General features: G+C 63.4%; 45 protein-coding genes (2 of these 45 cut by a window edge). 21 read left to right on the forward strand and 24 right to left on the reverse strand.

What is annotated here, in order from left to right:
• The 5 genes in view from ACH6CX_RS12300 to ACH6CX_RS12320 are tightly spaced (at most 23 nt apart) and all read right to left on the reverse strand, a layout consistent with a single transcriptional unit that may run on beyond the window.
• Positions 1-1,199, reverse strand: the 5' portion of a protein-coding gene (locus tag ACH6CX_RS12300) for a DUF4350 domain-containing protein (protein ID WP_334078418.1). It extends 49 nt beyond the left edge of the window; the window shows 1,199 of its 1,248 coding nt (coding positions 1-1,199); its start codon is at positions 1,197-1,199; the stop codon falls past the left edge of the window.
• The gene (locus tag ACH6CX_RS12305) at positions 1,189-2,736 is read right to left on the reverse strand and encodes a hypothetical protein (protein ID WP_396675484.1); all 1,548 of its coding nucleotides are present in this window, start codon (positions 2,734-2,736) and stop codon (positions 1,189-1,191) included. Before ACH6CX_RS12305 ends, ACH6CX_RS12300 begins: the two co-directional genes overlap by 11 nt.
• Entirely contained in the window at positions 2,726-3,685 is a 960-nt protein-coding gene (locus ACH6CX_RS12310; RefSeq protein ID WP_232940049.1) for a stage II sporulation protein M, read from the reverse strand. The genes ACH6CX_RS12305 and ACH6CX_RS12310 overlap by 11 nt, the downstream gene beginning before the upstream one ends.
• 1 nt (position 3,686) lies before the next feature.
• Positions 3,687-4,373 (reverse strand): RDD family protein, encoded by a 687-nt coding sequence (locus ACH6CX_RS12315; RefSeq protein ID WP_232940048.1) that lies wholly within the window; start codon positions 4,371-4,373, stop codon positions 3,687-3,689.
• A gap of 23 nt (positions 4,374-4,396) precedes the next feature.
• The gene (locus ACH6CX_RS12320; RefSeq protein WP_232940047.1) at positions 4,397-5,155 is read right to left on the reverse strand and encodes a DUF975 family protein; all 759 of its coding nucleotides are present in this window, start codon (positions 5,153-5,155) and stop codon (positions 4,397-4,399) included.
• Between the two features lie 275 nt (positions 5,156-5,430).
• Here ACH6CX_RS12320 and ACH6CX_RS12325 point away from each other — a divergent pair, with 275 nt between their 5' ends.
• The 3 genes from ACH6CX_RS12325 (at position 5,431) to ACH6CX_RS12335 (ending at position 7,396) form a co-directional block, all read left to right on the forward strand.
• The gene (locus ACH6CX_RS12325) at positions 5,431-6,030 is read left to right on the forward strand and encodes a DUF2939 domain-containing protein (RefSeq protein WP_232940046.1); all 600 of its coding nucleotides are present in this window, start codon (positions 5,431-5,433) and stop codon (positions 6,028-6,030) included.
• Complete coding sequence (locus ACH6CX_RS12330; RefSeq protein WP_232940045.1) at positions 6,017-6,394, forward strand: DUF2237 family protein; 378 nt, start codon at positions 6,017-6,019, stop codon at positions 6,392-6,394. The genes ACH6CX_RS12325 and ACH6CX_RS12330 overlap by 14 nt, the downstream gene beginning before the upstream one ends.
• 150 nt (positions 6,395-6,544) lie before the next feature.
• Entirely contained in the window at positions 6,545-7,396 is an 852-nt protein-coding gene (locus tag ACH6CX_RS12335; RefSeq protein WP_396675485.1) for a carbon-nitrogen hydrolase family protein, read from the forward strand.
• A gap of 27 nt (positions 7,397-7,423) precedes the next feature.
• Here ACH6CX_RS12335 and ACH6CX_RS12340 read toward each other — a convergent pair whose 3' ends face one another.
• From ACH6CX_RS12340 to ACH6CX_RS12400, 13 genes are all read right to left on the reverse strand, one after another.
• Positions 7,424-8,419, reverse strand: coding sequence for an AgmX/PglI C-terminal domain-containing protein (locus ACH6CX_RS12340; RefSeq protein ID WP_396675486.1), 996 nt, complete (start codon positions 8,417-8,419; stop codon positions 7,424-7,426).
• Positions 8,416-8,958 (reverse strand): biopolymer transporter ExbD, encoded by a 543-nt coding sequence (locus ACH6CX_RS12345; protein ID WP_232940042.1) that lies wholly within the window; start codon positions 8,956-8,958, stop codon positions 8,416-8,418. Before ACH6CX_RS12345 ends, ACH6CX_RS12340 begins: the two co-directional genes overlap by 4 nt.
• Before the next feature lies 1 nt (position 8,959).
• Positions 8,960-9,475, reverse strand: coding sequence for an ExbD/TolR family protein (locus tag ACH6CX_RS12350; RefSeq protein ID WP_396675535.1), 516 nt, complete (start codon positions 9,473-9,475; stop codon positions 8,960-8,962).
• Positions 9,476-9,488: 13 nt separating this feature from the next.
• Positions 9,489-10,154: a MotA/TolQ/ExbB proton channel family protein gene (locus ACH6CX_RS12355; protein ID WP_396675487.1), complete on the reverse strand. Its 666-nt coding sequence runs from the start codon at positions 10,152-10,154 to the stop codon at positions 9,489-9,491.
• Between the two features lie 100 nt (positions 10,155-10,254).
• On the reverse strand, positions 10,255-10,557 hold the full coding sequence (locus ACH6CX_RS12360) for a hypothetical protein (protein ID WP_396675488.1): 303 nt from the start codon (positions 10,555-10,557) through the stop codon (positions 10,255-10,257).
• Entirely contained in the window at positions 10,554-11,228 is a 675-nt protein-coding gene (locus ACH6CX_RS12365; protein ID WP_232940037.1) for a tetratricopeptide repeat protein, read from the reverse strand. The genes ACH6CX_RS12360 and ACH6CX_RS12365 overlap by 4 nt, the downstream gene beginning before the upstream one ends.
• Complete coding sequence (locus ACH6CX_RS12370; RefSeq protein WP_396675489.1) at positions 11,215-14,046, reverse strand: tetratricopeptide repeat protein; 2,832 nt, start codon at positions 14,044-14,046, stop codon at positions 11,215-11,217. Before ACH6CX_RS12370 ends, ACH6CX_RS12365 begins: the two co-directional genes overlap by 14 nt.
• Entirely contained in the window at positions 14,043-16,022 is a 1,980-nt protein-coding gene (locus ACH6CX_RS12375; RefSeq protein WP_396675490.1) for a hypothetical protein, read from the reverse strand. The genes ACH6CX_RS12370 and ACH6CX_RS12375 overlap by 4 nt, the downstream gene beginning before the upstream one ends.
• 18 nt (positions 16,023-16,040) lie before the next feature.
• Positions 16,041-16,583 (reverse strand): AraC family transcriptional regulator, encoded by a 543-nt coding sequence (locus ACH6CX_RS12380; RefSeq protein WP_232940031.1) that lies wholly within the window; start codon positions 16,581-16,583, stop codon positions 16,041-16,043.
• Between the two features lie 174 nt (positions 16,584-16,757).
• On the reverse strand, positions 16,758-17,762 hold the full coding sequence (locus ACH6CX_RS12385; RefSeq protein WP_232940030.1) for an FAD:protein FMN transferase: 1,005 nt from the start codon (positions 17,760-17,762) through the stop codon (positions 16,758-16,760).
• A gap of 44 nt (positions 17,763-17,806) precedes the next feature.
• Complete coding sequence (locus ACH6CX_RS12390) at positions 17,807-19,378, reverse strand: general secretion pathway protein GspF (protein ID WP_232940029.1); 1,572 nt, start codon at positions 19,376-19,378, stop codon at positions 17,807-17,809.
• Between the two features lie 101 nt (positions 19,379-19,479).
• Positions 19,480-21,987: a LamG domain-containing protein gene (locus ACH6CX_RS12395; protein ID WP_396675491.1), complete on the reverse strand. Its 2,508-nt coding sequence runs from the start codon at positions 21,985-21,987 to the stop codon at positions 19,480-19,482.
• A 9-nt stretch (positions 21,988-21,996) separates the two neighbouring features.
• The gene (locus ACH6CX_RS12400; protein WP_396675492.1) at positions 21,997-23,214 is read right to left on the reverse strand and encodes a hypothetical protein; all 1,218 of its coding nucleotides are present in this window, start codon (positions 23,212-23,214) and stop codon (positions 21,997-21,999) included.
• Positions 23,215-23,440: 226 nt separating this feature from the next.
• Between ACH6CX_RS12400 and ACH6CX_RS12405 the strand changes: the two genes are divergently transcribed.
• The 8 genes from ACH6CX_RS12405 (at position 23,441) to ACH6CX_RS12440 (ending at position 30,758) form a co-directional block, all read left to right on the forward strand.
• Positions 23,441-26,059 carry a hypothetical protein gene (locus tag ACH6CX_RS12405; protein ID WP_396675493.1) on the forward strand — a complete coding sequence of 873 codons (2,619 nt, stop codon included), beginning with the start codon at positions 23,441-23,443 and terminating at the stop codon, positions 26,057-26,059.
• Between the two features lie 3 nt (positions 26,060-26,062).
• Positions 26,063-26,851: an outer membrane beta-barrel protein gene (locus ACH6CX_RS12410; protein WP_396675494.1), complete on the forward strand. Its 789-nt coding sequence runs from the start codon at positions 26,063-26,065 to the stop codon at positions 26,849-26,851.
• The gene (locus tag ACH6CX_RS12415; RefSeq protein ID WP_396675495.1) at positions 26,821-27,477 is read left to right on the forward strand and encodes an outer membrane beta-barrel domain-containing protein; all 657 of its coding nucleotides are present in this window, start codon (positions 26,821-26,823) and stop codon (positions 27,475-27,477) included. Before ACH6CX_RS12410 ends, ACH6CX_RS12415 begins: the two co-directional genes overlap by 31 nt.
• Before the next feature lie 90 nt (positions 27,478-27,567).
• Entirely contained in the window at positions 27,568-28,044 is a 477-nt protein-coding gene (locus ACH6CX_RS12420) for a TlpA disulfide reductase family protein (protein ID WP_232940023.1), read from the forward strand.
• A 3-nt stretch (positions 28,045-28,047) separates the two neighbouring features.
• Positions 28,048-28,278 (forward strand): DUF4266 domain-containing protein, encoded by a 231-nt coding sequence (locus tag ACH6CX_RS12425; protein ID WP_232940021.1) that lies wholly within the window; start codon positions 28,048-28,050, stop codon positions 28,276-28,278.
• Positions 28,279-28,426: 148 nt separating this feature from the next.
• Positions 28,427-29,488, forward strand: coding sequence for a DUF3570 domain-containing protein (locus tag ACH6CX_RS12430; RefSeq protein WP_232940019.1), 1,062 nt, complete (start codon positions 28,427-28,429; stop codon positions 29,486-29,488).
• An 80-nt stretch (positions 29,489-29,568) separates the two neighbouring features.
• Positions 29,569-30,129 carry a hypothetical protein gene (locus ACH6CX_RS12435; protein WP_232940017.1) on the forward strand — a complete coding sequence of 187 codons (561 nt, stop codon included), beginning with the start codon at positions 29,569-29,571 and terminating at the stop codon, positions 30,127-30,129.
• Positions 30,130-30,188: 59 nt separating this feature from the next.
• Positions 30,189-30,758, forward strand: a complete 570-nt coding sequence (locus ACH6CX_RS12440) for a DJ-1 family glyoxalase III (RefSeq protein ID WP_237062029.1) — start codon at positions 30,189-30,191, stop codon at positions 30,756-30,758.
• Between the two features lie 152 nt (positions 30,759-30,910).
• Here the strand turns inward: ACH6CX_RS12440 and ACH6CX_RS12445 are convergent, their stop codons facing one another.
• On the reverse strand, positions 30,911-31,687 hold the full coding sequence (locus ACH6CX_RS12445; protein WP_232940013.1) for a LuxR C-terminal-related transcriptional regulator: 777 nt from the start codon (positions 31,685-31,687) through the stop codon (positions 30,911-30,913).
• Positions 31,688-31,991: 304 nt separating this feature from the next.
• The gene (locus ACH6CX_RS12450) at positions 31,992-32,417 is read right to left on the reverse strand and encodes a DUF1810 domain-containing protein (protein ID WP_232940011.1); all 426 of its coding nucleotides are present in this window, start codon (positions 32,415-32,417) and stop codon (positions 31,992-31,994) included.
• 394 nt (positions 32,418-32,811) lie between these two features.
• Here ACH6CX_RS12450 and ACH6CX_RS12455 point away from each other — a divergent pair, with 394 nt between their 5' ends.
• The 5 genes from ACH6CX_RS12455 to ACH6CX_RS12475 all read left to right on the forward strand — a co-directional run bounded on the left by ACH6CX_RS12455 (position 32,812) and on the right by ACH6CX_RS12475 (position 41,601).
• Positions 32,812-35,754 (forward strand): TonB-dependent receptor, encoded by a 2,943-nt coding sequence (locus ACH6CX_RS12455; RefSeq protein WP_396675496.1) that lies wholly within the window; start codon positions 32,812-32,814, stop codon positions 35,752-35,754.
• 140 nt (positions 35,755-35,894) lie between these two features.
• Positions 35,895-37,451 (forward strand): tryptophan halogenase family protein, encoded by a 1,557-nt coding sequence (locus ACH6CX_RS12460; protein WP_396675497.1) that lies wholly within the window; start codon positions 35,895-35,897, stop codon positions 37,449-37,451.
• Positions 37,448-38,458: a cupin-like domain-containing protein gene (locus ACH6CX_RS12465; RefSeq protein WP_396675498.1), complete on the forward strand. Its 1,011-nt coding sequence runs from the start codon at positions 37,448-37,450 to the stop codon at positions 38,456-38,458. Before ACH6CX_RS12460 ends, ACH6CX_RS12465 begins: the two co-directional genes overlap by 4 nt.
• A gap of 39 nt (positions 38,459-38,497) precedes the next feature.
• On the forward strand, positions 38,498-39,991 hold the full coding sequence (locus ACH6CX_RS12470; RefSeq protein ID WP_396675499.1) for a tryptophan halogenase family protein: 1,494 nt from the start codon (positions 38,498-38,500) through the stop codon (positions 39,989-39,991).
• Between the two features lie 338 nt (positions 39,992-40,329).
• Positions 40,330-41,601 (forward strand): sugar MFS transporter, encoded by a 1,272-nt coding sequence (locus tag ACH6CX_RS12475; protein ID WP_232940005.1) that lies wholly within the window; start codon positions 40,330-40,332, stop codon positions 41,599-41,601.
• A 367-nt stretch (positions 41,602-41,968) separates the two neighbouring features.
• Here ACH6CX_RS12475 and ACH6CX_RS12480 read toward each other — a convergent pair whose 3' ends face one another.
• Positions 41,969-42,820: a LytTR family DNA-binding domain-containing protein gene (locus ACH6CX_RS12480; RefSeq protein ID WP_232940004.1), complete on the reverse strand. Its 852-nt coding sequence runs from the start codon at positions 42,818-42,820 to the stop codon at positions 41,969-41,971.
• Positions 42,817-43,998 (reverse strand): sensor histidine kinase, encoded by a 1,182-nt coding sequence (locus tag ACH6CX_RS12485; RefSeq protein ID WP_232940003.1) that lies wholly within the window; start codon positions 43,996-43,998, stop codon positions 42,817-42,819. Before ACH6CX_RS12485 ends, ACH6CX_RS12480 begins: the two co-directional genes overlap by 4 nt.
• A gap of 510 nt (positions 43,999-44,508) precedes the next feature.
• Between ACH6CX_RS12485 and ACH6CX_RS12490 the strand changes: the two genes are divergently transcribed.
• The 5 genes from ACH6CX_RS12490 (at position 44,509) to ACH6CX_RS12510 (ending at position 52,847) form a co-directional block, all read left to right on the forward strand.
• Positions 44,509-45,837, forward strand: a complete 1,329-nt coding sequence (locus tag ACH6CX_RS12490) for a sugar MFS transporter (protein ID WP_232940002.1) — start codon at positions 44,509-44,511, stop codon at positions 45,835-45,837.
• 228 nt (positions 45,838-46,065) lie between these two features.
• On the forward strand, positions 46,066-47,055 hold the full coding sequence (glk, locus tag ACH6CX_RS12495; RefSeq protein ID WP_232940001.1) for a glucokinase: 990 nt from the start codon (positions 46,066-46,068) through the stop codon (positions 47,053-47,055).
• Positions 47,056-47,115: 60 nt separating this feature from the next.
• Positions 47,116-49,707: an exo 1,3/1,4-beta-D-glucan glucohydrolase gene (locus ACH6CX_RS12500; protein WP_232940000.1), complete on the forward strand. Its 2,592-nt coding sequence runs from the start codon at positions 47,116-47,118 to the stop codon at positions 49,705-49,707.
• Positions 49,708-49,857: 150 nt separating this feature from the next.
• On the forward strand, positions 49,858-51,801 hold the full coding sequence (locus ACH6CX_RS12505; RefSeq protein ID WP_396675500.1) for a glycoside hydrolase family 3 protein: 1,944 nt from the start codon (positions 49,858-49,860) through the stop codon (positions 51,799-51,801).
• Positions 51,798-52,847 carry a family 16 glycosylhydrolase gene (locus ACH6CX_RS12510; protein ID WP_396675501.1) on the forward strand — a complete coding sequence of 350 codons (1,050 nt, stop codon included), beginning with the start codon at positions 51,798-51,800 and terminating at the stop codon, positions 52,845-52,847. Before ACH6CX_RS12505 ends, ACH6CX_RS12510 begins: the two co-directional genes overlap by 4 nt.
• A gap of 743 nt (positions 52,848-53,590) precedes the next feature.
• Here ACH6CX_RS12510 and ACH6CX_RS12515 read toward each other — a convergent pair.
• Positions 53,591-55,750, reverse strand: a complete 2,160-nt coding sequence (locus ACH6CX_RS12515) for a PKD domain-containing protein (protein ID WP_396675502.1) — start codon at positions 55,748-55,750, stop codon at positions 53,591-53,593.
• A gap of 1,012 nt (positions 55,751-56,762) precedes the next feature.
• Positions 56,763-57,671: the final stretch of a PKD domain-containing protein gene (locus ACH6CX_RS12520; RefSeq protein WP_396675503.1), read on the reverse strand. The gene runs 1,251 nt beyond the window's last position; only the last 909 of its 2,160 coding nucleotides appear in the window; its start codon lies beyond the right edge, outside the window; its stop codon occupies positions 56,763-56,765.

The following is a 57,671-nucleotide window of genomic DNA, read 5'->3' on the forward strand; positions in this document are numbered from 1 at the left end:
GTTTCCTCGTCGCGGGGCGGCTCGCCCCACAGGCAGAGGGCGACAGCGGATGGTGCCAGCCCGGTGGCCTCGGCCAGTCGCGCGGACATGCTGCGCCGCAGCGCGGGGCTGTCCGGCGCTGCGCACAGCTGTCGTAAAATGCGCGCGCGATAGTCGCGCAGCAATTGGCCGCACTGGTCCTCGTACCAGTAGTAGTAACCACTGGCGGCGATGTGCTCGCGCAGCGAGCGACGAGCCGTATCGGGTATTGGTTGGCGCAGGCCGAAGCGGCTGGCACGGTGCAATAGCCAGAGTATCAGTGCCAGGGCTCCGGCGAGGAAAAACTCGGAAAGGTAGCGGGCGACCAGGGAGCCGGGGGAATCGAAGCGGGGGCGCGACATCAGCACGAACTCACTGTCGCCGGCGAGCTGGTATAGAAGCCAGGCGTGGTCAAACTGGCCGATACGCTGGGAGAGCCACAGCGTGTCGTCGGCGAGCAAAGTAATCCGGCCCTCACCACGGGAGAACTGTATCAACGGGACGCCCTCGGGCTGGCTCTCCAGGGTCGCCCGGAATAGCGGCCCGCCGGGTGCCAGCCCCTGGTCCTGGATATCCGCGTGTTGCAGCATCAGCGCCGGATTAAAAAACACACGGAAGTCGCCATCACCCATATCCAGGGTGCTTACATATTTGGGATCGATCTCGGGCTGGCAAGGGTCTCCCTCGATCTCCAGCAATTGCGCCAGCGCGCGATTCAGCTCGCACTTGTCCCCACCCCCGGGACGGGAGTAGAGCGGCAGCAGGTACTCCTGGATAGCATCCAGCTCTCCCTCCACAATGGTGACCCCCAGGGATTCCAGCAGCGGGTCGCCGGCATCGAGTTCGCTCTGCCGTGCCACCACAATCGCATGGCCGCCACGCCTGACCCACTGCATGAACATGCGCAGTTGGTTTTCGTTGTAGAGATAACTGGAGCTGCCCAGGAAAAGCGTGTCACCCGGTCGCAATCCGCCGATGGCATCAATGTTATCTTCCCTCCGGAACGTCAGCCCGGTGCTTTCCAGGAAACGCTGCGCGGCCAGGAATGGATGGCGATGGGCTTCCTGGCTCCAGCCTATATCGCGCTCCTCGGTGTAGCGCTCGAAAAAAATAACAAAGAGGGTGACCGCGGCAGCCAGTGCCAGTGCAAAACCGCCGTAGAGGAAGTGACTAGACTTCATTGTCGAATATCTCCCGCCAGCGCAAGCAGTGCTGCTGCACGCGCTGCTCATCAGGCAGGCGGTGTGCGTAGGCGAGCAATTGCCAGTCGTTTGTCAGCTGCCACATGAACTCCACCAGCGGGCTGCCGGCTTCGCCGCGGCCGACCGTCTGTTCCACCACGGTTGCGCATTCGTGCTCTGTGTACTGGTCGCCGAACGCCAATCCGTAGCGGTTGATGAGGTGCGAAAGTGTGGCTCGATACAGCAGTCCCAGGGCAGCCCGGGCATTGCCCTTCTGCCATTGCTCCATTACCACGCCGCAGATATCGTCCGGCAGGTTCTCGCGGGAGACATCCAGGCCGAACAGCACCTCCGGGGTATCTGCCGCCGGTTTTGGTGGCTGTTTGCGGAAGCTGAACTGCAGCCGGTGGCGATGGCGCCACAGCAGGTGAATGGAGAGTATGGCGAGCGCCAGCCACAACATCACCTCCATCAGGGTGGCAACAAGTGGGCCCCAGGAGTACTCCTTTTCTTCCTCCTCCATGCGCAGCAGGTCTGCCAGCCAGAAAATAAATTCCACCAGCCAGCCCGGCAATTGTTCATGCTGGGTTTCGCGGTCCTTCAGCCGCCAGCCACTCACTTCCTCCACCTGGTGAAAGTCACGCTGTTGCAGGACTTCTTCGATCCGTTCTGCGGCTTCCTCACGGGATTCAATGGATTCTGCCTGGGAAGGCTCCGGATACATTGTGGCCCCGGTCGCGAGGCACAGGGCGAGCAGGGCGGCACTGACACTCCGGGCCCGGGGTTGGCGCTGCTCGGCGCTTTGCCAACGCTCACGTAACTTGCGGAACTGGATTTCGATATCCCATCCCTCCAGCTCGATGCGCCGGCCAATATAGAGGCAGAAACCGGCGCTCACGTAAAAGGGGGCGATGGCGGCCATTGCCAGCAGGTACAGGCCGTTCCCCACCCACTGGGCAGCCAGCTCGTGCCCGTCAATGATTCCCGTCCAGTCCAGTTGCAGCTGTTGCGGCACCAAAAGGTAGAGGACAGCAATCGCGGCTAAAAACAGGATCATTTCCAGATGGACGGCGACCAGGGTGAGCCAGGTGGCCGTGCCGGCGTACTTGCGATGCAGCACGCGGATGCGCTTGCCGCGCCGGGCACCGGTGAGTCGTTCCAGCAGTGTTACCGGCAGGTCGAACGAGCGCGTGGGGCTCAGGCGGCGCCAGGCCAACCAGGGCAGCCAGTCGAGCCGGTTGAGGGACAGGACCTGGCCCAGCGCGTGGCGGGCAGTGACCGGCTCGGAGAACAGGGCCCTGCTGGCAATAAAGAGTGGCAACCGGTCGAAAGCCGGCTTCAGCCACCAGGCTATCAGCAGGCCCCAGCCCGGGGATTCGGGGATAAATACCAGGGTACAGGTAAATGCTGCAGCTGCGGGCAGCAGCCAGGCCAGGAACATCGCGAACCAGTGGCGTCGTGCCAGCAGAATACCGAGGTCGGTGGACTCCCAGGGGTTGCGCATGCGCGCCCGGATTGCCAGGCGATCAAGTTGCACGATGCTGCCCCCCGCGACCGGCAAAAGCCAGGTATGCCAGCACCAGGATCCAGAGTGCCGCACCAGTTGCCAGTTTCAGGCCCACCGGCAGCGACTGGCTGGATGACCAGAAGGCCTCCAGGAAAGCGGCAAGCACCAGCATCAGGAAGGTGCCGTACATGATTTGCATCGCCCTCGAAGCCGCCTTGCGCAGTGCCACCAGGCGTGGGTAGCCGCCCGGGTCGATCAGTGACTGTCCCAGGCACAGCCCGGCCGCACCTGCCAGGGCAATCGCGGTCAGCTCGAAAGCCCCGTGACCGATGACAAACGGATAGAAAGTGCCACCGAAGCCGAGGCGAGTGAGGTGGCCGGCAGTTGCGCCGATATAGACACCATTGAAGACCAGGATAAACACAGCGCCCACGCCGAAGATGATGCCAGCTGCAAAGGTGCGGAACGCAATGCCGATATTATTTTTGATATAGAAACCGAACATATACAGGTCGGAATCTGATCCACGCTCCCTGCCTGTAACCCGGTTGGCGGGATCGTACATGGACTCGAACAGGCTCACCTGTTCGGGTTCCATCAGGGTATAAACCAGTGAATCGTTGAGGTAACAGCCGATGCCCAGTACAAGTGCGGGCAACAGGAACAGCGCCGTGGACAGGTACACCGCCCGCGCCTGGCTTCGTACCGCACGGGGGAAACCACCCAGCAGGTAGTCAACCCAGGCGCTGCGGCGAAGGGGGCGGCGACGGTAGATGCGTTGGTGGGCGGCCATCACCAGCCGGTTCAGTCGCTCCTGCAGGTCACTGGTGTAGTGGCGCTCGGAGGCCATGGCAAATTGCTGGCAGAGCTGGCGATAGCGGCCCGGCAGGTCCGCGACAGTCCCCCCATCAGTGCGCAGTGCCGCCTCCAGTTCCCGCCACCCGGATTCGTGGCGTTTTTCGAACTCCCTCTGCCTCATTTCAGCGAGCTCCCAGCAGCCACAGGCCGATGGCACGCAGGTACCTTAGCCCGGCGGGCCCCGACGCGTCAGTGACTGGCTGCAGTAGCTCGGCCAGTTCCTCCTGGCGCGCCTCGCTGATCTCGCGGTGGCGCTCGGTGAGGCTGATGATAGCGCGCTGGTCTTCTGCCTCCAGGTTCCGCGGCGGCACACACGGAGCCAGTTGTGGCAGGGCCTTGCGGTCTGCTTGCGGTTGGCGGTAGACCACTATTGTATCCGCCGCCATATCCCCCAGGCGCTGGAACTGCCGGGACAGGGTCATGGTGGTAAGCCCGGTGGCGTATGCCAGGGGCAGGAAGTCGGCGACACGTAGCAGGTTGCGCAGTAGTGAAGCGCTCCAGGAGACCGGGGTCAGGTTTGCATTGACCACCATCAGACCAAAAGCCTGTTTGCCCGGTGTCTGGCCGTGGCGCCAGAGCTCGAATACTACCGGGTAAAACCATTCCAGCAGGAAAGAGCCCAGCAGCCAGATGCCCCAGCCGGCAGTGTCCATGCCGGCCAGGTTAAGTCCCAGCCACAGGGCAATGGTAATGACAGTGCGGTAGAACAGGTCTACCGCATAGGCCAGCACCCGCGGCACCGGCCCCGCCACCTGTGCCTGCAGGTCTATGCCCTCGGGGGTCTCGATTGTGTAGCGGGTATCCAGCACGCAGTACCCCCCTCCCGTCTCGATCAGTCTTCGGCACCACCGAAAATATTGCGGTAGGCAATGCCGAGGGCCAGCAGGCCGGTGGGAACGGCCCAGATCAGGCCAATCATCAGCGCCAGTGCACCGGCGATATAAATCAGGGCACAGACGATGACCAGCCCGAAGAACGCAAACCAGTGCTTGGTAATTGCCTTGCGGGATGTTTCCAGCGCTTCCCACGGACCCAGGCCCTTGTCCACGATCAGCGGCAGGGCCAGCATGTAAGCAATGGAAAGGTAGATACCCGGCAATACCAGCAGCATAAATCCAATCAGGACCAGGACGGACATCAGCACACTGCAGATGGCAAGCGGTACAATCCTGTCAAAGTAGGAGTATACGGTGGAGCCGGAGACCTGCTCTTCGCGCGCGATCTTGACCACAATCATCATCAGGCCGGCGGTCAGTGGGGCAGTGACCGCGGTGATAACAAGCTGGTGCAACAGCGAGGGGCCGTTATAGATTGAGCTGTTCACGCCGACGGAGGTGCCCTCCAGGCTCCAGTTGTTGATGCCGGTGAAAAGCCCGGTGACGTAATCAATAATCACATACGCGACGATCAGCAGCAGGGTACCCAGCCAGATGGTGCGCTTCCTGCCACTGATCCGGCGCCATGCCTCACCGATAATCGCACCAATCGAAAGGCTGTAATCCCCCGCCAGCCCTTTCTCCAGTGATCCGTATTCGCCGCCATTCTCCCCGGTTGTGAGTTCTGATTCCGGGGCCTGGTAAATATCACTCATGTCATACTCCATTGATCTGTATTTTTATTTTGCGTCCAGTGAGGGGAGTCGACGTCGAGTCATTCCGACCTGCCTGCACTGCTGCGGGTACCCGGATCAGGTTGCCGTAGGCCGGGTACAGATGTGCAAATATCTCACACAGCCGGTGAGCGAACAATCACGCGCCATTACAATGCGGCTGTAGCAACAACCGGCCCGTCTGCTAATAGGGCCCGTGCAGTGGTGGTCTCCTTTCGCTAATATCTGCGCCAACAGTTACCGACTGGAGAGAGCCAGTGAGAAAATGGTTGATGCTGGCAATGCTGTTGCTGGCTGCCGCTTATGTGGGCATGCCGTGGTACGCCGCCAGTCAGGTTGCCGCCACCGCACATAGTGAGGATATGGATCGTTTCCGGGGTTATGTCGACCTTCCCGCGGTCCGTACCAACCTGAAGCGCCACCTGCAACAGAGCCTGCGCGGCTCCATGGGCGAGGACATGCCCCGGGACCTCAGCGACTTCCTGAGCGCCGGCGCCAACCTGTTCCTGGGACCCTTGCTGGAGGGATTGGTAACCGGGGAGTCACTGGCTGCCCTGTTGCGCGGTGGTGATGCGCTCTGGCAGTTTGAGCGCGAACTTTACCCGCCACAACCCGGGCGCGAGTTGTCCCCGGCCGGTAGCGACGATAAAACCGATGAGGATGCCGGATACCTGCAGCTGCGCCGCTGGGGGTTCACGGGTATTAACCACATCGCCGCCGACTACGGCGCCAGCGATAAAACCGAGCTGCGCCTGATCCTGGAGCGCCAGGGCCTGCACTGGCGGGTGGTTGAACTGAGATTCCCGGAGATGGAAGAAAAAGAGCAAGACAGGGGAGAGAACGATGAAAATGGATGAACCGATCAACGTCTTTGGCGACCCCCTGCTGGCCTGTGGCATGGAACCGCTGACGGGCTTTTTCCGCGATGGGCACTGCAATACCTGCGCCGAGGACCTGGGGTCGCACACCGTGTGCGTGGCTGTCACGGAGGAGTTCCTGGAATTCTCCCGCAGCCGGGGCAATGACCTCAGCACTCCACAGAAGGAGTTCGGCTTTCCCGGCCTGGCCCCGGGGGACCGCTGGTGCCTGTGTGCCGCCCGCTGGCTGGAGGCGCAGAAAGAGGGCATGGCCCCGCGGGTATACCTGCAGCGCACCCATATCAAGGCTCTGGAAGTGGTTCCGCTGACAGTGCTGCGCGAGTACGCCGCGGACCTTAACTGAGCCGGGCTATGGTGCCAGCGAAAACCGGCGCGGCTGCCAGTTCAGCCCCGCCGGTTTTTTTGTGCGCTGCGCTGCCGCCGTTGGCATCCACCCCGGCCAGGGCATAAGCTGCTGGGCAGAGAGCAACAACGCGAGCGGAGACAAATTGTCATGCGAGACCTGCGAATTGCCGCCATCCAGATAAGCAGCGGTGCCTCGGTGGCCGCCAACCTGGCGCGGGCCGGGGAGCTGGTCCGGGCAGCGGCGGCCGGAGGGGCGAAAATGGTGCTGTTGCCGGAATATTTTGCCCACCTGGCCGATGGCGGCAGTGCGGCAGTGGCAGAGACCTTCGCCAGCGCGGAGGCAGACCCCGAACGCCAGCCGGTCCAGGCGGCGCTGCAGCGCTGGGCGCGGGAAAACCCCCTGTGGCTGGTAGCCGGTGCCATGCCCCTGAACCAGCGGCCGGACGGCAGTGCCGTTGACGCGGGCCGGGTGCGCTCCGCCTGCCTGGTCTATGACGACCGTGGCCAGTGCCGGGCGCGCTACGACAAGGTGCACCTGTTCGATGTGGAGGTGGAGGATGCGGCGCGCAGTTACCGTGAGTCCGCCGGTATCGAGGCCGGCGACTCGCTGCAGGTGGTGGAGACCCCCTGGGGCCGCCTGGGACTGAGTATCTGTTTTGACCTGCGCTTTCCCGAACTCTACCGCGAACTCGCCGCCCGCGGCGCCGAAATCCTGCTGGTGCCGTCGGCCTTCACCCATGTCACCGGCAGTGCCCACTGGTTGACCCTGCTGCGGGCCCGGGCGATCGAGAACGGCTGCTTCGTGGTTGCCGCCGACCAGTGCGGGCAGCACTCACCGAGGCGGCGGACCTGGGGGCACTCGGTGATACTGGACCCCTGGGGCGATGTGCTGGCCGAGGCCGGCGAGGAGGAAACCGTGCTGGCCGCCGACCTGCACGGCAAGCGCCTGGCGGAGATCCGCCGGCGCATGCCGCTGCTCGATATGCGCCGCTTACCCTGACCGCCGGAGCTGGTCCGGCGCAGGGCTTTAGGAAGGCAGGAAATCGATGGAGTAATTGAGGGTCGCCCGCTCCACATTGGCCGCGCCGAAGTTGATCAAGCGGATTCGCGCCAGCAGCTTGCGTTCCAGCGCCGGTGCATTGAGCTCGCTGCCCACCAGCTTTATATCCGAAACACTGCCATTGGGCTCGATCACCAGTTGCACGGTAACCTTGCCCTGCAGCGTGGGGTCGCGGCGCAGGGCGCGGTTGTAGATGGCGAAAATCGCCCCCTTGTTATTCTCCATGACACTGCGGATGGCGTCCTCCGGGCGCACCGAGGTCTCGCGCCGGGTTTCCCGCGCGGATGCCCGGGCGGCGTTGCTGGCCTGGGCGCTTGCGACGCGGGTCGCCTGCCGCTGTGCCAGTTCGGCACCGCCGGTATCACGACTCAGGTTGCTGTCACTGACGCCGCCGCTGCGGGTCTGCGCCCGGTTCGCAATTACCGCCCGGTCGACCTGCTGGGCGCTGCTCGCCGCGGCCCCGCTCGCGGTTGCCTTGCGGGAAACCTCTGCCACATCGACCGTGTCGCGCATTGCCGCCAGGTCGTCCTGCATCTGCAAGAGGCCGCTGTTGGCGGCTTTCTCCCGCGCCATCTGCACCTTTGCCGGAGCCGGCTCGGGCTTCGGCCTGGTTTGCGGTTCTGGCTCCGGCCGGGGCTCGGGTTTCGGTTTGGGCTTTTCCGCCTTTGCCTCAGGTGGCTTTTCCCGTTTCGGTTCGGGGGCCGGTTTGGGTGGCGGTGGCTTGGGCTTCGACTTCTCTTCCAGGATCACCCGCGCCAGCTGTGGCGGAACCCGCTCGGCCTGCTCGCGGGTCAGCTCGGGCACCGGTACCAGGCTGATGACCACGCCGAGTACACACAGGGCGCCCAGGCCCCACTTCAGCAGGCGCCGGAAACGTGCATCTTCAGCCGCGGCGGAAGTCCAGGGCAGCTCAGTTTCCTGTAACTGCCAGGGGGCCGGTCGGGAAAGGGTTGCGGCACTCATCTGGCTCCCGGCCCCCGCCCTGCAATTTCATCGCCAGCCGCCGCATCGGGCGCGGCCTGGCTCACGGCGAAGGAAATATCCCGGTAATCCGCCGCCGCACAGGTGCGCATCACCTGTTTCAGCAGCTGGTATGGCAGTTCCTCGTCGCCCATGATGGTCACCGCGCGGCCAGTTTTTGCCTGCGCTTCTGACAGGGGCTCGGCGCGCTGGGCCAGGTACTGCAGTTCCTTGAGCAATGGTTCGATCTGCTCCGCGTCGCTGCTGATCTCACCAATACTGGCCACAGGCCGGTTGCCCACAAACAGCGTCTCGTTGTTGATGCGCACCACCGGGGTAAGCTCCGGTTTCTGCTTCGATGTGGACTCCGGCAGCTTGATGGTTTTGTCGCTCTGCAGCACCTCCACGTCTGAGGAATTCACCAGCAGGAAGAACACCAGGATGGTGAAAATGTCCATCAGCGATACCAGGTTGAGGCGTGACTGCTGTTTTTTCTGGCGCTCGCGGCGCTCCTGTAATTTTTTACCGACGTTCAGGTTCATATCACTGCCCCGCTGCCGTTGCCGTGGGTTCCGCTGCGTCACCCAGGGAAATCTGTGGGAACAGTTCCGCATCCACGACTGAAGTCGCGACCACGGCGCGATAGCTGCGCGCGGTATCCATGGCTTTTACCAGGGTGCGGTAGGGCGTATCCCGCTGGGACAGGATCAGGATGTCTTTCTTGTCCACAGACTTCTCCCGCAGCTGGCGCTTCACTTCCTGCAGGACATCGGACATGCGCTCGAAATCGGGTACGCCATCGACATGCTCGACCCGCTGTACCCGCACCCCGGCCGGGTAATTGATATCGATATGGCGATCGCGTAAAACCACCTCCAGCTGGCGGTTTTCCTCGCTCGCGGGATTACCGTCGCTGAGGCCCGGCAGGTTCAGCTTGAGGATGGCGATATGCGAGAACACCATATTCAACAGCAACACCGGCACCAGGATGACCATCAGGCTCATAAACGAGGTGATGTCCAGCTCCGGGTCGGTACCGCCGCGTCGGCGAATATTCAGTTTCAGCATGCCGTCAGCCTTTGGTTGCGCGTTGCTCAGCCGCCTGTGCGCGCCCCATGGTGAGCAGGTTGAGGAACTTCACCCCGGCCATCTGCAGGCTGTCGACGATTTCATTGGTCTTGTTTTGCAGCATGGAGTAGGCCAGCAACAGGGGGATCGCGGAAATCAGGCCAAAGGCCGTGGTGTTCATGGCCACGGAGATACTGGATGACAGCATCGAGGCCTTCTCGGACGGGTCCGCATTGGCTACCGCGGTAAAGGCGGCGATCAGGCCCATGATGGTGCCCAGCAGGCCCAGCAGGGTGGCGATGTTGGCCAGGGTGGCCAGGTAATTGGTGCGTTTTTCCAGGCGCGGTACCGCCTCGAGGATGCCCTCCTCGATTGCCAGGGCAATATTCTCATCGCGCTTTGCGTACTGCAGGGTGCCGATACCGGCGGCGGCAATCCGGCCCATGGCCGCCTTGTTGTCACGGGCCACCTGCAGCACGCCGTTGTAGTTACGCTGCTGCAGCAGCGGCAGCACCTGGAGATAGGCCTTGCGGTTGGCACTGCGGGCCAGTGACAGGAAGATCCAGCGCTCGATCACCATGATCAGGCCGATCACCAGTACCAGCGCGATGGGGTACATGAAGGGGCCGCCATTCTGGAAAAAACGCAAAAGCGCCTGAGTGAATTCCATGTTGTTCTCCGGGGTTTTCGGTGGATAGCTGGGGCGCACAGTCGCGCCCTGCAATTTTTAAAAAGTATTCCTGGCCACAGTTGCCTGCGATCCTGCCGGCCTATTCCGGCGACGAGTCGCTGTTGTCCTGGCCCGAGTTTTCCATTTCGCGCTGCAGCTCGGAGTATTCCTGGTGCTCGAATACATCGTCGATGGTCTGCGGCAGGCCGCCGTCAATTTTCTGCAGGCTGTCGGCCTGTTTCCACGGGATGATGTACAGCACCTTGGGTTGCTCCTGGCTGCCGATAATCGTCGATTCCAGTTCAATCGGCTCTTCGGCCTGTGCCGCCCCTGCCAGCGCGTTTAGCGCAAGCAGTGTGGTTGCCAGGTAGAGCCTGGTGCGTTGTGGTTGCGGTGATGTCATAGTCGGCGCTCCAGGTCGACGATCCAGCCGGCCAGCTGCCGGTCCGGTTCCTGTTCCGGGTCCCGCAACTGATGCAATTCCTGCGCCCGCCGGTAATGTTGCAGTGCTTCCTGCGGACGCTGCAGGTACAGGTCGTAGAGAATGCCCAGGTTGCGGTGGGCGGCGGCGAAGTCCGGCCAGCGTTCCAGCGCCCCGCGATAGTGTTGCTCTGCCGCGTCGAACTGTCCCCGGTCACGCAGTAGTGCCCCGAGCGTGTTCCAGGCAAATACATTGTCATCGTTGGCGGCAATGGCACTGCGCAGGCTCTGCTCGGCCTCGGTGTACTTTTCCAGGTGGCGCTGGACGATGCCCAGGTTGAGCCACAGCCCGGACAATTCCGGCCACTCTGCGGTAAGGCCCAGTAGCCGTTTCTCGGCCGCAGCGGCATCGCCGCTCTCCAGCAGCTCCCGCGCCTGTGCCATACCGCTGCGGGCCGCGCCCGGCACGGATACCCGGGAGGCCAGGTAGGGATTGGGGCTGGCGGCAGTGCCCGGCGCCGTGGCGCTGCCTGTTGCCCCGGGATCACCGCCCGCGCGCGGGCCGGTCTGGCTACAGGCAGCCAGCCACACCAGGGTGAGCACCACGGCTGCGCGGGTCACGACACGCGCGACGCTGTCATCAGTGCAGGGCATCGCTCCACTCCGCGGTTTGTTCCGGTTTCTGGTAGCGCGCCGGCAGCAGTTTTGCCAGCGAGCGGAAGCTGCGACGCACCCAGTCGTCATACATTCCGTCGGCGGTGCGCTGGATATTGGCTTCGTGCAATTCGATGGCCTTTTCCTCAAACGGGAATGCCTGCTCTTCCAGCAGGATGTCGTACTGTTCCAGCTCCAGCGGGGATAGCCCCGGTGGTCGCTCGGAATCCATCAGGTCGCCGCTCAGGGTGCGGTAGACCTCCGCCAGGCGGAAGTTGGCCTGGGTGGAGAACTCGGCCACGCCCAGGTCGAGCACCTCGCGATAGTCCGCGACGGTGGTTTCCAGCGCGCGTTTCTTGCTGGCCAGGCTGGCCTTGAGTGGCAGTGCCAGCGGGATGCCGGCAAAAGCCTGGTAACTCTGTTCAGCCAGTTCGCTGCGGGCATAGGCTGCCAGGTAGCGGGCCCGCTCACTCCGCGGCTGCGCCTGGCCAAGGCGTTGCAGCCAGCGATTGCGGGCGCGGCTATCGCCGGCCTCGCCGGTCAGCAGTACCAGCTGGTACTGCGCCTCCAGCTGCTGTTCGCGGGGCTCCTGCCACTGTTCGCTGTACTGCTGGAAGGCCGCGATGGCGCGATCGGTTTCACCCGCCTCGCGGAAACCCTCGGCGGCCAGGAACAGCGACTGGCGACGCACCTGCGGGTCCGCGTCCGACTGCGCCAGCCTGAGCAGCTCGGCCGACGCGGCGCCCGGCATCTGCAGGGCCTGGTAGATCACCACCGCCTTGGCAGTGAGGGTGGGGGTCAGGGCGTGGGCGGGGTAGTGACTGCGGAAATCCGCCAGTTCGGTGGCTGCGCGTTGCCACTGCTCAAGGGTCACCAGCTGGTTGATGGCATCGTACTGTGCGGTGGCGGCAATGTCGGTGCGCCCGCTGTCGCGGACCCGCAGCAGGTGAGTGATTGCCAGCTCGCTGTCTCCCTGCGCCAGGGCGGCCTCGGCCTGGCGGTAGATGGCGGCCTGCATTTTCTGCCGGGCAGTAGCCGCAATGGAATCACCTGCCGCAGGGACGCCTGCCGCAGCACCCGCCAGCACGCGGGCGTAGGCCTGTTCCGCGGCCGGGTAATCCCGTTGCTCGAAATAGCTGTGGCCCAGCAGCAGGTTGAGGTTGCGGCGCTGCTGCAGGTCCGGTGGCGGCTGCCACCCGGCTGCGCGCTCGGCAGCAACGATCACTTCGGCGTAACGGCGTTGCTGGAACAGCTTGTCGGCAGCATCGAGCAATACCGGCAGCGCGCGCGGGTCGCGCGGCCAGGTGTCGACAAAGTACTGCCCGGCCTCGATGGCACGATCCCGCCACAGGGTCGCCTGCTCGCCACGCTGTCCGCCTGCGTTTGCCTGGGTGGCAGTCTCCCGGTAAACCGCCTCGGCGTTCAGGATCGCGGAATAGCCCGCTTCGGTGGCCTGCTCGTGATCCGGGTATGTCGAGGCCACGTTCCGGTATGCGCGCCAGGCCCCGGCACGGTCGCCGGCCTGTTCCAGGCACTCCGCCAGCAGGAATGCCATTGCCGGCGTCTCACTGTCCTGCGGGAATGTCTCGGTGTACTCGCGGTACATGGCTGCGGCGGCGAGATAGGCCTGGCGTGCCCGGGTGGCCAGCTGGCGCCGTTCGCGCGGGCTGCCGGGCTGCTCTTGCTGCAGGGCCTGGGCGCGGGCGTGGTCGAAACGTGCTAGCTCCGCCAGCCAGGGCCGCAGCCAGGCGCCCAGTTGTTCACGCTGGGTGTCGTCGGCCGCCTGCCAGTAATCGCTGTGGATGCCATAGCGCCGCACGAATTCGCGCTTGGCCGGCATCACCTCGGCGTCCAGCCCGGCCTGTTGCAGGGTTTCGATGGCGCGCAGGTGCAACGCCGGCGCCTCGGCGCTGCCGGGATAGTTTTCGACGAAGGCCAGGTAACTGTCGGCGCCCTCACGGAAACGCTCTTTCTCCCGGTACCAGTCCCCCAGCGCACGATAGATGCGGTGCTGGTAGGGACGCGCCCCGCGGTCCGGGTTGTAGGGCTCGATGGCGCCGGCGCCGCCCTGGTAACTGAATCCCAGCGCCAGCCCGCGCAGGCTGTCATCGGCCAGGCGGCGGTCGCCGCTGTCCAGTTCATCCAGCGGTGCGCGGCTGTGCAGGGTGTCGAGCAGGCCCAGGAAGGTGCGCGTCGAAGCCGGGTAGTCGGATGCCTTGAATTGCGACCAGCCGAGCATATAGCGGGCATTATCGGTAAACGGTGATTCGCCCTGGGCCAGCACGGCGTCGAAATCCCGTGCCGCGTCCCGGTAGCGGCGGTCGTTGAAGGCGGCCTCGCCGCGGCGGAACAGCACTTCGGCAATGAATGGCGATTCCGGCCTCGCGCTGGCGATATTTTCCAGTGCCTGCAGTGCGGCGCCCTGGTTGCCGTCCAGTGCCTCGGCCCGTGCCAGGCGGTAATTGAGGTAGTCATCGCCGGGTTGTGCGGCGACCAGTGCGCGGTAGCGTTCGATGGCGGGCTGGAAGGACACCCGCTGCCCGGGGTTGTCAGCCTGCAGCTGCTCCAGCCGCTCCATTTCCAGGTCGGCCAGGCGCATCCTGATCTGCCGGCGCACGGCGGGATCCTGCTGGTCCACGAGCGCCTGCTCGTAGTTGCGCTGGAGTGTATCGATCTGTACCTGCGGAATCCGGATATCCGGTTCAGCAGGCAGGCCGGCACCGGGCAGGTCCGCGAGGGTGGCAACCTGTGGCTGGCTGCAGCCGGCCAGGGCCAGGCTGCACACTGCGGCGGCCAGCAGGTGACGGGGATGCTTCACGGTGCGCCCCCCGCCAGTTCCGAGGCCGGGGCTGCTTCCCGCCCGCCTGGTGCCTGTTCGTGGGTGGTGCCTTCCTGGAGGGCGGCGTCCTGCAGCCGGGCGATAGCCAGCCGGGTATGGGCACTGTATTGGCGCAGGCGCTGGTCGACCCGTGCCAGTTCAGCGCGCAGGTCGCGCCGGATGTCGGCTTCCAGCACCGCACTGGCGCGGTTGACCGCGCGCTGCTGGCTGCGCACCCGGGGCAGTGCAGACTGCACCCGCGCGCCCAGGCTGCTGAGCTGGGGAGCCCGCTCGGCAGTCTGCTGTAATTGCCGGCGATTGCCCGCCGCTTGTTCCAGCGCCACACCGACGCTGTCGAGCGCGCGCTGCTGCCGCCACAGGTTGTCGTGCCAGGCCTGCGCGGCCTGCCAGAGCAGCAGCCCGTGGGCGCGCGCCAGTACCTGCCGCTCCCGCTCACCGACTTTGCCCGACGCCTGCAGTTGCCGGTAGAGCTGCGCTGCCCGCTGTTGCAGGGCGAGCAGCTCCACCGCCGGATCGTCTTCCGTTGCGCCAGCCTGCATCAGTGCCAGGGCATCGCGCTCGCGTTCAATCTTTTCCAGGCCCGCGCGCAGTTGCCGGTACCTTTCGCGGGCCAGGTCCACCTGCTGGTCGAACTGGGCACTGCGGTAATCCGCCAGGATCGACTGGCGACGCTCACCGCGGGCACGCAGCAACTGCTGGAACAGCGGCAGGCGCGCCTGCCAGCGCTCCAGTACCCGCTGCAACTGGTGCAGGTCGCGCAATTCGGAAAGTCGCAGCTGGAACCGGTCGCTGTCCAGCAGCCGCTTCAGGTAGCGACGCTTGTCCGCCACCGGGCCGGGCACCTCGGCCGGCAACAGCCAGCCATAGCGCTGCGCCTCACCGGCGCCGGCGGCTGGTGCCAGCGCCAGGGTATCGAGCTGCTGTGCCAGGCGTGCAATGTCGTCCCGGGCCCGCTGGTATTGCTGTTGCGCATGGCGGTAACTTTGCAGCGCCGCCCGCGGGCGCGCCAGCTGTTCATAACTGTAGGGCAGTGCTACCAGCGCCTCCTGTACCTCGGGGGAGAGCGGGCTGCGCTGGATTAAAAAGTGCAGCGCGTCGTTGGCGGCGTTGTAGTCGCCGCCCTTGATGGCCGCCCACCCCAGCCCCAGCAGGGCGCGATCGGACCAGGGGGTGTGCAGGCGCACCCGGCGGAACTCCGTCATCGCTGCAGCGAAATCCTCTTGCAGGGTAAGGCTGTAGCCGGCGCCGGTATACGCCTTGTCCCGCAATACCAGTAATTGCTCCGCGGGTTCGTCGATCCCGTCCACGAGCGCCGCCGCCAGGCGATAGTGAGTGGTTGCTTCGGCCAGGCGCCCGCCCCGCGCCAGGGCCGCAGCCAGGTTCAGGTGGCCGAGGATGCGCTTTGCCGGCGGCAGGGCCTCCACCACCGGCCCGCGGCCGTCCAGCAAGGCTTCAGCGCGCGCCAGCTCACCGTTGCGCAGCGCCAGGTTGAGGCCCAGGTCGGTTGTGTCGGCGGCGCCGGACAGTTGCAGTTGGCGTGCGCTGCTGTCCCATTCCCGTCGCAGGTAATTGAGCTCGGCCAGCTTCATCCAGGCTACCGCGCGGTAGCGCTCGTTATCGGCACTGTCGACCTGCTGCAGTTGTTCGTTAAATAAAATTTCGGCGCGATCGTGTAGCCCGAATGCCAGTGCGATGCCGCCCTCGATCAGGGCCGCGTTGTCGCGGTGCGCATGCAGTTCACTCCGGTGTCCGGCCACCTGCAGGGTACTCAGGGCATCGAAATAATTGCCCTGGAAGTAATCGTAAAGGCCGGCGCCGTAGCGCATATCCTGGGCCTGCTGGTAAGGCCTGTCCTGCTGGCCGGCACCAACTCCATTGTCATCGCGATCCTGCGCCCACGGGCTGGCCCCGGCGCCGGAGAGGGCCGCAGCGAGGACAAGACGGGAGCAAAACACGCGGAACATCATGTTGGTTTACGGCGCGGGCCACTCCACCAGCTCAAACTCGGGCTGCTGGCGTTCGGCCGAGTCGGCGATGCGCAACTCGATCACCGCGGGCTCGTCGGTCTTTTCCAGCTCCAGTGTGGCGGCACGCTTGTACTCGCGCCCCTGCGGCCCGATGCCGGTAAAGAATGCGGTCACGGTATAAGTGCCGGATTTCAGGTTGCCCTTGAACAACGGCTGGATGCCGCCGCGGACCAGTGCATCCCGCTGGTGTTCGGTGTACAGGTGGCTCGCGCTCAGCTTGTTGTCGATATGCAGTTTTACCGCATCGAGCTGGAAGTAATGGCCCACGTCCATCGAGACGTAGAAGGCCACCTGGCTCTGTGCCGGATAGAGCAGGTCCTCCTCGAGGATCAGCAGGTCGCGATTGAGCTTGAGCACATTCTCTTTCAGGTCTTCCACGGCACCGGCGGAGTAAGCGTTATCGGCGGCCTGTGCCGGCACGCCGGTGGCGAAAACGAGGAGGAAAGCGAATTGCTGGATACAGCGGCGCATGGGAACAGCCTTTGTCATATTTTCTCTTGTAGGAGCGGCCGCTGGCCGCGAAAGCCGCTGCGGATCAGTCAATTGCAAGATCGCGGCCAGCGGCCGCTCCTACGATAGTCTCGATTGCCGTGAATTATCTCAGGGGATCATGTCGCGGGTGTGATGCGGTTGGCAATTCTCCCATGGCGACGAATACCCGAATTATTTTGGCTGTTGCAGGCCCCTGCTGAAGTACAGTTGCCGGTTACTGTCGATCACAATGGCCTCGAATTCCGGCAGTCGATCGATCAGTGCCAGCCCGCGCTTCTTGCCCAGCACAAAGACACTGGTGGACAGCGGATCTGTGTCGAAACCCCGGGGACCGATCACACTGACACTGATCAGCCGGTCACTATCTGTTTCCCCGGTCTCTGCCGGCAGTCCGGTCGTCGGGTCGAAAATATGGTGCACTCGTGATTCATCGTTATCGATGAAGAAACGCTCGTAATCCCCCGAAGTGGAGATGGCAGTATTCTCGAGCGGGATCACCGCGGCATTTTTCGATTTTTCCCGCGGGTGGCGGATGCCCACCAGCCAGGGTTTGCCGCGGCGGTCGCCGAGCATGCGCGCATCGCCACCGGCGCTGACACTGGCGTGATGCACACCGGCGCCGCGCAGTATGGCCACGGCGCGATCCACGGCATAACCCTTGGCGATACCGCCCAGGTCAATGCGTGTATCCGGGTGGGCAAACGCCAGCGTGCCCTGTTCCCGGTCGAGTTGCAGGTGGTGATAATCAATCGCCGGCAGCAGTTTCTCTGTGGTTTCAGTGTCGGCGCGGCGACCCGCGCGAAAGTTGTAGTGCTGGCCGAGCGATGCGTAGGTGATATCGAAGGCGCCGCCAGTCTGCTCGCTGTACCACAGGGACTTGTCGACCAGGTCTGCCAGCTCGTCGGTAATCGCCACCGCGCCTGTTGCTGCGGTGCGGTTGACCTGGGACAGCTCGCTGTTGTCGCGGTAGGGCGACAGCGCCGCGTCCAGTCGCCGGAATTCAGCCAGCACTGCCTTTTTTAAATCTTCCGCGCGGGCGCGGTCCTCGTGCCAGAGCTGCACGGTCACCTCGGTGCCCATGATGGCCTCACGGGCATAGTGCCACTCGGCCAGCGCCGGGGTTGCCAGCAGCAGTGCCAGGCAACCGGCGACAGTATTTCGATACCACTTGGTCATTGGATTTTTATCGGGGATTCCTGGTCACCGCTGCGCTGCGGCCGTTAAACAATGGGTGCGAAAGCGGTCATGCTGTCCATCAGGCTGGCATTGCCCAGGCCATGGTTCGGGAACAGGTTGGCGAAATTTCCCTGCTCACCGTGCAGGGCCATGTAATTCAGCACCACCGTTTCCACCAGCAGGTTGACGTTGTTGGCGGCCGGGCTGGAAGCCGTTTCCACGTCGCCCGAAGCGCGCATGTAGCCCAGCTGCTGGTGCAGCGCCTGGTCGGCGGCGTTGCCTCCCAGCAGCTGCGGCCGCCCGGCCGGGTTGTAGACCAGGAAAAACGAAGCGGCAGTCTGCTGGTTATCCCCGGTCCAGACCCCCTTGCCGCGCCCCTCGATGGAATCGTCGAGCATGCCGTTGCTGAATACCGATCCATCACTGAACACATAGATCATTACCGGCTTGCCCAGTCGCGCGGCGTATTCCAGGCAGGCGCCGATACAGCGGCCGGCGCGCAGGTCGCGGATCTCGCCGGTGGCGCGGTCGCCGGTGTGGTAGTCGTATCCGCCCATGGTGATGGTGCCGGCGCCGGCATAGCCGTTGATCACCAGCTTCATCGCCGCGGCGGTTTTCTGGAACTCGCGGTCGCCGCTCAGTTCGGCACTGGTAAAGATGCCTGCGGGACCGACAATATCCGGGTCCAGTTCCGGGTTGAGCGCGCCGGGGTCGCCGAACCGATCCGCCAGGTCGGCACTCTTCATATAACCGCAGCGCACCAGGTCCTTGATCACCGCGTCGGCGCTGACCCGGGTATTGACCCGCCCCAGTTTGGCGTCGGAGATACGATACATGGACTCCATCACCGCCACCGTATCCTCCTGGCTCAGCAGGCCCACCAGGTCGCCCACGTCCACCAGCCCGGTGACATCGGAGGCCCGGTCCACCTTGGTGGGACGCACCTCGGGGTTGATCATGGCGGCGGGGGCCATGGAGTTGCCCCCGGACTCGCTGGTGGAGGAACCGATCAGGCCCAGCAGGGATCCGTCGGCGCCGGCGCGGTTGATGCCGTACATGGGGTTGTGCGGGTTGTTGCCGGTATCATTTTCCGAGCGCGCCGGGATCACGGCGCCATTGACCGCCGCTGCGGTGCCGGCAGTAACCTTGTCAAGAATCCCGCGCAGCATGCCGCTGTCACTGTGGAAGGCCAGCCCCAGGTCGGTATTGGTAAAACTGTTGCCGGCGGCGTCGGTGATGGAGGGCACCATATCGCCGGGCAATCCCTGCTTGCCGTAGCCGGCGGTGCTGAGGAAATCCATCTGGCCACCGCGCTGGCCCACCAGCACATTGGAGCCGGCGATATTGGCCCCACCGGCGAGGTCGAAGCAGATAAACGGAATCTTGCCGGCCCCGGTGGCGCTCACACCGCACTGCTGGCGCAGCGCCTCCAGGTCGGATGACAGTGCGGCCTGCGCCGCTTGCGGATTGGCGAACAGGCTGAATACCGAGCCGCCCATCAGGGTGGCGAGGCCGGCACGAAAACCCTGGCCGAGAAAGTCCCGCCGCGATACCGGCCGGTGGTGGTCCGGGTGCCGCAGGGGTTCGTCGAGGTCGAAATGCTTTTTCTTGCTCATGGTCTCTGTCCGGGCTGGGGCGGCATGCCGGCCCACCGGAATGCCTTGGGAGTTTCAGTTCACCTGCGCGGCCGGGGCCGCGGTCCAGTACTTGATAGCTGTCAGTGGATCAGTGTCATCGCGCTGCCCATGGCGGCGGCACAGACTGCCTTGACGGTGGTCTCGGTGCGGTTGGCCGCGCAGCTGCTGCCGCAGGCGGTCATGGTGCCGATCAGGCTGTCCAGTTCGCCTTCCACCGCAGCCAGGTCCGGCGCAGTGGACAATTGCGAGGTTGTGCCGTCGTGCCAGTTCATCTGGTGGCCGAGCAGGTTTTCCACCAGCGGGTCGATGACCTGCGCGCGCTTACTGGCGCTGTCGAAGGCGGAGCTGGCCGGGGCACTGAAGTCGAAGCCGGCAAAATAGTTGTTGCGCGCGCTGGCGTCGTCCACCAGCACACTGCAGTATTTCACCGCCAGCTGGGTAATGCCCATCTGCTGGGCCGCCAGGAAACCGCGTATATCACTTTCCACCGGCAGCTGGCGTTTGACCTTTTCCCAGGTCTCGGCAACCTGCGGATGGCTACTGGCAATGCCGGTGGCACGGGACAGGTTGGCCAGTATCTGCTCGAAGCGGCGCAGGCCGATCCGCGGCTGCGGATCCAGGTCGGCCGGTTGCGCCGGCGGCGCCGGGGTTGGCTCGACCCGGGCGAAGGTGGCATCGCCGAGGCGCTCGAAGGTCAGGAAAAACTCATCGGATTCCGGGCCCTTGTCCACCGAAATGATCGACCCCAGGCGCGACAGCAGCTGTCCTTCCCCGGGCGTGTAATCCGTGGCGTTGATCGTGGTCGAAAGGTTGGCCCAGGCCTGCCCCACTTCCGACTCGCGCCCGTTGATACCGATGCGCATGCCCTCGAGCGGAAATCCGGTGGGTTCAATGCTGTTGTCCAGGCTGATGAACTTGGGGGCACTGAACAGGTAGCCGTAATTGTCGAACAGCTGTACCTCGAACATTACATAGCCCTGCGGCACACCGGTGTGCTCTTCCACCTTGAACAGCAGGAAGTATTTTTCGCCCACACCGGCGCTGTAGTTGGTGGCGATGTCCTCCGCCGACAGGGCGCGGGAATGGACCGCCAGCAGTCGCACGGAGCCCTGCCACTGGTTGTCATTGGAGACCTCGCTGCCCACCGCCAGGGCAAAGGTGTCATCCCAGGTGCCCAGCAGCGCCGGGTCGGTGGGATCCATATCGCCGGTATATTCCCCGTTGACGTAAAGCTTGCGTCCCTCGAGTGGGTCGTAGGTGGCCACCACATGCTGCAGGGTGGCCTGGACCCGCTCGGCCATGTCGTCGGTAACCAGTGCCGGCATGCCATCGGCGTCGGTGGTGTCGCCGCGATTCTGGAAGGTGTAGTTATACATCGCCTGGCCGAGGGTGAAATTGCGGATATTGTTGCCGCCGGAATAGGTGACGATCCGCGCCGGTCCCTCCTGGGATACATTGGCCGGTGCGACCCAGGCTTCGATGGAGTACTCGCCAGTGGCGGTCAGGGTATCGAACAGCTTGCGGCTGGTAGCCGTGGCTCCCTGTGCCTTGCCGCCCTTCATCTGCAGTCCCCAGGAGCCCAGCCACTCCACATCTCCGGACAGGGTCAGGTCGATGGCCGGGTCCACGCCGGAGGTGTCATAGGCGGTAGTGCCGCTGCCGGTCTTGAATTCATACAGGGCGATGGCGTTGTTCTCGATGCGCCCACCGCTGCTGGCGACAATGCCATCGGTCATGCGCAGGGCCTTGCTGATCACCCAGTCGGGATCCACGGCACTGAGCGGGATGCTGTCGGCAAAGGCCTGGATGGCCGCGGTCATCTCATCCTCGTTCGCGGCGCAGTCATCCCAGCAATTGTGGAATTCCTGCCCCAGGCGCACCGAGAAGCGCGAGTTGGCCGAGGTGTCCAGGTTCATGCGTGTCTTCGCCGCCTCGTAGGCCTGCTCCACGTCGACACTGGCAAAATAGGGCTGCTGTGCCGTGGCCGCATCCTCACTGTGGCAGCCCGCGCAATAGGTGCGCAGCAGTGGATAGACGGTGCTGCCGAAACTGCCGCTGGACGCCGGGAAGCTCTTGCTCTGGCCGGGCTCGCGCTCTACCGGCGCGGTGAGCTGCACGGTATTGACCAGGCTGCCGCTCTCCCGGGCCCATTCCTCGATATAGTTGGTGATGATCTCGGCGCAGGCACTGGCGCTGTCGAGCCAGCAGTTATGCCCGCTGCCCACCTTGGTCACCAGTCGCGATTCCGCCGGGCGGGCCAGGTCGACCAGGTCCCGTCCCTCATCGTAGGCGGTATTGATATTGTCGCCGCGCACAAACCGCGGGCTCTGGCCGCCCTCGACATGACAGCTGCCGCAGCGATCCTCGCCGGCCAGGTTGTCCCAGATAAAGCGCTTGTACTGCTGCACATCCTCGTCCCGCGGGGCCGGGCCGGAATAGGTTACGCCGCCACCGGTATTGCCACTGGTATCCGGGAGCTGCTCGGTGTCCTGCCCACTGCCACCACTACAGCCCGCCAGGGCGGCCGCCATGGCCAGGCTGGTCAGCAGGGCGGTGCGGGGCGCGGCGAAAATCCTCTGGTTTGTCATGGCCATGTCCTATTCCCCCGCGCAGTAAATCGCCGAATCGGCGTATACCTGCTTGAGGCGATACCCCCCGCCCACAAAGCTCTCGGTAATGGTATCCACCGCAGCGCGGTCGCTGCTGTCCTCCGGCGCGCGCAGGCACACCTGGCGGAATACCTTGGTCACCTGGCAGCGGGCGAAGGCATCGCTGCTGGCCAGTTCCTCACCCAGCGACTTGGCACCATTGCCGCCGCCAGGCAGGGCCGCGTCCCAGCCCAGGTGCTGGTTGGGTCCCTGGCGCCAGTAGTTGTCCCAGCGATCGTCGGGGACGATAAAGCCGTGGGGGAAGTTGGCGCTGTTGATCTGGTTCTTGGCCTTGACCCGGCTGCCGGTGGCCGGGTCGGTCTCGCCGGCGACGTTGTAATCCAGCCGGCCATTCTCGCCGGTGGGATCGCTGTCCGGGTCGTAGGCGTAGTCGTAATAGGCAAATGCCTGGGCCATGGGATCCATGCCGCTATGACAACCAACGCAATTGTTCTGGAAGACACGACTGTCGCCGCCGGGGCTGCGGCTCACATCCTGGCGAATACGGTCCGGTGGGCGGGTGGTGTCCTGTACCTGCTCCAGGTCGCGGCACAGGTGGTTGAGCAGGGTGTAGCGGAACATGGCGCGGTTGGTGCCGGCATAGAAAAACGCCTTGGCGCCGGCGCGAGTGGTCATTACCCCGGCGGTGGCTGCCGCCGGCAGGCCGGTTACCGAGGACTGACTGCGTTGCACCAGGCTGTCCCGGAGGGAATAGCCTCCGCTCTCCAGGGCCTCGTAGTGATTGTTGTTGCTGTTGCTGTAACCGGGTAGGCCGAGCCCGCTGTCACCGGTGTAAATGATATTGCCGGACAGTACCTGGCGGAAATCCAGGTCGTCGCGCACGATCCCGATCACCGTTGCGGTGTAGTCGTTCAATGGTGCGAATACATCGCGGTCGCGATTGGTCCAGGGAGTGGCAATGTTTTTCAGCGTGATATTGTAAAAGGCGTTGTTTTCCATCGCCGTATAGGCGGCGGCTTCCGGGTTGCCATCGCCGATATCCCGGGCCATATCCAGTAAGACAGTTTCAGTGGGCTTGATACCAGTCAGGCGGCTGTGCATCTGCAGGGCCTGTTCCTGTGGCGCAGCCAGGGCCATTGCCGAGCAAAGTGCACTGCCCAGTGCGATACCGGTAGCCAGTTGCCGTCGCACGCGGGTTGGTTTCATATCCATTGAAAAGGGAGCCAGCTGAGAGTTTGAGACCTGCGATGGTAAGAGCTGGCTACCGATTTGCCAGCGCCACTGCCGAGAAGTGGGTTGCAGTTGGCATTTTCAGCGTGATTGCCTTGAGTGTTGTCATGGTGGCGGAGAGAATTCCATGGGCCGCAGTCTAGGTTAATGGAATTTATTGGGGTTGGCGTAAGTGAATATTACAGCGAGATTAATTTGCACTTTGCCAGTCCTGTGCCTGCTGCACGCCTGTAGTGGTGGCAGCGGGAATGGCGGCTCGAGCACCGGCGGTGACCAGGCCGAAGACCCGGTAGTCGTAGATTTTCCAGTAGCGTTTGTGCGCAGGCAGCTGGGTTTCGAGGACGACGGTGCACTCAGAGAAGACAATATTTATCGCCCGGACAATTTTAATCCCGGGGCGGAGCTGGTAATCAAGGATCGCGCCACGCCCAGTGCGCCGGAACGGGCGCTGACGGCCGGTTTGTTTGAGGGCGAGTACGACGTCAAGGACCTGAATGTCTCGCCCGATGGTGAAACCCTGGTGTTCGCCATGCGCGCCCCGGAGATCGAGGATGCCGATGACGATGAACAGCCCACCTGGAATATCTGGGTCTACGAGCGTGATTCCGACACCCTGCGCCGGGTTATCGACTCCGACCTGATTGCCGAGCAGGGGGAGGATATTGGCCCCGCCTTCCTGCCCGACGGCCGTATCGTATTCACTTCCACACGCCAGCGTCGCTCGCGGGCGTTGCTGCTGGACGATAACAAACCGCAGTTTTCATCACTGGCAGAAGACCTGCAACAGGAGGCCTTCGTCCTGCATGTCATGGAAGGGGACGGCTCCGATATCCGGCAGATTTCCTACAACCAGAGCCACGACCTGCACCCGACGGTGCTGGACGATGGCCGGGTGCTGTTCAATCGCTGGGACAATATGGCCGGGGTGGACAATCTCTCCCTCTATACCGTCGATCCCGATGGCACCGGCCTGGCCTTTCACTACGGTTACCACAGCCAGCAGACCGGCACCGGTGAAAGCGAGGCAGCGTTCGTACGGCCTCGGGAACTGTCTGACGGCCGCCTGCTGGTGACCCTGCGCGGCCCCGAGGGAATTACTTTTGGCGGTGACCTGGTGGCCATCGACAGCATCGAATACACCGAGGCCTACACGCCGCCGGTGGAGGGCAGTGATGCACCGCGGGAGCTGGTGGGCCAGGCCTCCATTTCCGTGGACGAGGTCATTACTGACGGCACCCTCTCCCCCCATGGGCTGTTTGCGTCCGCCTGGCCGTTTTACGACGGTACCAGTCGCCTGCTGGTGAGCTGGAGTGAGTGCCGGGTGCTGGAACCGGAGACCGAGCTGCCGCGGCCCTGTACCGACGAGTGGCTGGCAATCCCCGATATTATGCCGGCAGACCCGCTTTACGGGCTGTGGATCTATGACTATGCAGAGGGCACCCAGCAGCCGATCGTGGTGGCCGAAGAGGGTCAGATGATCAGCGAGGGTGTCACCCTGGAGCCGCGCACAGTGCCGGAGTATATCCCGGAGCTGATTCCGGCCACCGAGCTGGACCGGGAACTGGTGGACGAGGGTGCGGGTGTGCTGGATATCCGCAGCGTCTACGATTTTGATGGCGAGGATATCGCCGGAATCCCGCCGCTGGCAGATCCCGCAGAGACCACCGCTGCCGAGCGACCGGCCCGGTACCTGCGGGTGATCAAGGGGGTGGGTATCCCGGATGACAGTGTGCTCGATTTCGATGCTTCCGCATTCGGTCGCAGCCGCGCCCAGGGCATGCGCGAAATCCTCGGTTATACGCCGATCCAGCCGGACGGCTCGGTGCGGGTCAAACTGCCGGCGGATATGCCGCTGGCGATCGGCGTGGTGGATGCCAACGGTCGTCGCATTGCCGGGCGCCATCGCAGCTGGCTGCAGCTGCGCGCCGGTGAGGTGCGCCAGTGTAACGGTTGCCACACCGGCGACAGCGAGGTACCCCACGGGCGCCCGGACAAGAACCCGGATCCCGCCTGGGGCGGTGCCGCCACCTCCGGAATCCCTTTCCCCAATACCGAGCCCGCGCTGGTGGCGGAAATGGGCGAGACCATGGCGCAGCTGCTGGCGCGCATCGCCGGTGAGGCAGAGCTCGGGGGCGATATCGCTTTCGCGGACCTGTGGACCGACCCCGCCGTCCGCGCCAAGGACCCCAGCACCACTATCCCCTATGCCGACCTGGCCACCGCGCAGCCGGTGAGCCCCACCTGTCGCGACAGCTGGGCGCCCGGCTGCCGCAGCGTGATCCACTACCCGCTGCATATCCAGCCGCTGTGGGAACGGGAGCGCCCGGTTACTGATGGCGCGGGCAATGTAGTGGCCGACAACCGCTGCCTGCAGTGCCATACCAGCCGTGACGCCAATGGCATGGCCCGGGTACCCGCCGCGCAACTGGACCTGGCCTCACAGGCTTCACCCTTTAATGCCGACTGGATGACTTCATACGTGGAGCTGTCATTCGATAATCCCACCCAGGAACTGGTGGACGGTGCATTGCAGGAAGTGCTGGTGCAGGACCGGGACGACGATGGCAACCTGCTGTACGAGACCGATGAGGACGGCAACCTGGTGCTGGACGAGAACGGCAACCCGATCCCGGTGATGGTGGTGGTGGAAATCGAGCGTATCGTCGGTAATTCTGCCAACGGCAGTCGCTTCTTCGATGTGTTTGCAGCCGGCGCCAGCCACGCGGGCTACCTGGAGCCGGCGGAACTGCGGTTGATCTCTGAATGGATTGATATCGGTGCGCAGTATTACAACAACCCGTTCGAAGCGCCGGTGAACTGAATCATGGACAGTCCGTTGTATCATCCGGATTTCCTCGCTCGCCGGCTGCTCCTGGCCCTGGTGTGCACACTGCTGCCGGCGATCGGTTATGCCAGTGGCGCACCCACTGCACCGCCGGCTGACGCGGAGCAGGTATTTGTCGAGTCCCCCTACGTAAACATCTACACCGGCCCCGGGCGCGGCTACCCGATCTTTCATGTGGCCGAGCACGGCGAGCCCCTGTGGCTGCTGAAGCGTCGCACCGACTGGGTGAAAGTGGCGACCCGCAAAAATATCCGTGGCTGGACGCGTATCGCCGACCTGGCCGAGATCCGTGATGCCGGGGGCGAGCCCGTGCGAATCCCGCTGCCGGATTACAGCGACTACCGCTCGCAACGCTTTAACCTCGGCTTTACCTACGGCGATTTCGAGGGCGCCAATGCCATGGGGGTGAGCCTGGGCTACCGCTTTACCGCCAACCTTTCCGGCGAGCTGCGGGCCACCCAGGCAGTGGGAGAATTTTCCGACAGCCAGACTTACCAGGTGGCAGTGTTGCACCAACCGTTTCCGCAGTGGCGGGTGTCGCCCTACTTCATGCTCGGCACCGGAATCAATATTACCTCCCCCAACGCCACCATTGTCGCCACGGAAGACCGGCAGGATACGGCAATGCTGACCGGCTTTGGTTTGCGCACACACCTGTCGCGGCAGTTTGCCCTGCGCGCGGAAGTAGCCAATCACTACCTGCTCACCTCGCGGGAGAGCAACCAGGAGATTTACGAATGGAAACTGGGCTTCGACGTCTTTCTGTAATCGCGGCCGCATACCTGGCAGCGCTGGTCGCGGGACCGGCCAGTGCACAGCAGGATACGACGGTACTGGATGATATCGTCTCGCCCGGCCTTGAGCGGCGTGAGATTCGCGAGGCGGATATCGACAGTGAGAATTTTGAGGTCACCGCATTCCTCGGCGGCATTATGAACGTGGAGGATTTCGGCTCCAACGCGGTTTACGGCGGCGCGCTCGCATACCATATCAGCGAGGACTTCTTTATGGAGGCCGGCTACGGCCAGACCGAGCTGGGGGAATCCAGTTTTGAGCGCCTGAGCGGTGCCGCGCCGCTGCTGACCGATGAAGAGCGGGAACTCAGTTACTACAACCTGTCACTGGCCTGGAACCTGTTCCCGGGTGAATACTTTGCTTTCGACGACTGGGCCCTGAACGGCGGTTTCTACCTGATTGGCGGCATTGGCAATACCAGTTTCGCCGACGAGGACCACTTTACCTATAACATCGGTGCCGGTATCCGTGTACTGCCCACCGACTGGCTGTCGCTGCGGCTGGACGTGCGCGACCATATTTTTGAGCACGAGCTGTTTGGCGAGGCCCAGGTGACCAACAACCTCTCCGCCCAGCTGGGCCTGTCGGTATATTTCTGAGCGGCCGGCTGTACCAGGACTTTTTGAGTTCACCACCATCCAGACAACAACGTCCAGAAAACCATAACCAGATAACAACAGGGAACCATCATGTTTCGTTTTCTAGCCACCATAACCCTGGCACTGACTGCATCCTTGGCCGGCGCCAACGCCCCCTCGCCGGACTTTACCCTGGCCTCCAACAGCGGCGACAACCTGCGCCTGGCTGAGCAACGCGGCGAGGTGATCATGCTCAATTTCTGGGCTTCCTGGTGCGGTCCCTGTCGCCAGGAGATGCCATTGCTGGATGACCTGCATGCACGCTACAGCGCCGCGGGTTTCCAGGTCTGGGGCGTCAATGTAGATGCCCAGCGCAGTGACGCAGAGCAGATGCTGGCGAAGATCCCGGTTGATTTCCCCATCCTGTTCGACAGCGGCAGCGATGTAAGCAAGAAGTTCGGTATCGATGCCATGCCCAGTAGTGTATTCATTGATCGCAGCGGCAAGGTGCGCCACATCCATCGCGGCTATCGCGAGGGCGACGAGGCGGCCTACAAGAAAATCATCAAGGAACTGATCCGGGAGTAACCCATGTTTTCCACCCTGCGTCGCCTGGCGTTACTCGGCACCGGCATGGCGCTGCTCAGCGGCTGTTCTGTCAGTCCCTGGGTGGCCCCCTACGAGCGGCATTACCTGGCCGACCCGATCATGGCGTTCGAAATGGACCCGGTGGCTGCCGGTTATATGAATCATGTGTACGAGGCCCGCGAAGCGGCCCGGGGTGCGGAAGGGGGGAGTGGCGGTGGCTGCGGCTGCAACTAAAAATTCGCTTCAGGGCTGCTGCGCTCCACATTTCGGCACCCGGCGGTGCTCGCGTCATTCAGGTACGTTCGGTGGACTGCTGGCAATCCTGCTGGCTTTTCCTGTAATTGCGCTTGCCGCGGTACTCCCCGAGGAGCGCGCCGATACCATGTACCACTCTTACAGTGGCGGCGGGGTGACGATCGACGGGCCGTCGATACTGGTGCGGAAAAATGTGGGCAACTCGGTATCCCTGTCGGCCAACTATTACGTCGATATGATCTCCGGCGCCTCCATCGACGTGGAGGCGACCGCCAGTCCCTACTCGGAACAGCGGGATGAATATTCCCTGGGCGCCGACTACCTGGTGGACAAGACCACGGTCAGCATTGGTTATACCAACAGCTCGGAGAACGATTACCAGGCGGAGACAGTAGCCTTTGGTATCAGCCAGGCATTCTTCGGCGAGCTGAGCACCCTGGATATGCGGGTAAGCTTTGGCAACGACGATGTTTTCCGCAATGGTGACCCGGACTTCGCCGCCGATGCACAGCACCGGCGTTACGCGGTCAACTGGAACCAGATCCTGACCACTAAACTGATTGCCGAGCTGAGTGTGGAAACGGTCGCGGACGAGGGTTTCCTGAACAACCCCTATCGCACAGTACGCTACGCCGATCCCGCCTCGGCCCTGGGATTCAGTTACCAGCCGGAGATCTACCCGACCACCCGCAACAGTGATGCAGTGGCACTGCGGGCAAAGTATCGCCTGCCCTACCGGGCTGCCATACGGGCCGAATACCGGCGTTATGCGGACAGCTGGGGTGTCGAGGCTGACAATATCGAGTTTCGCTATACTCACCCCCTGAGGGAGCAGGATGAATGGATCCTCGAGGGAAAGCTGCGCTTTTACCAGCAGGACGCTGCAGATTTTTACAGTGACCTCTTTCCCTACCGCGATGCCACAAATTTCCGTGCGCGGGACAAGGAGCTGAGTAATTTCTCCGATATCTCCATCGGTATCGGCGTCGCCTACGTGCTGCCTGAACGCTGGTCCCTGTTCGACCGCAAAAACACCATCAACTTCTACTGGGACCATATCCTGTTTGAGTACGATGATTTCCGCGATGTCACCGTGCACAACCCGGAAAACACTATTGCCCCGGGGGAGGAACCCGGCTACAGCTTTGGGGCCAATGTGATCCGGCTGTTCTGGTCGGTAAGGCTGTAATTGCCGTCCACCGGGTTGCCTGATCGTGCTAACCTCGGCCTGATTAAAATAATAAACAGGCTGAGGTTTCCGGAATGGCAATGAACATCACTTCCTATTTTTCCGAAGTGCTTAACGCTCCCCTGGCCAATCCCCAGTGGTCCTGGGGCAGTGAAAATACCACCAACGTATTCCTGCGCACCTGGACCCCGGAGAAGGTGGCCGACAACAAGGTCTTTGTTGTCGACCTGGCTGCAGATGACCCGCGCCTGGGGCAAGCCGAGCGCATCCGCCAGGTCGAAAGTATCCGGGCGGGCAAGCGGGGCTTTATTGTCATGTTGACGCCGCTGGACCCGGATGCAGAAAGCTATCGTATCGGGGCCTACGATGAGGTCGTCTACCCGATCATTTCACTGGAGCAGGAGGAGGAGCTGGTCTTTGCCATTATCGGCGAGGGTATCAGTGTGGCCGCTGCCAATGGATTTGATGCAGAGGCAGAATTGCAAAAACTCGCGGACTCCCCCGCCGCCGCGCAGGTACAGAAAGCCGTCAATCTGCGCTGGAACCTGATCGCGGTCAATGGCGATATCGTAGTATTTGAGAGTCCCCGCAACCGGCAAAAGATGTACGTGAATGCGGTAACCGGGGAGTACTGGCGCTAGCCCGTGGCCGATGGGCCAGCGCACATCTTTAAGCAGGAGGCACAAGCCAGGGAGGCAAGGTGAAAACAGAAAAGCGGGTACTGGTGCCCATTGCCGATGGCAGTGAGGAGATCGAGGCGGTCACGGTGATCGATGTGCTGCGCCGTGCCGGCGCGAACGTCACTGTCGCCTCGGTCATGGCGTCACAAACCATCACCGCATCCCGTGGTGTGGTGATAACGGCGGATTGCCTGCTGGCTGATTGTGAGCGGGCCTGGGACCTGATTGTCCTGCCCGGCGGTATGCCGGGCGCGGAACACCTGGCCGGCTGTGCAGCGCTGGTGGAGATGGCCAGGGAGCAGTTGGCCGCTGGCCACTGGCTGGGGGCAATCTGCGCGGCGCCGGTAGTCGTGCTTGGCCGGCACGGGATGCTGGACCAGCGGATTGCTACCTGTCACGAGGGATTTCGGCAAGAGCTTGGCGAGCAGGCTCTTGCCGCCAGAGGTGAACCGGTTGTCTGTGATCGCAACCTGGTCACCAGCCAGGCGCCGGGAACGGCCATGGCATTTGCACTCACCCTGGTGGAATGCCTCTATGGCGAAAAGCAGCGCCAGTCAGTAGCCGCACCGATGGCAGTCACTAGTAGCTGAAAGCGCGGTACATCCTTGTACCGCTAAACCTCGGGCTCTGCGTCCTTTCTTGGGAGGTCGATTTCATTTTCCCGGTTGGCCGGCCATTCACAATAGCCCCTTGGGGCTATTTGGCAGCTGTCATGATTACACGTCATGACATGCCGGTATATTTACAGCAGCCCCTGCGTGATGCACTTGGTAATCAGTTGCCCCACATTTTTGCAGGCGGATTTTTTCATGATGTTCTTGCGGTGGTTCTTGACCGTATCCACCGCGATATACAACCTGGCCGCTATCTCCCGGCTGGTCATTCCCTGGGATAGCAGGCGGATCACTTCCATCTCCCGGTCGGTAAACAGTGGCTGTGAAGCCGCCGGCACGGGGGCCTCATTTTCGATCTCAATATTCAGGAAGGAGGGCTCCCCCAGCATGCCGATCACCGACAGCCGGTGATTACTTTCGCTACTCAGGTGACTGATATTGGTGTGGATATTCAGGCTCTTGCTCAGGCGGTTATTTTCATCCTCTGTGAGCATGATTGCCTGGTGATTGAACAGCTGGTAAGAACCATCGGCTGTACGGAAGCGAAAGCAGTATGAAATCTTGTACAGCTTGCGTTTCTCCGGTGGGATCCGCTCGTAGACGATTTCGATCGCCCGTTGCTCGGCGCGGGAAACAAAACCCATGTCGTCCGGGTGCACACAATCGAGGATATCCTGGAAAGTGACCGTTTCCGGCTGGAGCCCGTGGATAGCGGTGATCGATGGGCTGACATAATCCAGGTGAAAGGTCTTGAAATCGACCACGTAAAAATAAAATGGTCCACTGCTGAATACGGAGGACACCAGGTTATCCAGGTCGTACCTCTCAAGTCCCACATGGGTGTCGCTCAAATGCTGGCGGGAGGATTCCCAAACGGCTTTCAGTAGCTGCGTATCCGGCTTCATCCACTGCTCTTTCTGTTGTTGGTTTTCTCAGCGGCCACAGTCGGGAAGGTTCCGGCGCGTTGTCCACAGTGTGGATACAGGCGATTGTGATCCCTGCCGCCCTGGCCCGAAGCTGGTGCAGGAAGCGATTCCTGCGTTACTGGTTCTCAAAATCTGTGTGATTTATATCACATAATTAAATATTTTCTACTGTTGAAAGCGGACATCGCAGCATTTCTGGCCGTAAAAGGGGCTGGGACAGGAAAGTCAGGCAGTGATCTCGTGCGCCTCATGCGGCTGCATCCCCTTGTTGTATCTGGACGGCTCAGGCTCCCAGCAGCTCCAGGCTCCGGCGATCCCGCTCGCCGCCATAGTATCGCTCCAGCACCCGCCCAAAGGGGCTGTTCGCTCCCGCCACCTGTTCAAACAGTGTCATCGATGACTTCAGCTTCATGTCATCGGGGCTGCCAAGGATCTCGTGTGCTGAAAGTCCCTCCAGCTGCAGTAGCTGTTCGCAGCACTCCCGGAGGCGTGTGCCCAGTACCGGGTGCTGCAGGTAAGCGCGGGCCTCGTCCAGGCTGCCGATGGCATAGCGCTGTGCCATGGGGCTGTGGCCCAGGCCCTCGACCTGGGGGAATACAAACCACATCCAGTGGCTGCGCTTGTTGCCGGCCTTTAGTTCCGCGAGTACCGACTCGTAACAGGGGGCCTGGGCGTTCACAAAGCGCTCGAGGTCGAACGGATCACTCATTTTCTCTGGTTCCGACATGTAATGGCTTAATTTGGGGCTATTTTAGTCCCGGCCAGCGGCCGGTTTGTGGACCATCGGTCATCTTTCGCTGCACCAGTTTGGACCGTCCGATCGCGCAAAATCCCTGTTGCCGCGCATTTAATCCGGGATATCCTGTTTGTGCCCTCCCTGAATTGATGTACTCGTCAAACCCGGCAGTATTCAATCGCAGCGAAGAAGCGTTGTCGCGCCCCGAATCAGACCCGGAACACTGCCCCGGGAATGATGTGGTAGCCGGGCGACAGCAGCAAAGCTGGCCAGTGACGTGCCAGTAACCGCGATAAAGATAGAACAGGCTTCGCCAGGGCAGTATCCAGAGAGAGTCAAAAGAACCTAATAATTCGGGGAAAGGCTGATGAGAAGAAAAATTTTCCACAAAGACCGTCTCGCGGTCACCATTTCCATGGCGCTTGGCGCGACCATGCTGCCCGCCGGTGCCCTGGCCCAGGAGGGCGATGCGGCCCTGGAAGAGGTCGTAGTTACCGGTATCCGCGGCAGTCTCAATCGCTCCATGGACCTCAAGCGCGACGCCCAGGGTGTGGTGGATGCCATCTCCGCCGAAGACATCGGCAAGATGCCCGACACCAACCTGGCAGAATCCCTGCAGCGTATTACCGGTGTGTCCATCGATCGCCAGAATGGCGAGGGCAGCCGGGTAACCGTGCGCGGCTTCGGTCCCGACTACAACGTCGTGACCCTGAACGGACGCCAGATGCCGGCGGCCAATATCGAGGCCACCACCGCTTCCGCATCCCGTTCCTACGACTTTGCCAACCTGGCCGCCGAGAGCGTCAGCGCGGTGGAGATCTACAAGACCGGCAAGGCCGACCTGCCCACCGGTGGTATCGGCTCCGTGATCAATATCCGCACCGCCCGTCCGCTGGAGCAGGACGACATGGTGCTGAACCTGAGCGCCAAGACCACCCACGACACCTCCAATGACGAGGGTGATGACTTCACCCCGGAGATGTCCGGTATCTTCAGCACCAAGTTTGCTGACGACACAATCGGCGTGTCTGTGACCGGTTCTTACTCCAAGCGCGACAGTGGCTACGCCAAGTCAGAAACCCCCTCCGGCTGGTACACCATCCCGGGTGGCCAGGGTGATTGGGGTTCCGTTGCTCCCGACAATCCCAACTTCGAAAACCCGCCGCAGGAAGGTGATGTCTACTCCATGCCGCGCGGCATCGGTTATGCCTTCGGCGAGGTACAGCGTGAGCGCACCAACGCCCAGGTGACCCTGCAGTGGGCGCCGGTAGATAATTTCGAGGCCACCCTCGACTACACCTACGCCGAGCAGGACGTCGAGCAGCAGTACAATGCCATGGGTGCCTGGTTCAACGGTGTTCCGCTGTCCGGATCCTTCACCCCGGGCTCTGACGGTGGCAGCGTTGTGGCGCCGATCATCTACACCGATGGCACCGCCGGCGACGTAACCTTCAACGCGGGCGAGTGGGGCAGCATCAACGAGAACAACTCTGTTGGCCTGAACCTGGTCTGGAACCCCAGCGACAACCTGACCCTGGCTTTCGACTACCACAACTCCACAGCCGAGAACGGTGCGAAAGACGGCCGCGGTACCAACAACACCATCGCCGGTGTGCAGTACAACCGCCTGACCACCACTGTGGATTACAGCAAGGACCTGCCTACCACCAGCTTTGAGTTCATCGACGGCCAGGATTTCGATCCCGCGCAGATGCTCACTTCCGGTACCAGCTTCCGCAACAGCTTTATGAAGCACGACATCGAGCAGGCGCGTTTCGACGGTACCTTTGATGTCGATGCCGGCCCGGTGAAAACCATCGACTTCGGTATTGGCTTTACCGAGTCCACCAACCGCTCTGCCTTCGCCAATGCCCAGCGTGATACCTGGGGTGGTTACGGTGATCCGTCCCAGTACCCGGACGACATTTTCGTGCAGAAGAGCATGGCCAGTGCGCTGGACCAGTTCGGCAGTGCCGACAGCGCGAACATGACGCCGTACTACTATGCGGCTGACTTCCAGGGCATGATCAACGCCATCTCTGCTATCGCGACCGCCAATGGCGAGACCATCAGCCCCTGCGGAACCGTCCTGTGTGCCAGCGACGACTTCACTACCGACCGCACTGCGGTGGAAACCCAGCAGGCGGCCTACTCCCAGGTGAACCTGGCCTGGGAAGATATCCCCATGCCGGTAAACCTGGCGATCGGCCTGCGCTTCGAGGACACCCAGGTGGACGCGAAGGCGAAGGTGCCGCAGTACGATTCCATCATCTGGGCCGGTGACAACGAGTTCGTCGCACAGGCCAGCGGCCTGGGCTTCAGCGAGCAGGAAGGTGCCTACAGCAACTGGCTGCCGAATATCGATTTCGATATCGCGCTGCGGGATGACGTGATTGCCCGTGCCTCTGTGAGCAAGACCATCACCCGTCCGGGCTTCAACGATATCCAGGGTGGCCAGACCATCGATCCGTTGCTGCGTGCCCAGGGCGGTAATGCCTCGCGCGGTAACCCCGACCTGGATCCGTTTGAGTCCACCAACTTCGACCTGTCTGCGGAGTGGTATTACGGCGAGGGCAGCTACGTGTCCGCAGGTTACTACCGCAAGGACGTGAAGAACTTTATCGGCCAGAGCTCGTTCACCGAGACCACCTTCGACCTGGCGCACCCGGCACAGGGCCCGCGCTACGAGCAGGCGGTTGCCGACCTGGGTACCAGTGACCCGGCCCAGGTACGTGCCTACATGGAGTCCCTGTACGGTGCCCCGGTGGTAGGTTCTGCGGCCGAAGGTGACGCTGCCGCGGTATTTACCGTGATTGCGCCGGTCAACGCCGAGAATGCTGAAATCGACGGCTTCGAGTTTGCGGTCCAGCACATGTTCGGCGACTCCGGTTTCGGCGGTATCTTCAACTACACCACCGTCAACGGCGACATCGCCTATGACAACTTCAACACCAACAAGGGACCGGACGCGGAAAACCAGTTCGCGCTGCTGGGCTTGAGCGACTCGTTCAACGTCGTGGGCTTCTACGACAAGAACGGTATCCAGGCTCGTATCGCCTACAACTGGCGCGATGACTTCCTGACCGGAACCTTCGACGGCAACGGTGAGCGTAACCCGGTATACACCGAGGCTTACGGCCAGTGGGATGCCAACGTGAGCTACGACATCCAGGACAACTTCTCTGTATTCCTGGAGGGCATCAACCTGACCGACGAGACCCAGCGCCTGCATGGTCGCCATGAAAACATGATGATTGGCACCATCCAGACCGGGGCCCGTTACAACCTGGGTGCCCGCTACACCTTCTGAGGCATTCGCCAATAAGAAGTATCCCAGGAGGGGGCAGCTTGCTGCCCCCTTTTGGTTTCAACAGAATGGGCACAGCGACATTGGCGTGACTTCTCCTGCCGGTGTATGTTGGGTCCTTCCTGAAGCGGTAAGAAACTGTCATGCAACAGGCTCCATTATCCATTCTGGTGCTGGGCGGGGGTGCTGCTGGTTGGCTGACCGCCGCAGTACTGGCGGCTGAACATGGCCGGACCCGCGGAGGCCACTGTGACATCGTCCTGGTGGAATCGCCGGATGTGCCGACCGTGGGCGTGGGCGAGGGCACCTGGCCTTCCATGCGCGAAACCCTGCGGCGTATCGGCCTCAGTGAGAAGCGCCTGTTTGCCGAATGCGACGCTGCCTTCAAGCAGGGCTCGCTGTTCAGCTCCTGGCGTTCGCAGAGCGCGGACGACCGCTACTACCACCCCTTTTCCCTGCCCCACGGCTACTTCGAACTCGACCTGGCGGCCACAGCCGGGCTGGAGAATTACGCCTATGCCGTTACCCCCCAGGCGGCCATCTGCGATGCCGGCCTGGCGCCCAAGCAGCTGGCAACCCCGGACTATGCCGGCGTCCTCAACTACGGCTACCACTTCGATGCCGGCAAGTTCGGCCAGTGCCTGCGGGACCACAGCGTCAGCCAGTTGGGCGTGCGGCATATCCAGGCCGAGGTAGAGCGCGTAGAGGGTCGCGATGACGGCACCGTAGCGGCGCTGCATACCCGTGACGGCCAGCGGCTGGCGGCGGACCTGTTCGTGGACTGCTCCGGCAGCGCCGGGCTGATTATCGACGGCCACCTGGGCATTCCCTGGGAGAGCAAGACCTCCGTCCTGTTCAATGACCGGGCACTGGCCGCACAGGTACCCCACGCTTCCGCGGATGCACCCATCGCCTCGGTGACGCGCTCGACAGCGCGCGCCAATGGCTGGGTCTGGGATATCGGCCTGCCCACCCGCCGCGGTATGGGCTATGTCTATGCCAGCGATTTCGTCGATGACGATGCGGCGGAAGCGGATTTTCGCAGTTTCCTCGCCGGCCAGGTTGGCGAAGCCGAAGCGCAGGAGCTTGCCGTCAGGCAGCTGCGCTTTGCGCCCGGGCATCGCTCGGTGTTCTGGCAGGGCAACTGCGTCGCCGTGGGTATGGCAGCCGGCTTTATCGAGCCACTGGAAGCCTCGGCACTGGCGCTGATCGAGCAGTCCGCCGGCCTGATCCGTGACCTGCTGCCGGCACAGACGGACCAGATGGACCTCGCAGCAAAGCGATTCAACCGGCAGATGCTGGCGCACTGGGACAACATCATCGAGTTCCTGAAGTTGCACTACGTCCTGTCGACGCGCAGCGACTCGGATTACTGGCAGGCACACCGGCAACCGGAATCGATCCCGGAATTACTGCAGGAAAACCTGGCCCTGTGGCGGCACCGGCCGCCGGGGCGGCAGGACTTCCCCCAGGCACAGCCGCTGTTCCCGCCGGCAAGCTACCGTTATGTGCTGAACGGCATGGGCCAGCCGTGCGACTTTGCCCGCGCCCCGCGGGCGGACCAGAACCATGACCGCGCCCGCGCGCTGCTGGCCGAGGTGCAGAAGCAGCTGGCCAGCTACCGCCAGGGGCTGCCGGAGAACCGGCAGCTGATCGCGCAGCTGATCAGTGGTGCGCCACCGGGGGCGCGAAACCGATGAATTACCCCGACTACATACCCGCGGTGGAGACCCGGGACGATATCGGCCCGGAGCAGGTGGCTGCAGCAATTGCCGGCCGCACTACGCCACTGCTGATGAAAGGCGCGCTGGATAGCTGGCCGGTGGTGCAGGCAGCGCAGGCCGGTGGCCTGGCGGAATACCTGGCACCGTTCGACCAGGGGCGGTCCCTGGTGGTGTTCCGGGCAGGCGCCGAAACCCGTGGGCGCATTTTCTATAACGAGGCGATGGATGGTTTCAACTTCGCCCGCTCCACCGGTCGCCTGCTGCCCACGCTCAAAGAGATCGAGAGTGGTGAGGGCGGCGATGACATCTGTTATGTGGGCTCGACCCCGGTCGACCACCACCTGCCGGGCCTGCGGGCGGAGAACGACCTGGACCTGGACGGCGCGGAGCCGCTGGTGTCCCTGTGGTTCGGCAACCGCACACGCATTGCCGCCCACTTTGACCTGCCGGAGAACCTGGCCGGAGTGGTCGCCGGGCGCCGGCGGTTTACCCTGTTCCCGCCCGAGCAGGTGGGCAACCTGTATCCCGGCCCGCTGGACTTCAACCCGGCCGGGCAGGCCATCAGCCTGGTGGACTTCTACGCACCGGATTTCGAGCGCTTCCCGCGCTATCGCGAGGCGCTCAATGCGGCCACGGTTGCGGAGATGTCGCCCGGTGACCTGCTGTTCGTGCCCAGCATGTGGTGGCACCAGGTGGAAGGCCTGGATGACCTTAATGTACTGGTGAACTACTGGTGGCGGAGTACCCCCGGCTGGACCGGCCTGCCACACGATGCGATGCTGCATGCACTGCTGTCGATCGGCGGCCTGCCCGAGGCCCAGCGCCGGGCCTGGGGCCACCTGTTTGATCACTTTGTGGTGAACCGCGAAGCTGCGGCAGCACCGATCCCGCCGGAACGTCGCGGTGTCCTGTCGGCACTGGACCGGGGGATGGCCGCGCGACTGAAACAATTATTAATAGAAAAACTGCAGCGGATGCCCTGAGTCCACGGACCGGGAAAATGACGAGAGGCTGAGGTAGCGATGAGTCAACCGATCAGGAAAATTGTGATTGCCGGCGGCGGCACTGCCGGTTGGATGACAGCGGCGGCCCTGTCGAAACTGATGGGCAAGGATCTGGAAATCACCCTGGTGGAGTCCGAGGCGATCGGCACCGTCGGCGTGGGCGAAGCCACCATCCCCACCCTGGTATTTTTCCACCGGCTGCTGGGAATCGAAGAGCCGGAATTTCTCGCCGCAACCCAGGGCACTTACAAGCTCGGTATCAATTTCGAGAACTGGCGCGATGTGGGCAAGGACTACCTGCACGCTTTTGGCATCACCGGCAAGGACTGCTGGGCCTGCGGTTTCCAGCACTTCTGGCTGCGCGCCCGTGAGCTGGGGCTGGCAGGTGATTTCGGCGAGTACTGCCTGGAACGGCGCGCTGCAGAGGCGGAGAAGTTCACTCACCTGCCCAACAACGGCCTCAATTACGCCTTCCACTTCGATGCGAGCCTCTATGCCAAATACCTGCGCCAGTTCAGTGAGTGTCATGGAGCCAGGCGGGTGGAAGGCAAGATCGACCAGGTCCTGCTGCACCATGACACCGGCAATATTCGTGCACTGAAGCTGGATTCGGGACAGGAGCTGGATGGCGACTTTTTTATCGACTGCACCGGCATGCGCGCGCTGCTGATCGAAAAGGCGCTGCACACCGGTTTTGAGTCCTGGTCCCACTGGCTGCCCTGCGATACCGCGGTGGCGGTGCAGACCGAGGCGGTGGCCCCGCCCATCCCCTATACCCGTTCCATCGCCCGTGAGAGTGGCTGGCAGTGGCGGATCCCGTTGCAACACCGCGTCGGCAATGGCCAGGTCTATTCCAGTAGCTACCAGGATGACGACGCCGCGCGCCAGCAGCTGATGGGGAATGTCGAGGGCGAGCCCCTGACCGATCCGCGGTTGATCCGTTTCCAGACCGGGCGCCGGCGCAAGCAATGGCACAAGAACTGCCTGGCCGTGGGCCTGTCCAGCGGTTTCCTGGAGCCGCTGGAATCCACCAGTATCCACCTGATCCAGCAGAACATCGTGCGCTTCCTGCGTTTCTTTCCCCATACCGGCATCGGCCAGGTTGAGGTGGACGAGTTCAACCGCCAGGCGGACTTCGAGATGGAGCGCATCCGCGACTTCATCATCCTGCATTACAAGGTCACCGAGCGGGACGACACGGAGTTCTGGCGTTACTGCAGGCAGATGGATATACCCGATACGCTGGCCAACAAGATCGATATGTTCCGCGAAACCGGCCATGTGTTCCGCGAGGGCAATGAGCTGTTCGTGGATTCCTGGCAGCAGGTGATGATCGGCCAGGGGCTAATGCCGGAACGCTACCACCCGCTGGTGGGCACCATGTCTGAAAGTGAGCTGGCCGGGTTTATCGAGCATATCAAGGCGGAAGTGGATGGTGACCTGAATCGCCTGCAAAATCACAGCGACTACCTGGTCAGCTTCCTGTCCCGCCACGCTGGCAGCGGTGCCTGAGTGCGGTAGCACGGCGTGCGGGAATCGGGAATACACCGCACCGGTTGCGCGCTGCCATACCGCGCCACCGGCCTCGTGAGTACCGGTTAGCGGCGCTGGTTGCCGGCCGCGTGGCCGGCAACATTTCCTGCTTTTCATTGGCTCGACCGGCTGGTCCCGTTCCCGTCCCGGCTGCCCCCTATTTGATCCTTCTTATCGAAAAGCCCCCCGCCCGCGCCGTTTCGCGTGATAGAAATAGCTCCAATCAAGCCTCGCACAACCGGTGCCGCGAATGATGAGAGCGCGGCAGCGGGGTAGATAAGCCCGAACAAAAAATTGATGTACTGGGAAAAATAAAGATGGCAACACTGGGAACAAACCTGGAGACGGGAGCGGTCAGCGCGCCTTCGTCCTCGCAGTCCAGCCAGCAATTCGCGCTGGTGGCACTCACCTCATTGTTTTTCATGTGGGGGTTCATTACCTGTCTCAATGACATCCTGATTCCGCACCTGAAGGGTGTCTTCGACCTGAATTACACCCAGGCGATGCTGGTGCAGTTCTGCTTCTTCGGGGCCTACTTCCTGATCTCCCTGCCGGCGGGCAAGCTGGTGGGCGCTATCGGCTACCAGCGCGGTATCGTGGTGGGGCTGTCGGTGGCGGTGGTTGGCTGCCTGCTGTTCGTTCCCGCGGAGCGCCTGCAGGTCTATACCCTGTTCCTGATTGCGCTGTTTGTGCTGGCTTCCGGTATCACCATCCTGCAGGTTTCCGCGAATCCCTATGTCACCGCACTGGGAGATGAGAAGAGCGCAGCCAGTCGCCTGACAATGACCCAGGCCTTCAACTCGCTGGGCACCACCGTGGCGCCCTTCTTCGGTGCCTTCCTGATCCTGTCGGTTGCCGGTATCGGTTCGGGCGAACTGTCCACCGAGGAGCGGGCTGCGGCAGTGGAGCTGCCCTACCTGATCCTGGCGGGCGCACTGGCGTTGCTGGCCATCACCTTTGCATTCCTGAAGCTACCGCGCATCGATGGGCATGCACCGACCCTGGAGTCGGCTGGCAACAGTGATTCCGCCTGGCGTCACCCGCACCTGGTACTGGGTGCCCTGGCCATCTTCGTTTACGTGGGTGCCGAGGTCGCTATCGGCAGCTTCCTGGTGAATTTCCTCTCCGAGTCGCATATCGCCGGCCTCACCGAGGAAAAGGCAGCTTACTACGTGGCTTACTACTGGGGCGGCGCCATGGTGGGTCGCTTTATCGGTGCGGTTGTCATGCGCCATGTCCCCGCTGGCAAGGTGCTGGGCATCTGTGCCACCGGCGCCTGTGTGCTGCTGGCGCTGGCCATAGGCGGCACCGGCAAGGTGGCGATGGTCGCCATCCTCGCGGTGGGCCTGTGCAACTCCATCATGTTCCCGACCATCTTCAGCCTGGCACTGGCCAAGCTGGGCCCGGCGACCAGCCAGGGCTCCGGCATCCTCTGCCTGGCCATCGTCGGCGGCGCCGTGGTGCCGCTGCTGCAGGGCGTGCTGGCCGACCAGATCGGCATCCAGCTGGCCTTCGTCCTGCCCATCGTCTGTTATCTCTACATCCTCTTTTACGGTATCCGTGGACACCGTATCGCCATGGAAAGCTGAGAGGCTTTTCATCATCTCCCTAGGAAAGGGTTCGCCCGGCAGCGCAAGCTTGCCGGGCTTTTTTATGCCTGCCGGAAACCTGCGGTCTTCAAAACCGGTCCGGTAGGGGCGCATCTTGTGTGCACCCGGGTTGAGGTTTTTTTCTGGTCCTGGTGCGGGCTTCTGCCAGGGCGCACACAAGGTGCGCCCCTACACGGGGATCGTGCACCGGAGTGCGGCTACTCTCCTGTAGGAGCGGCCCATGGCCGCGACCGGACCTGCTCGTCACCCCCAGACGTAGGAGCGGCCGCTGGCCGCGACCGGGATGGATCGTGCCGATAACAGGGAGGAGAGGAACCGGGATTCCACACGCACCCCGGAGGAAACGTCAGCGGGGTGTCGCGGCGGCCTGACCGCGGCTGGCGTCCAGGTATTCCTTGATCGGCTGGCGGTAGTTGCGGCTTACCTTGACCTCGGAGCCACTGGCCAGGGTCAGCAGGTACTCGCCCTTGCTCAGCACCTTGATGTGCTCGATAAAGTTCAGGTTCACCAGGGTCGAGCGGTGCACCCGCTTGAAGGTCTCGGACGACAGCTGTTCCTGCAGTTCCTTCATGGTGCTGCGCATCACGTGGGTCTCACCACTGGCGTGCACGCACATATAGTCGCCGGCGGCGTCGATCCACTCGATATCCGCCTGGCAGATCATGGTGATACGGCCGCGGTCCTTGATTGCCAGCTTGGCCTTGCCCTCCCGCGCCGGCGCCTCGGCTGGCGCGCCGGTATCCGGCTGTTCGCGCTGCTCGATATCCTCCATGGAAGCCAGCAGGCGGTTCTTCTCGCCATTGCCGCCGGCGCCGGACTGGCCCGCACCCGCGTGCAGGCGTTCCCGCGCCCGCGACAGTGCGGTCTGCAGGCGCTCGGTTTCCAGGGGCTTGAGCACATAGTCCACCGCATGCACCTCGAAGGCGTTGACGGCGTACTGGTCGTAGGCGGTGGTGAAAACCACCAGCGGGATGGTGTCGCCCTGCAGGCGCCGCACCACATCAAAGCCGTTCATGCCCGGCATCTGCACATCCAGGAACAGGATGTCCGGTGTGTGCCGGGCCACCGCATTCAGTGCCTCGCGGCCGTTGCGGCAGCTGGCCACCACCTCGATATCCGGCAGCTCTTCCAGCATGGCCTGCAGCAGGCGCAGGGCCAGTGGTTCATCATCGACAATCACCGCTCTCAGGTGGCTCATGCGACTACCTCCCGTCGTGTTGTTGCCCCGGCTCCGGTGGCGGCGAGTTCGAGCGGCAGGCTGATGCGGACCATCATGCCCCCGTTCTCCTTGCGCTCCTGGCTGAGGCTGTAGTTATTGGAATACAGGGTGCTGAGGCGGTCGCGCACATTGGCCAGGCCCACGCCGGTGGAGGCCTGCTCCGGTGCGCCCGCCCCGGAATTGTCGTCACGGCTGCCCGAGTCGCAGACGCGCAGCTCGAGCCGGCTGTCGTCCAGCTGGCGCGCACCGATCTTGATCAGGCCGCCGGACTCGCTCAGGGCAATGGCATACTTCACCGCGTTCTCCGCCAGCGGCTGCAGCAGCATGCTGGGCACGCGGGCAGTATTCAGCTCCGCGGGGATCTCCAGTTCCACCTGCAGGCGGTCGGCAAAGCGGGTTTTCTCGATCTCCAGGTATAGCAGCACCGCGTTGATTTCCTGCTCCAGGGTCACCTTCTGTACCGGGTCCTCGGTCAGGGAGTGGCGCAGGAACTGGCTCAGGCGCACCACCATGTCGCGGGCCTCGCTGGCCTGCTCGAAGCGGATCAACGCGTTGATGGAATTCAGGGTGTTGAACAGGAAGTGCGGGTTGAGCTGGTAGCGCAGCATCTTCAGCTGCGCCTCCTTGGCCACCGCCTCGGCGTGCAGCCGGCGAATCTGTTCCCGCTCGTGTACCGCGGCCACCTCCAGCATCTTCTCGTGCTCGTGCTCCAGCAGCAGGTAGTATTTCACCCCGCAGTAGAGGGCGCTCCAGAACAGGAACACGAACAGGGAGGCGTAATACCAGCCGCCGAACTCGGACCACAGGGAGTGCTCACCGGTGAGCCGGATATACATCTCCATGCGCACCAGGGTCCAGATGCCGGCAATCACCGCCACCGCCACCAGGTAGAGGAAGGTGCGCAGCGCGATGGGAGTGTCCCAGGCGATATCGAAGATCGGTCGCAACAGCAGCGACAGCAGGAAGGCCACCGAGCACTGGAACAGGGTGTTGCCGGGCTCGAACCGCGGCCACTCGACTGAACTGTGCCAGAAAGTCAGGGAAAGGAAGGTAACCACCAGAATCCCCAGCCAGCTGATGAGCTGCAGTTTCCAGAACCAGCGCTGGGAATGCAGCCTGACCGACAGGTCCGATTGCTGCGGGGGAGTCTCTGCCATAGTGGCCCGGTAATAAATGTTATCTCTCTCTCATCTTTAGCGGTGTTTTGCCGCTGCACAGATATTAACCCGCGGGCCCCGGGCCGGCCAGCGCCGTACCTGACTCCCGATCCGCCCTGTCGGGTTTTTGGCCCGCCTTGTCGGTTGCGGTCACCGGGCCGGTGGATACGGTCACGGAAACACCTGCCTATCCTGTCCGGCGCAGTTTCAGTCCGGGTCACCGCGAGCGCCCGCTGCGCAGGGGGGGTGCAAACTGCAGCTGTGCTAGAGTGCGCCGGTGTAGTAGGGTAGGGTCGTCCCGCCCTCTGCAGGGCCCCCGCCATGTGCGGGGCAAAAGAAAAGCGGCAACGCCGTGATAAAAACGACCCAGCGACGCAAAGACAGTCTCACAGGACTCTTGCTGCGAGCCGCACAGGTTCGCGCCCGCGGGCGGCTTGCGCGAGCAGCCGCCACGCGTTTTAACCAGGCTGTTTCCAGCGAGCTAGGCAGGTGCAATAGACCGGATTCCCGATGAAAGAGTTAGTCACCGGCACGGGCGAGATAGGCGGATCCCATGCGGGCATGGCAACGCCGATCGAGTCGGCCGCATCGGCCACTGTGCCGACGCGCACCGGCCTGGTGGTGCTCACCTCCCTGTTCTTTATCTGGGGCTTTATCACCAGCCTCAACGATATCCTGGTGCCGCACCTGCGGAACGTATTCGAGCTGAGCTATACCAAGGCGATCTTCGTCCAGTTCAGCTTCTTCGCCGCCTACTTCATCGTCTCCATTCCCGCCGGCAAGCTGCTGAAGCGCGTCGGCTACCAGCTGGGGCTGGTGATGGGGTTGTTGATTGCCTGTGCCGGCTGCCTGATCTTTATCCCCGCCGCACGCATGCAGGTCTACGAGGTATTCCTGCTGGGCCTGTTCGTCCTGGCCGCGGGCATTACCATCCTGCAGGTATCCGCCAATCCCTACGTGATTGCCCTCGGTAGTGCGGCTACCGCCCCCAGCCGGCTCAACCTGACCCAGGCATTCAACTCCCTGGGTACCACCCTGGCGCCATTCTTCGGCGGGCTGGTGATTTTTGCCGGCGTCTCGGTGGGTATCGACCGTTCCACCGCCGAGGGGCTGCAGGCCTTCCGGGCGCAGGAAGCGGCGCTGGTGGAGGCTCCCTATTTCTGGCTGGCGGTGGTGCTGCTGCTGATGGTGGCGTTCTTCTCCTGGATCCGCCTGCCCAGCATTCCCGGCCACCAGCTGCCGTCGCAGGTGCGCCCCGGCGCCGACAGCAAGCTGGAGTTGTTGCGCCATCCCCGCCTGTCCCTGGGTGCCATCGGGATCTTCGTCTATGTGGGCGCCGAGGTGGCAATCGGCAGCTTCCTGGTCAACTTCTTCGGCGAGCCCGGCGTGGCCGGCATGAGTACCGGTGAGGCCGCGCGCTATGTGTCCTATTACTGGGGCGGCGCCATGATCGGCCGCTTCGCCGGTGCCCTGCTACTGCGCTATATCTCCGCCGGCGTGATGCTGGCCACCTGTGCGCTGGGAGCCGCGGTGATGATCGTGCTGGCCATGGCCACCTCGGGCATGCAGGCGGTGTGGGCCATCATTGCCGTGGGCCTGTTCAACTCGATCATGTTCCCCACCATCTTCAGCCTGGCCCTGCAGGGCCTGGGCCGGCACACCAGCCAGGGCTCCGGCATCCTGTGCATGGCTATCGTCGGCGGTGCCTTCGTGCCCCTGCTGCAGGGCATCCTGGCGGACCAGATCGGTATCCAGCTGTCGTTCCTGGTGCCGTTGCTGTGCTACTGCTACATCGTCTACTACGGCACATTCTCCCCGCTGCTGCGCAACCGCACCTGAGTTGCGCGCCGGGCAGCTTCCCTCTTGTCCGGAATTCAGACCACCCCGCCGACTATCCCGCCGCGGCCCCTTGGCAGCGAAGGCAGGTAATTGCATTTTGTCATGCTGCCGGTCGTGCGTTACACGTGGCGGCCAAGAATAACGATAACCAGCAGGTTAAAGGGGTAAGCGGGTTCGGATATGCAGGCAGCAGCGATACAGGTAGGAAAGCCGGGAAACGACGCCGGTGTGACTTCAATAACAGGCCGGCAGCGGATGCTCGTTGCCGATATCGGCGGCACCAACGCCCGCTTTGGCATTACCTCCCCGGGCGACGCCGCGGTAGAGGAGATCCTCACCCTGCCCTGTGCCAGCCATGCCTCCCTTGAGCATGCCATCCGCGCCTACCTGGAGGCGATTCCCGCCGCCGCGGCGGCGGAAATCGGTGAGGCCTGTATCGCCGTGGCCGGGCCGGTGGACGGGGACCGGGTGGCGGTCACCAACCTGCCATGGAGTTTTACCGGCGCCGCGCTGGCGGAGGCCCTGGGCTATCGCCGCGTCTCCCTGCTGAATGACTTCGCCGCCCTGGCCCTGGCCTGTCCCGGCCTGGATGGCACCCACCTGGAAAGAATCGACAACCTCACCGGCCCGTTGCCGGAAAGTGAGCCCGTGCGCGCCGTGGTGGGCCCGGGTACCGGCCTGGGTGTCTGCGGCCTGCAGCGTACGGCAGCGGGCTGGCAGGCCCGCCCCGGCGAGGGCGGCCACGCCAGTATCGCCCCGGCCACTGACGAGGAATTCGCCATCATCCGCTACCTGCACCGCGAGTTCGACCATGTCTCCGCGGAGCACCTGCTGAGTGGCCCGGGGCTGGAAAATATCTACCGGGCAATGGTCGCCGTGCGGGATGCCGCTGTGCCGGCCCGCAGCGCCGCCGACATCGGCGCTGCGGCGCTGGTGGGCGAATGTGCGCTGGCCCGCGATGCCGTAAACACATTCTGCGGCCTGCTGGGCGGCTTCTGTGGCGACGTGGCACTGGTGCTCGGTGCCCGCGGCGGTCTGTACCTGGGTGGCGGCATACTGCCGAAGATGCACCCGCTGCTGGTGCGCAGTGATTTTGAGCGCCGGCTGCGGGCCAAGGGCCCCATGTCCGGCTACCTGGCCGAGTTGCCGGTGTACCTGGTGCACCACCCGTTCCCGGCCCTGCACGGGGCGGCGGCGTTCCCGGGCAGCAATGAATAAAAGCAAGTGCGAACAAAAAGTACGAATAACAGAGTTCCCGAAGAAATGAGGAGAGAACCCATGTCTTTTTCCCGGCAGATGGGCACCGGCCTGTTGCTGTGCAGCGCAATCCTCGCCGGTTGCGGCGAGCGCGCGGCGACCAGCGAAGCAAAACCCGAGACGAGCAGCGCGGCGCAAGTCGAGGCAAGCGGCGGCGATATCAGCGTGTGGCCGAAACTGGAACCGGCGCTGCCGAAAGACCCGGCTGTCGAGAAACGCATCGATGAGTTGATGGCGCAGATGTCGCTGGAGGAAAAAGTCGGCCAGTTGATCCAGCCGGAGATCAAGTACGTCACCCCGGAAGACGTGAAGAAGTACCACCTGGGCTCGATCCTGAACGGTGGCGGCAGCTACCCGCACAACAACAAGCTGGCTACCCCGCAGGAATGGCACGCTCTCTCCGAGGCTTTCTATGAGGCCTCCATGGACACCTCCGACGGCGGCACCGCCATCCCCATCATCTGGGGCAGCGACGCCGTGCACGGCCACAACAATGTCATGGGGGCCACCCTGTTCCCGCACAATATCGGCCTGGGCGCCGCCCGCGACCCGGACCTGATCCGCCGCATCGGCGAGGCCACCGCACGCGAGGTGGCGGTGACCGGTATCGACTGGACCTTCTCCCCCACCGTGGCTGTCGTACGCGACGACCGCTGGGGCCGTACTTACGAAAGTTACTCCGAGGACCCGGCTGTGGTGAAAGCCTACGCCGAGGCCATGGTCAAGGGGACCCAGGGCGAGAAGAACTCCGAGGAGTTCCTCGGCGGCGAGAAACTCGTAGCCACCGCCAAGCACTGGATCGGTGACGGCGGCACCCAGCGCGGTATCGATCGCGGTGACAACCAGGTGCCGGAAAAGGAACTGGCCGAGGTGCATGCCGCCGGTTACTTCGGTGCCCTGCCCGCCGGTGTGCAGGCAGTGATGGCCTCCTTCAACAGCTGGAATGGCGAGCGCCTGCACGGCCATAAATACCTGCTGACCGACGTGCTCAAGGAGCGCCTGGGCTTCGACGGCTTTGTGGTGGGCGACTGGAATGGCCACAAGTTCGTGCCCGGCTGCACCGTCGACAGCTGTGCCGCGGCCATCAACGCCGGCCTGGACATGTTCATGGTGCCGTCCGACTGGAAAGAGCTGTACAAGAACACCCTGGCCCAGGCGCAGAGCGGCGAGATTCCCGCAGAGCGCCTTGACGACGCGGTGCGCCGCATCCTGCGGGTCAAGGTCCGCGCAGGCCTGTTCGAGCACAACCGCCCGCTGGCCGGCAAGGAAGATATCGTCGGCAACGACGAGCACCGCGCGCTGGCGCGCGAGGCGGTGCGCAAGTCGCTGGTGCTGCTGAAGAACAACGACCAGCTGCTGCCGCTGAAGCCGACCCAGAATATCCTGGTTGCCGGCGATGGCGCCGACAACCTGGCCAAGCAGTCCGGTGGCTGGACCATCACCTGGCAGGGCACCGGTACCACCCGCGAGGATTTCCCCGGTGCCACCTCCATCTTCGAGGGGATCGAGCAAGCCGTGAAAGGTGCCGGTGGTGAAGCGGTCCTGAGCGAGCAGGGCGAGTTTGCCGCTGACAGTTTTGCCAACGGCGAAAAGCCGGATGTGGCCATCGTGGTGTTCGGCGAGAACCCCTACGCGGAATGGCACGGCGACCTGTCCAGCCTGGAATACCAGGTGGCCACCAAGGCCGACCTGGCGCTGCTGAAAAAACTCAAGTCCCAGGGCATCCCGGTAGTGAGCGTATTCCTGTCCGGCCGCGTGCTGTGGGTGAACAAGGAAATGAACGCGTCCGACGCCTTCGTCGCCGCCTGGCTGCCGGGTTCCGAGGGCGCCGGTGTGGCGGATGTACTGTTCACCGATGCTGAGGGCAATGTGCGCTACGACTTTACCGGCACCCTGCCGTTCAGCTGGCCGGAGCAGGTACACCAGACCGTACTGAATCCCTACCATAAGGAATACGCACCGCTGTTCAAGCTGGGCTACGGCCTCCGCGCCGGCCAGGAGTCGCTGGTGAGCAATGAGCTTACCGAGGACGGCCAGACCTATGCCGACGGTGCCCTGGAAGATGCGTGGATGCTGGTGTCCCGCCCGCGCTCCCCGTGGCAGCTGCAGATCACCGAGGCCGGCCAGGCACCGGTGACCGTCGCCGGCAACCGCGCCGCCAGCGGTGACGATGAGAACATCACCGTGGCCTCCATCGATATGGAATCCCAGGAAGACGCGCGCCGTATCCAGTGGAAAGGCCTGCGCCCGGGCAGCGTGCAGCTGGCCGCGGAACAGCCCCAGGACCTGAGCCGCTACCTGAAAGAGGGCGCCGCCCTGACCCTGGACATCCGCGTGGACAGCAAGCCCGAGCAACCGGTGAACGCCGTGATTGCCTGTGGTGACGACTGCACCGCGGAACTGCCGCTGCAGAACGCCCTGCAGGCACTGCAGCCGGGCGAGTGGCAGAAGCTGTCCATCGACCTGCAGTGCTTCGTCGACAAGGGCGCCGATTTCAGCCGCGTATCCAACGCCGTGGCACTGCGCAGCGAGGGCGCGCTGGAGCTGGCCGTGGCCAATATCAAGTACGTGCCCAACAAGGCCGGCGACGCGGTGATCCGCTGCCAGGGCTGATAACCGTTGCCCTTTACCGCCAGCACCGACTGGCACAACGCAATGCCCGGGCACTCGCCCGGGCATTGTGATTTACACTACGAAAAATAATCGCCAGCCGGGCAGCGGCAGTGTTGCAGCCCGGACTGGCCGACCAGTGGAGGAGAGAAAATGTTTGCCAATAATCCTGGCCGATTCGGCGCCTGTGCAATGGCACTGCTGCTGGCCCTGGGGGGCTGCACCGCCGAGCCGGATGCAGTGAAACCCGCCGAAACAGAATCCGCTAAAGCGGAAGCGGGCGATATCGACAGCCGCGTGGCCGCGCTGGTTGGCCGCATGACACTGGCGGAAAAGGTCGGCCAGATGACCCAGGCCGAGCGCCGCCACGCCACCCCGGAAGATGTGAAAAACTATCACCTGGGCTCGATCCTCAACGGCGGTGGCTCCTTCCCCGGCGACAACACCCGCGAGGAGTGGGTGCAGATGATCAGCGACTACCAGGACGCCGCCACCTCCACGCGCCTGGGTATCCCCATCATTTACGGCACCGACGCCGTGCACGGCCACAGCAACGTGGTGGGCGCCACGATTTTCCCGCACAACATCGGCCTGGGTGCCACGCGCAACCCGGAACTGGCACAGAAGATTGGCGAAGCCACCGCGCGGGAAGTGGCCGCCACCGGTGTCAGCTGGACCTTTGCGCCCACCCTGTGCGTCACCCGCGACGAGCGCTGGGGCCGCGGTTACGAGTGCTTCAGTGAGGACCCGCAGCTGGTGACAGAGTTCGCCGAGCCGCTGGTGTTCGGCCTGCAGGGCGGCCCCATGAACGGCGATACCCTGGCCAATAACAAGATTGTCGCCACCGCCAAGCACTGGGTCGGTGACGGCGGCACCAGCTATGGCACCGGTGATGCCGACTACGCCATGGACCGCGGCGATACCCGGGTGTCCGACGAGGAGCTGCGCGAGCAGCATATCGCCCCCTACCTGCCGGCGATCGACGCCGGCGTGGGCACCGTGATGATTTCCTACAGCAGCGTCAACGGCAAGAAAATGCACGAGCACAAGGAGCTGGTGACCGGCGTACTCAAGGAAGAACTGGGCTTCGACGGCTTCACCATTTCCGACTGGGAGGCACTGAAGGAGATCCCCGCAGACACCAACCGCGAGCGCGTGGTGCGCGCGGTGAACGCCGGTGTGGATATGGTGATGGAGCCGGAGAAATGGCAGCAGTTCATTACCGACCTCACCGCCGCGGTGGAGGCCGGCGAGGTGTCGATGGAGCGCATCGACGATGCCGTCAGCCGCATCCTGAAAACCAAGCTGCAGGCGGGCCTGTTCGACAACCCGCTGCCGCCGCTGGCCAATGGCCCGCAGGCCGGTGAACTGCTCGGCCACCCGGACCACCGCGCCCTGGCCCGCCAGGCGGTGCGGGAATCCCAGGTGGTACTGAAAAACGACGGCGACCTGCTGCCACTGGCCAGGGGCCAGAAGGTATTCGTCGCCGGTGCCCACGCCGACGATATCGGCCTGCAGTCCGGTGGCTGGACCATCGAGTGGCAGGGCAAGGCCGGTGATATCACCGAGGGCACCACCATCCTCGAGGGCATCAAGGATGTCGCCGGTGGCCCGGTCACCTTCAGCGCAGAGGGTGAAGGTGCCGCGGGCCACGACCTGGCCATCGTGGTGGTGGGCGAGCAGCCCTACGCCGAGGGCATGGGTGACTACCGCGAGGCCCCGTGCGAGCTGTGCAAGCCGCTGACCCTGGGCGACGAGCAGCTGGCGGTACTGGAGAAAGTGCAGGCCGCGGATATCCCCACGGTCGTGGTACTGGTTTCCGGCCGCCCGCTGCTGGTCGCCGACCAGCTGCCCGCATGGGATGCATTGGTGGCCGCCTGGCTGCCCGGTTCCGAGGGCGACGGCGTTGCGGACGTGCTGTTCGGCGATTACGCCCCCACCGGCAAGCTGCCGGTCACCTGGCCGAAAAGCCTCAAGCAGATCCCGATCAACAAGGGCGACGCAGACTACGACCCGCTGTTCCCGTTCGGCCACGGCCTGACCTATGCAGCAGATAAGGGGGAGGAGCAGAAGCGGGCAGCGGGGGAGCAGCAGTGAATACACAATGGCAGGGCCCCCTGGCCCTTACCGCGCTCACTGCCGTCACCGTTGCCATCACCGCCTGCAGTGACAGTGGCGACCCGGCCACTGCGACCGCCGGGGCCCGCAACTGCCTCACCGCGCCGCTGGAATCCGGCTACTGCCTGGTATGGGGCGATGAGTTCGACGGTGAACAACTCGATACCGACAAGTGGAGCTACGAGCGCAATTGCTGGGGCGGCGGCAACGACGAGTCGCAATGTTACGTGGACGACCCGGACAACGTGTGGGTCGCAGACGGGCACCTGCACCTGAAGGCCATCCGCGAGGATGCGGTGGGCCCGGCGGTGATGGACGATCACCCGGATTACGATGCCGGCGACACCAGCGGCAGCGGCACCTACACCTCGGGCCGCCTGCGCAGCGCCGGCAAGGGCGACTGGAAATACGGCCGCTTCGAGATCCGCGCGAAGCTGCCACAGGGCCAGGGCACCTGGCCCGCCGTGTGGATGCTGCCCACCGACTGGGACTACGGCAAGTGGGCCAGCTCCGGTGAGATCGACATCATGGAGGCGGTCAACCTGCATGTGGGCGGCGAGGACCGGGTGCACGGTACCCTGCACTATGGCGGCCCCGCGCCGGACAACGTGCACAGCGGCGAGGTCTATCGCCTGCCGGGTGGCGCCAACCCCGCCGACGGCTTCCACGAGTACGCGCTGGAGTGGGAGCAGGGCGAGATCCGCTGGTACGTGGACGGCGTGCATTACGCCACCCAGACCAGCGACGGCTGGTACTCCACCGCCGAACCCGACAGCCCCCACGCACCGTTCGACCGCAGGTTTCACCTGCTGCTGAACCTGGCGGTGGGCGGCAACTGGGCCGGCAAGGAAAACGACACCGGCATCGACGAAAGCGCCTTCCCGCAACAGATGGAAGTGGATTACGTGCGCGTCTATCAATGCACCCGCGACCGGGAGACCGGCAAGGGCTGCGCCTCCCGCGGCGACGACTCTGTCCTCAATCCCGGCGTCAGCAATTCCGGTAAACAGACACCGGAAGCCTGACCCGCACCCGTAGGGGCGCACCTTGTGTGCGCCCAGCTCACCGCACGCACAAACGGGCGGATACAAGATCCGCCCCTACAAGCCTCGCGCACGCCGTAGGAGCGGCCCATGGCCGCGATCCTGCTCGATCGGGGCATCCCACGTAGGGGCGCACCTTGTGTGCGCCCTGTCCCCGGCCAACCCCCGAGCCTGGAGGCAATCCCCAAGCCGGGCGAACACAAGGTTCGCCCCTACGGAATTTTTTCCGCCGCAATATGCCCGGGGCATTGCGCCCCGGAACGCAGCGGCGTACCTCTCAATATTTATCGACGCCTCGTTGTAGGGGCGCGCGCCCTGCCCACAGCCGGCACCGGGCCTACAGGAGAGGGGATTTCGCCCGGGAAAACTGTTTTTACCGGGCCTGGTTCGCGGCCATGGGCCGCTCCTACAAAAAACAGGACCCGCACTGTGTTCCGCACTCCCCCCTTCGTAGGAGCGGCCCATGGCCGCGATCGATCTCGGTTGAGGCACGACTCCGCAGGCACCACGTGCGGATACAAGATCCGCCCCTACGAAACCGCTCATACACCTGTAGGAGCGGCCTATGGCCGCGAAACCAAACCGGGCCAGAGCCTGCACCAGAAACAAAAAAGGCCCCGCTCCGGCGCAATACCGGAAACGGGGCCCAATGATCAAAGGAGAGGATACCTCGTCGTGCAATCCGGGCGGCTGGGGGCCCACCCGGTTGCATTCTTTTTGTTTACTTACTGGCAGAGGCCGGCGCTGGCGCCGGTGTCGTGGCTCAGGCCGCCGCCGCTCAGGTCGGTGACACAGAAGCTGGCGGACACATTGCCACCGGCCGTGGCGGTGCTGGTGACGGTGGCCATGCCGTTGGCATCGGTAGTCGCCGTTGCACCGCTCTCGGTGATGTCGCCGCTGAAGTTGCCGGTCACACTCACGCCGCTGACGCCGCGGCCCAGGTCGTCCAGCACCGTCACGGTGGCGGTGGCGTACTTCTGGCCCTTGCCGGCCGATGCGGTGCCGTTCACCACGCTGGAGACATACATGGTGGTGGCAGCGGCACCGTCGCTGGCGCTTACGTTGAAGCTGGTCTGGTCGCTCGCCCCCTGGTCGTCGGTCACGGTCAGGGTCACGGTGTAGGTGCCCGCCGCGGCGTAGGTGTGGGATGTGGTGGCGGTCGACGCGGTTGCGCCATCACCAAAGTCCCACTGGTACGACGCGATCGAGCCGTCACTGTCGGTGCTGGCACTGCCATCGAAGCTGCAGCTCAGGCCGTCGCAGCTGTAGCTGGCGCTGGCCGTCGGCGCCTGGTTGCCACCGGTGGCGGCACCGTAGATATCGAAGTTATCGAAATAGTAGGTGTCGCCGTTCAGGCTGTTCGGGTCGAACAGGACCACCAGGCTGTTAACCGCGCTGTCCGGCGTGGCTCCGTCGATGCGGTCGGCCAGCTGGAACTTCAGCCGCTGCCAGCCCGCTTCCTCGCCCACGTAGGCTGCGTACTTGGAGTGGCGTCCGGTGGGGTAGTTGTCGGGCGTGGCCTGGCTGCTGTCCTCCAGCTGCACCAGGATCTCGGTGCCCGGGGCGGCGGTGGTAAACACGTCCATATAGAACGCCTTAGTGCCCGCCAGCAGGGGCGCCGCATCCGCAACCGAAGTGGTATCGGCCGCGATCACGTCGTACAGGGCCGTCGCGGAGCGGGTATAGCTGGCCACGGTGGAGGAACCGTTGGTGGCGTCCGGGGCCGGGTTGGCCGCGTCCATGATGAAGGTGCCATCGAAGTAGGTGTAGCCCAGCTCGCGGTTCGCCTCGAAATCATCGAGTACCGTCTCCTGCGCCATCTGCGGTGATACGTGCACCGGCAGGGACAGGCTGCGGCTGCCGCAGTCGTCGGTAACGCTCACGGCCAGGTCGCCGCCGTTGCTGCCCCACTGCACGGTTACGGTGTCGCTGCCGGCACCGGCAACCAGGGTGGCGTCGGCAGGTACAGACCAGCTGTAGCTGGCGCCGTTGCCGATGGCCCCGGCCACGGAATAAGTCGTGCTCTCGCCGTTGTCCACAATGCGGTCGCCCACCACGCTCGGCTGGCCGTAGTCGTACACCCGCACGTAATCCACCTGCATGGTCTGCGGCAGCTGCGAATCGTCTACCGGGCCGCCCAGGCTTCCACCCACGGCCATGTTCAGCAGGAAGTGGTACTGGTAGTTCTCGAAGGTCCAGTAAGACGCATCGGTGAGGTCATCGGGAGTGAGTGTGGCGTACAGCTGGTCGTCCACGTACCAGCGCATCTCGTTGGGTTCCCATTCCAGCGCGTAGGTGTGGAAGTCGGCTGACCAGGGTTCCGGCTGGCTCAGCACCTTGTTGCCGGTGTGGGAATTGTTGGGGTAGGGCTCGCCGTAGTGCAGGGTACCGAACACGAACATGTCCGCCTGGCCGGTGGCCTCCATAATGTCGATCTCACCGCTGATCGGCCAGCCTTCGGCCGGGTCGGTGGGCAGCATCCAGAACGCCGGCCACATGCCGGAGCTGTTCGGCAGCTTCATGCGCGCCTCGAAGCGGCCGTTGGTCCACTCACCGCCGTTGGGCATATTGGCGGTGCGCAGCCGCGCAGAGGTGTAGTTCTTGGCTTTCACGCGCTCCTTGCGCGCGGTGATGGTCAGGATGCCGTTCTCTACGGTGGCATTGTCGGCCTGGTAGGACTGCAACTCGTTGTTGCCCCAGCCGCAGATACCGTAACTGCAGCCATCGCCGAGCATGACTTCCCACTTGGTGGTATCAACTGCGGTACCGTCGAAATTATCTTCCCAAACGGGGGCGGGGTTTTGGCATTGCTGCCCGATGGCGATGGATGAACTCAGCATCGCCGCGCCGAAGATGGCGCTCTTCGCTCTCTTGTCGCTGTACATTCTCGATTTCCTCGAAGTCATTATTATCTGCACAGCCCACGACCGCTGCCATGCGACCAAGCAAGTTATCAGCGGTAAAAAAGAAAAGTGGTGGAGACACGGGTCGAAACGTCGGGGCGGGTCAAATGCACGGCGATGTGGCCCGATTTGGGTGCAGCATCACTGTTATGAACCATAAGGGTGCAGGGGGCATTGGCGAACAAAATTCACCCATTACCAGCCCGGCGGGAAATAAAGCGCACTTCAGGCGGGAAGGCGGGGCAGAAAACGGGAAAATATCCCGCAGGAACAAAGTTCCACTAAAGAAATATTCCCTGGAAATTTATCGCCAGGGCAACAGCCCCCTGTAGGAGCGGCCCATGGCCGCGATCAGACTCAATTGCACAACAGGCGGATACAAGATCCGCCCCTACAGAACTGCAACACGCCGTAGGAGCGGCCGCTGGCCGCGATAACGGGATTAATCTCTGGTGGCTATTCGTAGGGGCGCACCTTGTGTGCGCCCTGCTAACCGCAAGCACAAAGGGCGGATACAAGCTCCGCCCCTACAGAACTGCAACACGCCGTAGGAGCGGCCGCTGGCCGCGATAATGGGATTAATCTCTGGTGGCTGTTCGTAGGGGCGCACCTTGTGTGCGCCCTGCTAACCGCAAGCACCAAGGGCGGATACAAGATCCGCCCCTACAGAACCGCAACACGCCGTAGGAGCGGCCGCTGGCCGCGATAATTGGATTAATCTCTGGTGGCTGTTCGTAGGGGCGCACCTTGTGTGCGCCCAGCTAACCGCAAGCACAAAGGGCGGATACAAGATCCGCCCCTACAGAACTGCAACACGCCGTAGGAGCGGCCGCTGGCCGCGATACCTTAACTACGCAATCCCTTACCGGAACGGAACAAAAAAGGGCCCTGCCCCGGCAGCACCGGAGACAGGGCCCACACAGGCACATCCTGTGGTACCAAATTTTATTTTTTTACACGGGCGGACACAGGGCCCGCCCCTATCGGCCAGCCGTTACTGGCACAGCCCCGCACTGGCGCTGGTGTCGTGGCTCAGGTTGCCGCCGGCCAGGTCGCTCACGCAGAAGCCTACCTGTACATTACCGCCGGCGCTGGCGGAGCTCACCACCGTCGCAATGCCGCTGGCATCGGTGGTGGCGGTGGCGCCGGTCTCGGTGATGGTGCCGCTGAAGTTGCCGGTCACCGTCACGCCACCCACGCCGCGGCCCAGGTCGTCCAGCACGGTGACGGTGGCGGTGGCGTACTTCTGGCCGCGGCCGGCGGACTGGGTGCCGGTCACCACGCTGGAGACATACATGGTGGTGGCCGCCGCGCCGTCGCTGGCGGTGACATCGAAGCTGTCCTGGTCGGTGGCACCCTGGTCGTCGGTGACCGTCAGGGTGACGGTGTAGGTACCGCCCACAGCATAGGTATGGGAAGGCGCAACCCCGCTGCCGTTGTTGCCGTCACCGAAGTCCCAGGCGTAGCTAATGATGGAACCGTCCGCATCGGTGCTGGCGCTGCCGTCGAAGCTGCAGCCCAGCCCGTCACAGCTGCCGCTGCCGCTGGCAACGGGTGCCTGGTTGCTGCTGCCGTCCAGGCCGTAGATATCGAAATTGTCCCAGTAATAGGTGTCGCCATTGAACGTGTTCGGGTCGAACAGGATCACCAGGCTGTCCACCGCATTGGCCGGCGTGCCGCCGTCGATGCGGTCATCCAGCTCAAACTTCAGCCGCTGCCAGCCACTCTCCTCGCCCACGTAGGCGGCGTACTTGGAATGCCGGCCGGTGGGGTAGTTGGTGGCGGTGGCCGTGGAGCTGTCCTCCAGCTGCACCAGGATCTGCGTGCCCGGGGCGGCGGTGGTGTACACGTCCATATAGAACGCCTTGTTGCCGGCCACGAACGGGTCCGCATCGGGGATGGC

Source organism: Microbulbifer sp. JSM ZJ756 (assembly GCF_044383805.1).
Classification (GTDB): Bacteria; Pseudomonadota; Gammaproteobacteria; order Pseudomonadales; family Cellvibrionaceae; genus Microbulbifer; species Microbulbifer zhoushanensis.

What these genes read in the sequence shown, in the direction of transcription:
- ACH6CX_RS12320 (WP_232940047.1), bottom strand. Translation starts at nt 5,155, where the DNA reads ATGAGTGATATTTACCAGGCCCCGGAATCAGAACTCACAACCGGGGAG.
- ACH6CX_RS12360 (WP_396675488.1), bottom strand. Translation starts at nt 10,557, where the DNA reads ATGACATCACCGCAACCACAACGCACCAGGCTCTACCTGGCAACCACA.
- ACH6CX_RS12365 (WP_232940037.1), bottom strand. Translation starts at nt 11,228, where the DNA reads ATGCCCTGCACTGATGACAGCGTCGCGCGTGTCGTGACCCGCGCAGCC.
- ACH6CX_RS12400 (WP_396675492.1), bottom strand. Translation starts at nt 23,214, where the DNA reads ATGAAACCAACCCGCGTGCGACGGCAACTGGCTACCGGTATCGCACTG.
- ACH6CX_RS12395 (WP_396675491.1), bottom strand. Translation starts at nt 21,987, where the DNA reads ATGACAAACCAGAGGATTTTCGCCGCGCCCCGCACCGCCCTGCTGACC.
- ACH6CX_RS12435 (WP_232940017.1), top strand. Translation starts at nt 29,569, where the DNA reads ATGAACATCACTTCCTATTTTTCCGAAGTGCTTAACGCTCCCCTGGCC.
- ACH6CX_RS12470 (WP_396675499.1), top strand. Translation starts at nt 38,498, where the DNA reads ATGAGTCAACCGATCAGGAAAATTGTGATTGCCGGCGGCGGCACTGCC.
- ACH6CX_RS12415 (WP_396675495.1), top strand. Translation starts at nt 26,821, where the DNA reads ATGGAAACTGGGCTTCGACGTCTTTCTGTAATCGCGGCCGCATACCTG.
- ACH6CX_RS12310 (WP_232940049.1), bottom strand. Translation starts at nt 3,685, where the DNA reads ATGAGGCAGAGGGAGTTCGAAAAACGCCACGAATCCGGGTGGCGGGAA.
- ACH6CX_RS12485 (WP_232940003.1), bottom strand. Translation starts at nt 43,998, where the DNA reads ATGGCAGAGACTCCCCCGCAGCAATCGGACCTGTCGGTCAGGCTGCAT.
- ACH6CX_RS12420 (WP_232940023.1), top strand. Translation starts at nt 27,568, where the DNA reads ATGTTTCGTTTTCTAGCCACCATAACCCTGGCACTGACTGCATCCTTG.
- ACH6CX_RS12380 (WP_232940031.1), bottom strand. Translation starts at nt 16,583, where the DNA reads ATGACAAAGGCTGTTCCCATGCGCCGCTGTATCCAGCAATTCGCTTTC.
- ACH6CX_RS12515 (WP_396675502.1), bottom strand. Translation starts at nt 55,750, where the DNA reads ATGTACAGCGACAAGAGAGCGAAGAGCGCCATCTTCGGCGCGGCGATG.
- ACH6CX_RS12465 (WP_396675498.1), top strand. Translation starts at nt 37,448, where the DNA reads ATGAATTACCCCGACTACATACCCGCGGTGGAGACCCGGGACGATATC.
- ACH6CX_RS12330 (WP_232940045.1), top strand. Translation starts at nt 6,017, where the DNA reads ATGAAAATGGATGAACCGATCAACGTCTTTGGCGACCCCCTGCTGGCC.
- ACH6CX_RS12460 (WP_396675497.1), top strand. Translation starts at nt 35,895, where the DNA reads ATGCAACAGGCTCCATTATCCATTCTGGTGCTGGGCGGGGGTGCTGCT.
- ACH6CX_RS12410 (WP_396675494.1), top strand. Translation starts at nt 26,063, where the DNA reads ATGGACAGTCCGTTGTATCATCCGGATTTCCTCGCTCGCCGGCTGCTC.
- ACH6CX_RS12340 (WP_396675486.1), bottom strand. Translation starts at nt 8,419, where the DNA reads ATGAGTGCCGCAACCCTTTCCCGACCGGCCCCCTGGCAGTTACAGGAA.
- ACH6CX_RS12390 (WP_232940029.1), bottom strand. Translation starts at nt 19,378, where the DNA reads ATGAGCAAGAAAAAGCATTTCGACCTCGACGAACCCCTGCGGCACCCG.
- ACH6CX_RS12490 (WP_232940002.1), top strand. Translation starts at nt 44,509, where the DNA reads ATGAAAGAGTTAGTCACCGGCACGGGCGAGATAGGCGGATCCCATGCG.
- ACH6CX_RS12335 (WP_396675485.1), top strand. Translation starts at nt 6,545, where the DNA reads ATGCGAGACCTGCGAATTGCCGCCATCCAGATAAGCAGCGGTGCCTCG.
- ACH6CX_RS12445 (WP_232940013.1), bottom strand. Translation starts at nt 31,687, where the DNA reads ATGAAGCCGGATACGCAGCTACTGAAAGCCGTTTGGGAATCCTCCCGC.
- ACH6CX_RS12345 (WP_232940042.1), bottom strand. Translation starts at nt 8,958, where the DNA reads ATGAACCTGAACGTCGGTAAAAAATTACAGGAGCGCCGCGAGCGCCAG.
- ACH6CX_RS12500 (WP_232940000.1), top strand. Translation starts at nt 47,116, where the DNA reads ATGTCTTTTTCCCGGCAGATGGGCACCGGCCTGTTGCTGTGCAGCGCA.
- ACH6CX_RS12450 (WP_232940011.1), bottom strand. Translation starts at nt 32,417, where the DNA reads ATGAGTGATCCGTTCGACCTCGAGCGCTTTGTGAACGCCCAGGCCCCC.
- ACH6CX_RS12475 (WP_232940005.1), top strand. Translation starts at nt 40,330, where the DNA reads ATGGCAACACTGGGAACAAACCTGGAGACGGGAGCGGTCAGCGCGCCT.
- ACH6CX_RS12455 (WP_396675496.1), top strand. Translation starts at nt 32,812, where the DNA reads ATGAGAAGAAAAATTTTCCACAAAGACCGTCTCGCGGTCACCATTTCC.
- ACH6CX_RS12355 (WP_396675487.1), bottom strand. Translation starts at nt 10,154, where the DNA reads ATGGAATTCACTCAGGCGCTTTTGCGTTTTTTCCAGAATGGCGGCCCC.
- ACH6CX_RS12385 (WP_232940030.1), bottom strand. Translation starts at nt 17,762, where the DNA reads ATGACCAAGTGGTATCGAAATACTGTCGCCGGTTGCCTGGCACTGCTG.
- ACH6CX_RS12425 (WP_232940021.1), top strand. Translation starts at nt 28,048, where the DNA reads ATGTTTTCCACCCTGCGTCGCCTGGCGTTACTCGGCACCGGCATGGCG.
- ACH6CX_RS12480 (WP_232940004.1), bottom strand. Translation starts at nt 42,820, where the DNA reads ATGAGCCACCTGAGAGCGGTGATTGTCGATGATGAACCACTGGCCCTG.
- ACH6CX_RS12505 (WP_396675500.1), top strand. Translation starts at nt 49,858, where the DNA reads ATGTTTGCCAATAATCCTGGCCGATTCGGCGCCTGTGCAATGGCACTG.
- ACH6CX_RS12430 (WP_232940019.1), top strand. Translation starts at nt 28,427, where the DNA reads ATGTACCACTCTTACAGTGGCGGCGGGGTGACGATCGACGGGCCGTCG.